Source organism: Mycobacterium sp. SMC-17, from assembly GCF_045310915.1.
GTDB lineage: Bacteria > Actinomycetota > Actinomycetes > Mycobacteriales > Mycobacteriaceae > Mycobacterium.
The window spans coordinates 1-57,671 of the sequence record NZ_JBJIAK010000036.1 but is presented as its reverse complement, the minus strand read 5'-3'; the positions used below and the strand labels follow the sequence as shown (position 1 = coordinate 57,671).

Sequence of the window (57,671 nt, the reverse complement as noted above, 5' to 3'; positions counted from 1 at the left end):
TTGAGCACCGAGATCGCCGGCAATGTGTACCAAGGTCTTTCCCTGAATCAAGCCACCGACGTGCATGTGTTCGCCCGGCGCGGTCCGGCCCAGATCAAGTTCTCGCCGATGGAATTCCGCGAGCTGTCGCACTCCCCCAGCGTCGACGTGATCGTGCACCCGGAGGGCTTCGAGATCGACGAGGCCAGCCAGCAGGCCATCAACACCAGCAAGTCCACCAAGCTCGTCGTCAACACCATGATGCGTTACCTCGACGTCGAGCCCACCGGCGCCCCGCACCGCATCCACATTCACCTGTGCCAATCCCCCGTCGCCGTGCTCGGCACCGACCGCGTCGAAGGACTGCGGACCGAACGCACCGAACTGATCGGCGACGGAACCGCCCGGGGCACCGGCGAATTCACCGATTGGCCGGTGCAGGCGGTCTACCGCGCCGTCGGCTATCTCTCGTCACACCTGGCCGATCTACCGTTCGACCACCACGCCGGTGTGGTCCCCCACGACGCCGGGCGGGTCCTGGACCTCGATGGCGAACTGATCGAGGGCACCTACGTCACCGGCTGGATCAAGCGCGGGCCGATCGGACTCATCGGACACACCAAATCCGATGCGTCCGAGACGATCACCAGCCTGTTGGCCGACCTGCCGGGACTGCGCGCACCGGAGATCGGCGAGCCCGATGCCATCCTGGAACACCTGGCCGGCAGCGGCATCGACTACACGACGTGGGCGGAATGGGAACGCCTCGACGCCCACGAGATGGCCCTCGGCGCGCAGCAGGGCCGCGAGCGGGTCAAGGTTGTGCCCCGCGCCGACATGATCAGCGCCGGACGGCGGTAGGCGGCCGGCTTCGGACCCTTCCTGCCGCGGGGGTCGCTAGCCTCACGTCATGCCAACTGTGGGGCGATACGCCAAGGGTGAGGCCAAGCGCGCGGAGATCAAGGCCGTCGCGCTCGCGGTGCTGGAACGCGACGGTGAGGCCGGTGCGTCGATGCGGGTGATCGCCAATGAGGCGAACATCAGCCTGGCGGGCCTGATGCACTACTTCCCCACCCGTGACGTTCTCCTGACCGAGTTGCATCGCGACGCCGATGCGAAATTCGAAGAGCGGTACCGCAATTCGGACGTCGACATCGACCCGGGCGAGGCCATGGCACAGGCGATGGTGGACAAGGCCGCCAAGCCCGGATCGGGAACGGTCTATCTGTCCCTGGCTGCGGCCGCCGCCGTCGACCCGTCTCATCCGGCCGCGGATTACCTGCGCCAACGATACGAGAGCATGCGCGCAACCATCAGCGACTACGTCCGCCGCCGGCAGGCGGCCGGCACGGTCCCCGCCCACGTCGACGCCGAGTTCGCCGCCACCGCGCTGATCGCGGCAGCGGACGGGATTCAGATCCAGTGGATGTCCGATCGATCGATCGACATGGGCGCACACGTGCGCGCGGTGTGGGGCGCATTACTGTCCTGACCAAAACAGTGCAGTGTATGGTTTTTGGTATGAAGTGGAACCGGGTTGTCGTGGCGTCAGCCGTTGCCCTCTCCCTGGGCCTGTCCGCCTGCGGCGCGAAGCAGGACGCAAAGCAGGAGCGGACGGACACCAGTTCGTCGTGGAATCGCAACTTCTACTGGGGCACCGCGACCGCCGGCTACCAGGTGGAAGGCGACGCTCCCGACAGCAACTGGCGCCGCTACGTCGACCGCACGGCGGGCAAGCCCGTCCCGCCCGGCGCCGACGCCTTGAGCGCAGCTCCGGTGGAGCCCTACAAGCAGGCCGACGACTTCCGGCACCGCTACAAGGAGGACATCGCCAACGCGCATGCCATGGGCGTCAACACTTTTCGCTTCGGCGTCGAATGGGCGCGGGTGATGCCGCAGCCCGGCGTGTGGGACGAGAAGGAACTCGCCTACTACGACGACGTGGTCGCGACGCTGCTCGCCAACGGCATGACGCCGATGATCACGCTGATGCACTGGGTCTACCCCGGCTGGATCGCGGACCGCGGCGGCTTCCTCAACAACGTCGCCGCGTTCGACGACTTCGCCACGGCGATCACCAAACGCTACGCGGGGCAGGGCGTGCTGTGGGTGAGCATCAACGAGCCACTGGCCTTCGGCGCGATGGAACTGCGCACCGGCGCCATCAAACCCGACCAATTCGGCACGTTCCTCGACCGCGTCGCGGACGCGCACCGCGCCGTCTACCGCGCCGCCCACGACGCCGACCCCAAGGCCAAGGTCACCACCAACGAGGCCTACATTCCGCCGGAAGTGTTGGCGCAGTTCAGCGGATTCGGCGTCACGGGCATCGAGGGCTCGTTCTTCGACCGCGTCCGGGACAGCCTCGACTACCTCGGCTTCGACTACTACACCGGTACGGCCGCGGACAATCCCGCGTCGGCGCAGAGCATGGCGGCGCGGTGGAACATCAAATTGCAGCCCGAGGACATCTACTACGTGGCGCGTCACTACGCCCAGCGGTATCCCGGCCTGCCCATCTATGTCGTCGAGAACGGCATGGTCACCGACAACGCGAAACCGCGCACCGACGGCGTGACGCGATCGCAGTACCTCAGCGACACCGTGTTCTGGCTGCAGCGCGCCAAGGCCGACGGCATCCCGATCATCGGCTACAACTACTGGTCGCTGGTCGACAACTACGAGTGGGGCAGCTACCGTCCTCGCTTCGGCCTGTATTCGGTTGACGCACTGGGCGATCCGGCGCTGCGTCGCGTACCGACCGACGCCGTCCAGACCTACACGCAGATCACCCGCGCCGGCGGCACGCCGCCGGCTTACCGGCCCGTGATCCCCGCGGCGAAGTGCTCGACGACCGTCGGCAAGGACAGCTGCGCCCCGCTCGACGTGAACGGCCCGACGGTCGCGTTGCGCTGAGTTCGGTCCCAACACGCGGGCCGAATTCCTCGCAATGCGCCCGAGATCGCCGGGTTTCCAGCAGGATCAGCAGTATGAAACTGACTGCAATGCTCGCGCTCGCCGGGTTCGCCTCGCTCACGATCGCCATCCCCAACGCGACCGCAGCGCCGTGTACCGCCAGCGGACTGGCCAGCACCGCGGGCTCGGTCCTGGCCCAGGCCGGGAGCTACCTCGACGCCCACCCGGGCGCCAACGAAGCCCTGACCAACGCGAGCTCGTCGGGCGACGCGGAAGGCGCCGTCCGGGCGTACTTCACCGCTCATCCCGGCGAGTTCTTCGACCTGAAGAACATCGCGCGGCCCCTGACGACGCTGCGCGGTCAGTGCGGTGGCATGTCGGTCTCACCGGCACAGATGTCGGCGCTGTTCGACGCGCTGTCGTCGTGAGCCGCGGCGGCCCGGCACGTCAGCGCCAGTAGCCCTGATGTGCCTGTGCCGCTTCGTCTTCCAATAGTGGCCCGATGACGGTGATGGGCCGGTAGCCGTGCAGCAGGATGTCGTGGCACGGTAGTGCGTAGCCCGCGTTCTTCGGGTCGCCGCCGCTGAATTGGAGCAGCCGGGTGTTGGACATGCCGTACACCACCCGCCCGACGCCACTCCAGAAGGTGCCGCCCGCACACATCGTGCACGGCTCGGTGCTGGCGTACAGTGTCGCCGACCGCATGCCGTCGTCGCCGAGCGCCCGCCAGGCAGTGCGGACGGTGACCATCTCGGCATGGTCGGTCGGATCACCACCGTCGACGCGCCGAGGACCAGCCCGGCGCCGCGCAGCACGGTCCGCCTGTTCGGGTTCGGCATGGCTACTTGGTGCCGAAGATGCGGTCGCCGGCGTCGCCGAGGCCCGGCACGATGTAGCCGTGCTCGTCGAGTTCGCGGTCCAGCGCCGCGGCGTAGATCGGGACCTCGGGGTGGGCCGCTTGCATCGCCGCGACGCCTTCCGGACAGGTCAGCAGACAGACGAACTTGATGGAGCGCGGCCGATACTCCTTGAGGCGGTCGATCGCGGCCACCGCGGAGTTGCCGGTGGCGAGCATCGGATCGCACACCACGATGTCGCGCTCGTGCAACTCACTCGGCATCTTGAAGTAATACTCCACGGCAACATGGGTTTTCGGGTCACGGTACAAACCGATGTGGCCGATCCGCGCGCCGGGAACGACGCTGAGCATGCCGTCCAGAATGCCGCTGCCCGCACGCAGGATCGAGGCGAAGACGAGCTTCTTACCGTCGATGACCATGCCGGTGGTGGATTCCAGCGGCGTCTCGATCTCGATCTCGTGCATGGGGATGTCGCGCAGCACCTCGTAGGTCATCAGCGCGGAAATCTCGTTCAACAGCGCGCGAAAGCCCTTGGTGGACACATCCTTCTGCCGCATCAGTGTCAGCTTGTGCTGAACCAGCGGATGGTCGACGAGATGCAGATTACCCATGGCGCCCTCCTAGAAAACCGTGCCGTCACTGCTGATGGACAGCGGCGGGTTCCCGGCCCGCAACTGCTGCGCGAGGGTGCGCCCGGCTGCCCAGGTGCCGCCTTCGAGGACGCAGGCCAGCGGCAGCGTCGCGGAGTCGAGGCCGAGCGCGCTGCGTACCAGCGGCGCAAGCTCGTCCAGCAGCGCGACGGTCAGTGCGCGCCACTCGACGACCAATTCGTCGGCCACCGACCAGGTTCGGTCCGCGGCTGCCGGATCCCGCAGGCGCAGCACCCCGGTATCGAGCAGCAGGCCGCCGTTGCGGTATTCGGGCAGGCCGGTGAGCGCATCCAGCCCGGTGACCGGCACGCCGGCCCACTCGAACGGCTCCAGCAGCGAGTAGGTCAGCCACTGCGACAGCTTGTGGAACGGCATCCACCCGCGCGACAAGCCGATTCCCGGCACCGCCGGGTGCGGCCAGCAGTCACCGAGCGGGATATCCCCAATGTCGTTGTCGGCCAGCCAGACCCCGGACAGGGTGTCCAGGAGCCGCACCAGGATGTCGTGCGCGTGGACTTCCGGGCCGGCCAGCACGTCGAACAGGCCGCCGGGACGCCCCTGCGGGCCGAAGACCTCAGGACGAACCTCGAGCGCGGCACCGAGCCGCCGCAGCAGCTGCACCCGGCCGCTGAGCCCGACCAGCGGATTGTCCGGCGCGGCCTGAAATGCCCGGCCGAGGGCGGCGTCGTCGATGGCGCGCAGTGCCGCGGCGTCGACCTGCCAGGGCTGAGCCGGGTCACTGGAGAACAGCCCGTCGGCGAAGGCGTGCCAACTGGCCACCCCGAGTCCCTCGGACCGCGTGAAGCGTTGCCCGGTAATCGGTTCCGCATAGGCCCAGTCGGGACCGGCGCCGGCGTCGAGCAGCACGCTGACCACGGCCAGGTCGATCATCGCGCGGGCCCGGGCGGTGGGTTCCAACCCGGCCAGCTTGGCGCGCAGGTCGGCGGTGCGGTCGATGCCGCCGGCCTCGAAATGGCGCCAGCGGCTGTGATACGGGATCGCCAGATCGGGATAGCGCGTGCGGGTGACGCCGCCGACGAGGTCGGCGGCCGGCGTCAGCGCGACATCGTCGACCACGAACCAACGTGATTCCCCCGCGCGTGCCCGCTGCAGCAGGAACTCGGCGCGTTCGCGGATGGCCGCGGTACTGCGCAGAATGCCGACCGCGACGGCGCTGTCGGTGCCAGTGCCGGTGCCGATCGTCATGACGTGAGTCCGCGGCCCTTGGCGATCTTGAGTTCGTCGGCGTCGGGCACCGGTCCGGGGGTGAAGTAACCGGCGGCCGTCTTGGCATCGATCTCGACGCGGGCATCGGCCGGGATCAGGTCGTCCGGGATGTTCACGCGTTCGACGACCTCGATTCCCGAGCCGGTAATGGCGTCGTACTTCATGTTGCTCATCGAGACCAGCCGATGGATCGTGCGGATGCCCAGCCAGTGCAGCACGTCGGGCATGAGTTCCTGGAAACGCATATCCTGAACGCCGGCAACGCATTCCGTGCGGGCGAAGTACTGGTCTGCGGTGTCGCCACCGACCTGCCGCTTACGCGCGTTGTACACCAGGAACTTGGTGACCTCACCCAGCGCGCGACCTTCCTTGCGGGAGTAGGCCACGAGCCCCACCCCACCGCGCTGCGCACCCTGGATGCACTCTTCGATCGCGTGCGTGAGATAAGGCCGGCAGGTACAGATGTCGGAGCCGAACACATCCGATCCGTTGCACTCGTCGTGGACACGGGCGGTCAACTCCACGCTGGGGTCGGCGAGGTCGCGGGCCTGGCCGAAGATGTAGAGGGTCTGCCCGCCGATGGGCGGCAGGAAGACCTCGAGGTCGCCGCGTGTGACGAGCTCGGGATACATGCCGCCGGTCTCCTCGAACAGCACGCGGCGCAGTTCCGTTTCGCTGCAACCGAATCGGGCCGCGACCCCGGGCAGGAACCAGACCGGCTCGATGGCCGCCTTGGTCACCAGCGCGGCGCCGTTGTCCAGCAGCACCCGGCCGTCGGGGCGGAGCCGGCCCTTGACGATCGCCTCGGCGACCTCAGGCAGGATCACGTGGGCCTTGGTGATGGCGATGGTCGGCCGGATGTCGTAGCCGCTCGCCAGTTCGGCGGTGAAGGCGTCCGCGACCATGGCGCCCCAGGGGTCCAGACTCACGATCGCGCCGGGATCGGACCATTGGGGGTACGGGCCGATCACGTCGGTGGGTGCGGTGTTGGTCAGATCGGCGCGGTGCGCGGGCGACAGCGCCCCCGCCGCGACCGCCAATGCCCGGTAGACGCTGTAAGACCCGCTGTGGGTGCCGATCACGTTGCGGTGTGCGCGCGTGGTCGTGGTCCCGATCACCGGGCCGCGCTCGGCGGCGGTCGCGGCGCCCCAGTGGATCGGCAGGGCGTCGGCGGCGCCGCTGTGGGACGTCAACCTGATGTGACGGGCAGCGTTGCGTGGCGGGACAGCAGAGGGTGGACCTGATGCTGCGTCTGAATCCAAGACCATCGACATCGCTCCTTCCCGGCAAGCTCCAGTCAACCATCAACTGCCCGGCCATGGAGGCCGAGCTTGCAGCTGTATCCCCTGGCTGGGTGTCAGGTGTTAGGCCGCGCTGGGGACCGTTGATTGGGCCCAGATAGTTGGCGCTCGGTGCGCGATGTTGTCCGCACCGAGGATGTCCGCGTGCTCCGCAGTGAAATTGCAGTTCCGGCAGACGAATCGGGCCTGGCTGGTCCGGTTACGTTTGTCGGTGTGGCCGCACGCGGTGCAACGCTGGCTGGTGTAAGCCGGATCTACAGCGATCATCGGCACACCCGCTCGGGCTGCTTTGTAGGTGAGAAACGCTCCCAGTTGAGCGAACGCCCAACTGGAATGAGTGGCGCGTTGGGGCTTGCGGAGCCGTACCCGTTCACGAATCCCAGTCAATTCCTCGACTGCGATACCGCGTCCGGTGCGTTCAGCCTCGGCCACGATCCTCTTGGAAATCTGGTGGTTCACGTCAGCGGCGTACCGCGCCTCACGGCGGGAGTGCTTGCGCAGCAACCGTTTCGCCGACTTGGTCTTCTTGGCTTGTAATTTGTGGCGCAGCTCGCGGTTCCGGGTACGGCGGTCTTTCACACTGCCCCGCCCAGCCGCGCCGTCCGGGGCTCCAGCGCCGTAGGTACTCATCAACTCCTCGGCCAAGGAGCGGTCGCTGGTGACCGCGATATTCTCAATCCCCAGATCAACCCCGATCCACCCTGCGGGGGTGGTCAGACGCTCCCCGGACCGCACCTCCGGTTCCGGAACCTCGACGGTGGCGATCAGATAGGCGCGCAACGGCGCGCGTCCACGGCGCTGGCGGCGGATCACCAGATCAGTTTCCCCGCTGCGATATTCGCGCAGCAGGGCGATTTGAGCGGCATCGCCAACAAACCGCAGATTCTTCAGCCGGCCGTCCACCGTCCAGATCGACACAGCACCACCGGTATCGGTGTCATGGCACCACGACAGGCACCGGTCATCGAACGGCTGCGCAGCCAGCTCCCGGAATCGGATCGGTGCCGCTTCAACCTTCTTTCTGCGGGTGCTTCCGGGTTTGCCGTACCGGCCGGCGCGCAGGTTCGCCCGCAGCGAGGCATAGGAGTCGGCGACCTTGCGGATGCAAGATTGGGCGACCTGCGCCCCCAACCCGGCATGCTCCCGGGCCTGCGCATAGGTGATAGCCCGCAAATCCCTGCCCCGGAAAACGTTCGCCCCGTGGGCGACCCGGGAAACCAAGTTCGCGGTGTCGTTGCACGCGGCCAGAGTGCGCACCAGCGCGTCGAGCTGAGAGGCATCCGCCTCCAGCCGAACCTGCACCACAAGCTTCACAACCCGCAACCTAACACTCGGGTCCGACAACGCATGGCTCGATCCGACTCGTAATTTCACCTCGATGGGAGCCAGATCCCAATGTACGTATGGGTTTGGCAGGCCGTCTACCGCACGCAGCCAGCCAGCTGAAACGGCCGGGCGTGCAGCGGTACCGCCGGACCGCCTGGCCCAGCGGGCAGATCAGTAGACGTCGCGGACGTAGCGCTTGTCGGCGATCAGCTCACGTTTGTAGTCGTGTGCTGCCGACTCGGACATGCCGCCGTGGGTCTTGATGATGTTGGTGAGCGTCACGTCGACGTCCTTGGCCATGCGCGCGGCGTCGCCGCACACGTAGAAGTGGGCGCCGTCCTCGAGCCAGCGCCACAGAATCTCGCCGTGCTCGCGCATCCGGTGCTGCACGTACACCCGGCGCGCCTGATCCCGCGAGAACGCGGTGTCCAGCCGGGTCAGCAGACCGTCAGCGGCGAAGGCCTCCAATTCGTCTTGGTAGTAATAGTTTTCGGCCCGGTGCTGGTCGCCGAAGAACAGCCAGTTGCGGCCGGTGTGCCCCAGTGCCCGGCGCTCGTGCAGGAAGCCGCGGAACGGCGCGATGCCGGTGCCGGGCCCGACCATGATCATCGGGGTCAGCGCATCCTCGGGCGGCCGGAAATGCGGCGCCGACTGCAGGAACACCGGCACCGTCTCCGCCCGGTCCGCGAGGTAGGTGGACGCGACGCCGTGCCGGATGCCGCCACGGGCACCCTCGTATCGAACCACCGACACCGTCAGTTGCACCTCGTCGGGGCTCACCAACGGGCTGGACGAGATCGAGTACGAGCGTGGCGCCAGGCGCACCAACGCATCTCGCCACTCCTCGGGTTCGGCGCGGACTTTGAACTCTTCGATGAGGTCCAGGCCGGTGCGGCCGTCCAGCCAGTGATCACGCTCTTCCCGGGGCGCCCGCAGAATCTTGGCGCGGCTGCGTTCGGCCACGAAGTTGATCAGGGTCGGCGACACCTTGCAGATGTCGTACGACGTGGTCAGGGCCTCGCGAAGAGCGGTTTCGCCGCCGTCGATCTCGATGACCTCGTCACCCGAGAGCCCGGTCGCCGCCAGCCAAGCCGAGACGGTCTCCGGGCAGTTGGCCACCACCACGCCCAGCGCGTCGCCGACGCCGTAGCTGACGTCGTGCCCGGACAGGTCGAAGCCGATCTGGCGGACTTCCTTCGCCCCACCCTTGGTCAGCAGGGTGTTGCGGCACAATGGGACCGGTAGCGGGTTGTTGCGGGTGAACGGCTTGGCAGGTGCCGCGGGTTTGGCGGGTGCGGCGGGTTTTGCGGGCGCTGTCGGCGCCAGCGGGGCCGCCGCGGCCAGCTCGACGACAGCGTCGGACCAGTGTGCAAGGGGCTCGTCGTCGTACGCCTCACAGTCGGCGCGGTCGAGCAGCGCCGTGGCCCCGAGTTCAGCGAAACGGCTGTCCAGGGCTTTGGCGTAGCCACAGAAGTTCTCGTACGCCCGGTCGCCGATTCCGAGTACCGAGTACCGCACCCCGGAAAGGTCCGGCGCGTCGGGGGCGCTCAGGCGGGCCCAGAAGTCGGCGCCGTTGTCGGGTGGCCCGCCGTCCCCGAAAGTGCTTGTCACGACCAGGACTTCGCTCGCGGCAGCGACGTCGTCCAGCGCGGTGTCGTCCAGCGCCTGCAGCCGGGACCCGGCGATCTTGGCGGCCAGTCCGGCGGCGAACTCCTCCGCGGTGCCGGTCTGCGACGCCCACAAGACCAACGGCCCCGGGGGCTCCGGCTGTACAGCGTCGGTGACAACCGGACCCGAGACACTGTGCGCACCGGCCAGCGCCCCGTCGACCCACAGTCGCACCACGGAGCGCACGGGCGCCGCTGCCGGCAGGACGGGGACCCCGGTGGTGTGCTCGATGCCACTGAAAAAGCCTGACAGGTAAATCTTTTCGGTGTCGTTGAGTGCGGGCGGACCGGCCAGACCGAGTGCGGCGGCCAGCGGATGGGTGCCGGCACCCGTGGGTGCGGCGAGCGGCGCGACGACAGGCTCGGCCACGACCGGCGCCAACCGCACCGCGCACACCTTGAATTCGGGCTGCAGTGAGTCGGGGTCCACCGCATCGTTGGTGACGGCGTTGATCGTGAGCCGGTCACCCTGCTGGTCGTTCCAGTGGAACGGCGCGAAGCAGTTCCCCGGCCGCACGCGGTCGGTCAGGACGGCCGGCAGGACCGCCGTGCCGCGGCGCGACGAAACTTCGACGGATGCGCCGTCGACAATCCCGAGGTCGGTCGCGTCGGCGGGATGGATCTCGATGAACGGCTTCCCGGTGAGCTTGTTGAGCTTCTCGACCCTGCCGGTCTTGGTCATGGTGTGCCACTGGTGTTGCAGCCGACCGGTGTTCAGCACCAACGGAAACTCGTCGTCGGGCAGTTCCCTGGCGTCCAGGTGCGGGCGGGCGTGGAACACCGCCCGGCGCGAGGGTGTCGGGAACGCCAGTCGCGGCCGGTGCCCGTCCGCGCCGACGAACAGGTCCTGGCTCACGCCGTCGTTGAGATAGCGGATCGGGTTGCGGTCGCCGCTGTCCGGCGGGCACGGCCACTGCAGTGGGGTCTCGCGCAGCCGCTCGTAGGTGACACCGCTGAGGTCGTATCCCGTCCGCCGGTTGGTGAACTGGCGGATTTCGGCGAATACGTCTTCGCTGGACTTATAGTCGAATTCGTCGCCGAAGCCCATGTGCCGGGCGACATTGCAGATCAGCTCCCAGTCGGGCCGCGCGTCACCGACGGCGGGGATGCTCTGCTGCAGCAGGGTCAGGTTACGTTCGGAGTTGATCATGACGCCGTCGGCTTCGGCCCACAGCGTCGCGGGCAGCACGATGTCGGCGTAGGCGTTGGTCGCGGTGTCCTGGTAGGTGTCCTGCGTGATGACCAGCTCGGCGGCCTGCAACCCGTCGATGACGGTCTGCCGATTGGCCACGGACGCAACGGGATTGGTGCAGATGATCCAGACGGCCTTGATGTCACCGGTGCCCAGCTGCCGGAACATCTCGATCGTGCCGGGGCCGACGTCGGTGCGGATGGTGCCGGGCTCCAGCTCCCACTGCTCTTCGACGAAGGCCCGGTCGTCGGCCGACGTCACCGCACGCTGCCCGGGCAGACCCGGTCCCATGTAACCCATTTCGCGGCCGCCCATGGCGTTGGGCTGCCCCGTCAGGGACATCGGGCCGCTGCCGGTGCGGCAGATGGCGCCGGTGGCCAGGTGCAGGTTGCAGATGGCGTTGGTGTTCCAGGTGCCGTGCGTGCTCTGGTTCAGGCCCATGGTCCAGCACGACATCCACTCCCCTGCCTCGGCGATCATCTGGGCGGCGCGCCAGATGTCGGCTTCGGGGATTCCGGTGATCGCGGCGACCTGCGCCGGCGGATAGTCGGCGAGGAACGCGGGCATGGTCTCCCAGCCCTCGGTGTGCTCGGCGATGAATTCGTGGTCTATGGCACCGTTTTCGACCAGCAGGTGCAGCAGGCCGTTGAGCAGCGCCAGGTCGGTACCGGGTTTGATCTGCAGGAACAGATCGGCCTTGTCGGCGGTGGCGTTGCGGCGCGGGTCGACGACGATCAGCTTGGCGCCCTTGGCAATCCGGTCGGCCATGCGCAGGAACAGGATCGGGTGGCAGTCGGCCATGTTGGCGCCGATCACGAAAAACAGGTCGGCCGAATCGAAATCGGCGTACGACCCGGGTGGGCCGTCGGCGCCGAGCGACTGCTTGAAACCGGTACCTGCGCTCGCCATGCACAGCCGGGAGTTGGATTCGATGTGCACGGTGCGGATGAAGCCCTTGGCCAGTTTGTTCGCCAGGTACTGGGCCTCGAGGGTCATCTGGCCCGAAACGTACAGCGCCACAGCGTCGGGGCCGTGTTCGTCGATGATGGCGCGCAGCCGGCGGCCGGCTTCGGCGGTGGCGTCGTCGGTGGTGACGCTGACCATCTCGCCGTTGCGCCGCACCTGCGCGGTGGTGAGCCGGCCCTCGTCGGCATGCATCAGGTCGGCGTGCGTGGCGCCCTTGGTGCACAACCGCCCGAAGTTGGTGGGGTGCAGGCGGTCCCCGGACACGCGTGCGATGACGGGCAGCCCGGTGCCGGCGTCGGCCCGCGTCTCGACCGAAATGCCGCAACCGACACCGCAGTAGGAGCACGCGGTACGCGTGGTGTGTGCTCCCGGGGCGGTCATGACTCAGTTGTACGGGCCGCCGATGCCGCAACCGTTGCGCGACCATGTACTGCACATCAACCCGAGCTCACCTGGCCGTCCGGGCATGGTGCGCAACATGTTTCACGCCGGAATCACGATGGAAACCTGCCGGAAATCTGTGAGCTGCGTTACGCGCTGTCGGGCGACCAGCCCGGGCCACGGAACGTGTGTCCGAAGCGCTGCTTCCACGTCTTGGTCGCGCGCACATCTTGCCAGATCGCGGTGTATTCGTGGGTGGCAACCCGCAGCGGGTTGAACGTCTTGATGTTCTTGGTCAGACCGTAGACCACACGCTCGCCCTCAGGGCGGAAACTGCCGAACAGCCGGTCCCAGATGATCAGGATGCCACCGTAGTTGGTGTCCAGGTACTGGTCATTGGAACCGTGGTGCACGCGGTGATGCGACGGCGTGTTCATCACGAATTCGATGGGCCGCCACAGCTTTCCGACCCGCTCGGTGTGGATGAAGAACTGGTACAGCAGACTGACCGACTGCTGCAGCAGGATCATCCACGGCGCGAAGCCGAGAAATGCCAACGGCAACCAGAACGGCAGCGCCGTGAACGGCGTCCACGTCTGCCGCAGTGCGGTCGACAGGTTGTAGTGCTCGCTGGAGTGGTGCACGACGTGGCTGGCCCAGAACAGCCGGATCGTGTGGTGCGTCCGGTGATACCAGTAGTAGACGAAGTCGTCGGCGACGAACAGCGCGATCCAGGTCAGCGGATTGTCGGCGGGCAGATGTACCGGCGCCACCAGGTACGCCGCGCTCAGCGCCGCCAGGACCACCAGCTTCCAGCCGATGTTGATGATGACGTTGCCGATGCCCATCGTGAGACTCGTTCGGGAATCCCGGAATTCGTATCCGACCTCGTCGTCGTCCGGCAGGAAGCGGAAGGACAGCGCCTCGAGCACCAGACAGAGCACGAACACCGGCACGGCATGCAAGATCAGATCGAACATGGGCAATGACTCCTACTGCTGAGCGGAAAGGATTTCGACGACCCGGCCCAGCAGGTCGTCGGCCACGCGGTGAGCGGCGTCGGCGTCGCGCGCAACGAGGTGCCCGGCCAGCGTGATGTGGGCGTCGCGGTCGGCCAGTTCGGCGGACGTACCGAGGTCGGCGATCGAGCCGAAGCCGATGTCGGCGAACGCCGCGACCAGCGTGTTGAGCGCCAGCCGGTAGGCCAGGTTGCCGCTGCCGTCGACGATCGCGGTCCAGAACGTCAGGTCAGCGGCGATCGATTCGTCGGTGTGCTGCGCCGGGTAGGCCGCAGCGGCATCGGCGATGACCGCCAGCTGCTCGTCGGAGGCGTTCCTCGCGCACAGCCGGGCCGCGTCGGCTCCGACAGAGCGGCGCATCACCATGATGTCGCAGGCGATCTGCAGCGCCGGCACGGCGCCGGTGGCGGCGAGGGTGCTGAGAACGTCCAGGCCGGCCGTCTGCCGCCAGTCCTGGACCCTGGTCTTGCCGCCGTGACTGATCCGCACCAGCCGGGCCTGCTGTAGCCGTTTGAGTGCTTCCCGGATGGCGTGCCGGTTCACCGCGAAGGCCAGGGCCAGCTCGCGCTCGGACGGCAGTGCGTCGTCGACCGCGACGCGACCGGACAGGATCTCGTCGACGAGGTGCGCGAAGACCGAGTCACTGACCGCGGACCGCGTGACGGGTGCGATGTCCATGGGGTCAATGATCAGGGTCGCCGCGACTACTGGTCAACTGGTTGGACCAGTTATCTGGATCACAAACTTCCCTGCCCCGAACAACGAAATGCCCCGCGGGAAACTCCCGCGGGGCATTTCGGCCAACTGGCCAGAAGCCGGCTACGTTGCCGGAACGAAATCCCGGCCGACGTGCTCGCCCGTCGCCGCACGCAGGTGCGGCTGACGCAGGAACACGAACCAGGTGACGACACCACACACCACGTAGAAGGCGAGGAACACCCAGAATGCGGTGGTCGCGGAGTGCGCTGGCCCGGCGTAGGACGCCCGGAGCACGATGTTGACGAGCACGCCACCGAACGCGCCGACCGCACCGGCGAAGCCGATCAGTGCGCCGGACATGCTGCGCGACCACAGGGTCTTCTCCGCAGCACCCAACTCGTCCTTGCTCTGCGCCTTGGCTTCGAAGATCGACGGGATCATCTTGTAGGTCGACCCGTTGCCGAGGCCGGTCAGGATGAACAGCACCATGAAGGCCGTGATGTAGACAGCCATCTGCGCACCCGTCGCCGGACCCTTGGTGGCGTCGTCCCACATGCCGGCGCTGACCAGGACTGCGGTGATGGCCGTCATCGCCGTGAAGACGTACAGCGTGATCTTGCCGCCACCGATCTTGTCGGCGAGCTTGCCGCCGAACGGACGCGAGATCGAGCCCAGCAGCGGGCCCAGGAAGGCGATCCACGCGGTGTGGATGGAGGCGTCGAAGTTGGCCTTGGCCAGCTCCTTGGCGGCTTCCTTGGGCAGCTTGGCCACCGACGCGACGTGGTACTTCTCCAGCAGCGGCGCGACGTCCTGTGCGGTGAAGTTGATGTTCAGAATCTGGGTGAACGCGAAGCTGAACCCGATGAACGAACCGAACGTACCGATGTAGAGGAAGCACATCACCCACGAGTTGCGGAACTTCATGGCCTCGACCATCGCCGAGAGGTTCGACTTCTGGCCCTGGATGTTGTCCATGAACAACGCGGCACCGAGGGCCGCGGCGGCCAGCAAGACCAGATAGATGGCGCAGACCACCTCGGGACGACGGTTGCCGAGCGTGGCGATGGTGACCAGGCCGATGATCTGGATGACCGGCACACCGATGTTGCCGCCGCCGGCGTTCAGGCCCAGCGCCCAGCCCTTCAACCGCTGCGGGTAGAAGGCGTTGATGTTCGTCATCGACGACGCGAAGTTACCGCCACCGAAACCGGCGACCGCCGCGACGATCAGGAACGTCGTGTACGACGTACCCGGATGCATCATGAAGTACATGGTCAGCCCACACGGGATGGCCAGCATCAGGGCGCTGAAGATCGTGAAGTTACGGCCACCGAACCGGGCCGGTCCGATGGTGTAAGGGATGCGCATGAACGACCCGACCGCGATCGGGACGGCGCCGAGGACGAACTTGCCCAGGGCATCGATGCCGTAGACGGCCTGCGGCATGAACAGCACCATCACCGACCAGATGCTCCACACCGAGAAGCCGACATGCTCGGCGAAGATCGACCAGATCAAGTTCCGCTTGGCGATGTTCTTATTGCCCGCGTCCCACGCAGCAACATCCTCAGCATCCCAGTGCTCGATGTCGCGGTTTCGACTCAACAGACTCACAAAGCCTCCCAGGTAGGAAATTGGTTGGCTACATATGTACGGGCGCGCGATGCCGCGGCTGTTGCCCTTCGGTGTCAGCAAAGTCAATAGGCACTCACTTGGAGGGCCCTGTGGTTCGTGACCGCCATGATTCACAGCCGTCGTATCGACGCAACAAGCACGAAATAAGCGGGGCGCGAGAGTTCGGGCGGGCGCATGCGGCCGACGGCGGTGCCGATCAGGTGGTCGATGCCGGATGCGGGGCCGAGGAGTACGTGACTTCAGTCGTGGTGGCGATCCGCGGCGGTTGTTGAAGTCAGGGACGTCTGACGGCCAGAACTGGTACCTGGCTTCGCGCACAACACCTCACGTGCCTGGCGATTGAAGCCATGTACTTCTCCGGCCGGGTGGAGAAAAAGAGCACCGCCGCGACGGGGAGTCCGTCGCGGCGGTGGCATCAGTATGAAATTGAGAGCGCCGGGGGCTCAGGCCTTCTTGGCCTCGTCTTCGTCTGCCTTGGCTTCTTCGTCTGCCTCGGCTTCCTCGGCGCCCGCTTCCTCAGGCTCGTCGGTTTCCTCGGCAGCGTCAGCGGCCTCGGACTCCGCCGATTCCGTGTCGGTCGTGATGACGGTCGCCGCTTCGGTCTCGGGCTCGTCGGAATCAGAGCTTTCGGCCTCGGCCTCTTGGGGCTCGTCAGACGCCTCGTCTTCTGAAACCTTCTCGGCCACAACCGTTTCGGGCTCGTCGGCCGGGTAGTCCTCGACAGGCTCCGCGGCGGCTTCTTCCTCCGCCGCGGCTTCCTCGCCGGCCTCGGTGGCCAGCGCGTCGTCGACGTCGGGGGCGGACTCGGCCGCCGCACCGCCGCGCGAGCGTTCGCGCAGTGCGTCGACGATGAGCAGCAGCACCCCGATGACGCTGGCGCCGATACACACCCAGGCGATCAGCTCATTGCTCGTGACAATCGCGGTCACCAGCGCGGTCAGCCCGATGAGGGCAAGGACCAGGGCAATGATCAGCATTGGTCAGCCGTCAGCTGTTGCCCCGGTTGAACTGGCCGAAGCCAGCACCCTCGCCACCGGCCGCCGAATCCGCCGGAGCGGCAGAGCCGCGCTGGCCGAGCTCCTCGAGCTGGGACTCCAGGTAGGTCTTGAGACGGGTGCGGTACTCGCGCTCGAACGTGCGCAGCTGCTCGAGGCGGCCTTCCAGCACCGTGCGCTGCTGGTTGATGTTGCCCATGATCTCGGTGTGCTTGCGCTCGGCGTCGGCCTGCAGGGCGTCGGCCTTGTCCTGGGCCTGACGCAGCTGGGCCTCCGAACGGGTCTGCGCGTCCGCCAGCATGGCCTCGGCGCGCGCCTTGGCGTCGGCGACCGTGGTCTCGGCAGTGCGCTTGGCGTCGCTGACCAGGGCATCGGCCTGCGCCCGGGCGTCGGCGAGGGTCTTGTCGGCCTCGGCCTTGGCCGAACTGGTGAGACGGTCGGCGGTGTCCTGGGCCAGGCTCAGCACCTTGGCCGCGCGGACGTGGTGGTCCTCGCCGACCGGCGCGGCGACAGGAGCGGCCGCCGGCGCGGGCGCCGCGACGGGCTCGGGCTCCGGCGCAGGCGGGGTGAAGACCGGAGCCGCCACCGGCTGGCCGGTGCGGGCGGACTGGAGCTCGGCGTCGAGCTCGGCGACCCGCTGCCGCAGATCGCTGTTCTCTTCGATCAGCCGAGTCAGCTCGGTCTCGACGAGATCGAGGAATGCATCGACCTCATCCTCGTTATAACCGCGCTTGCCAATCGGCGGCTTGCTGAATGCGACGTTGTGGACGTCAGCCGGAGTTAGCGGCATCTTCTGCCCCCTTGCAGTCTGGACCGTCAATCGGTGTCAAAGTGTAGAGCGATCAAAGTGTAGAGCGATCGTGGAGTAACTGGCGTCCATCCTGTCACAGCAGACCCGTCGGTTGCAGGCGAGGTCCGGAATTAAGAACGAATTTCAATGTTTCATTGGAATTCGGCAACGCGGCCCGACGCGCGGCGCGAATTGACCAAAACGAAAGAAGCGCATTAATTACATAAATGTAATTAATGCGCTTCTGCAGGTCAGGGGAACGTCGCGCTCAGGCCCCCACCTGATCGAACGACAGCCGCATGCCGATGAACACCACCATGAGCAGCACCACGATGGACAGGTCGACCCGGACCGGCCCGATGGTCAGCGGAGGGATCAAGCGCCGCAACAGCTTCACCGGAGGATCGGTCACCGTCATGATCGCCTCGAGGATCACCACGGTCAGTCCCCTCGGCTGCCAGTCCCGGCTGAATCCGCGGATGAACTCCACCACCACGCGGGCGATCAACAGCAGCCAGAAGACGAACAGCGCAAAACCCAGAATGTCGAAGAACAGGGTCAATGCAACAGACCTCACTAGCGCGGGAAAAGCGCCGACTGCTGTCGGCGCTTGGGAGCGAGCCTACCTAACGCAGACCCCTCCGGCCGGGGGCCGAAGGGGTCTTGCGTGAAGCTGCGCAGGTGTTACTGGTAGCTGTAGAAGCCCGCCTCGGCGATGCGGCGACGCTCCTCGGCGCTGACGTCGACGTCGGCCGGCGACAGCAGGAACACCTTGGTGGCGACCTTGTCGAACGAGCCGCGCAGCGCGAAGGCCAGGCCGGCGGCGAAGTCGACGAGGCGCTTGGCGTCGGCGTTGTCCATCGACACCAGGTCCATGATCACCGGGGTGCCGTCACGGAAGCGCTCACCGATGGTGCGGGCCTCGCTGTAATCCTTGGGACGCAGGGTCGTGATCTTGGCGAGGGCGCTGCCGGCCTCGAACAGCTCGGCCATGCGGCGGGGCTCCATGGCGACGGCACCACGGGTGGCACCACGCAGGGTGTTGAAGCGCGGACGCTCGAACTCGCGCGGGCCGCGCGCCGGCATCTCGTCGTAGCCACCGCGGTAACCCATTGGGGCACTTTCGTATTCGCGGCCCATGCGGTCGTCGTAGCCGCGCGGCTCACCACGGCCGTAGTCGTCGTCCTCGAAACGCTCGTCGCGGGGGCGGCGCGGCGCCTGGTAGGCGCGCGATGGACGGTCTTCGTCGTCGTAGTACTCGTCGTCGTAGTCGTCCATCGGCGCCATACCGAAGTAGGCCTTGACCTTGTGCAGTGTGCTCATCGGATGCCCCTAGCTAAGAATGTGGTGTCTGGTGACTGTGATGTAAGTGTGACTGGAGTGACTACTCATGGTGACGTTAGAGGACGCGGTCCCATTAACGCGGTACCGACACGCACACACGTTGACCCGTGTCGCACCGCGATTTCCAGGTCGTTGGACATGCCCGCGGAGAGCCCCAGCCGGTGGGGGTATTGCGTTTGGACCCTGAGCAATTCAGCCTCCAGCCGCGCAAACTCCGCCTCGGCGTCGCTGGTCAGCGGCGGGATCGCCATCAGGCCCGCCAAACCCAGGCCCGGGGCCGCGTGCGCGGCCGCGCACAGATCGTCCACCAGATCGGGCCGGTCCACCGGGACGCCGCCGCGCGCCGGATCGCCGTCCAGACTGACCTGGATGTAGACCTGCAGGGGCTCGGACCTGCGGCCTTGGTCCAGCGCCTCGACCGCGCCGCGGGACAACGCCGCGATCAACGGCCCGGTATCGACCGAATGCGCCACCGCCGCCCAGCGCGCCACGGCCCGCGCCTTGTTGCGTTGAATTCGGCCGATCATGTGCCATCGAATTGCATTGTTCGACTCTATGTTCGATGACGCATCCAACAATTCGCCCGGCGCTGTGATCAATTTCTTGTCCGACAAGACGCCCGACACCTCATCGACTTTGCCTGAGGCTTCCTGCTCCCGGGATTCACCGAATGCCCGGCAGCCCAATCCGAACAGCGCAACAACATCACTCGCCGGAAAGAATTTGGTCACCGGAAGAAATTCGATGTCGGCCCGATCCCGGCCGGCGGCTGCCGCGGCAGCGTCGATCCGCTCCTGAATCCGGGCCAGCGACGCGGCCAGTTCGGCCTCGCGCGGCGTGCTGGTCATTCCATCCACACCACCGACGCCAGCCGCCCGGTCGGGGCGCCACGTCGGTGGCTGAAGAGATTCGGATCGTCGACCGTGCAGCGCGGGTCGATGTCGATGGCCTCGATACCCAAGCCGGCCAACTGCTTGGCGATGCCGGCCCGCAGGTCCAGACCCACCGTGCCGCGGGCGGTCGTGGTGATGCTGCCCGGCAGCACCGCCTCGACGTCGTCGGCCATCTCGTAGGGCACCTCATAATTGCGGCCGCTGACCGCCGGACCGAGCAGCACCGAGATGTCCTGCACCTGCGCACCGAGTTTCTGCATCGCCTCGACCGTGCGCAGCACCACGCCCTTCTGCGCGCCGACCCGTCCGGCATGCACGGCGCCCACCACACCGGCGCGCGCATCACCCAACAGGACCGGCACACAGTCGGCCGTGATCACCGCGAGCGGAAGCCGCGGTGTCGCGGTGACCAGGGCGTCGGTGTTGTCGTAGGCTCCCCCGGCTCCAGTTCCAGGGCCCTCGACAACTTCGACATGGTCACCGTGCACCTGGTTCATCCACACCAGCGGGCCGTGCCCGATGGCCTCGGCCAGCCGAGTCCGGTTGGCCGCCACGGCCTTTGGATCGTCGCCGACGTGGTCACCCAGGTTGAACGTGTCGAACGGGGCCTTCGAGACCCCGCCCGCACGCGTCGTAGTCACTCTGCGGATACGGAACGTCACGATGACAAATTTATCCGGCGTATCCGCGCCACTCGGTCACCGTCAGTGCTTCATGAACGGCGGCACGTCGACGTCGTCATCGTCGTCGCCGCGGCCGCCGACGCTCACCGTCACACCGTTGGTCGCCGCCGGGACGGTACCCGGGTCGGCGTTGAAGGCACCGACCTTGCCGGCGCTCGCCGTGCCGAAGGTCTGCGCCCGGTGCGCGCCACCGGCAGCAGCCGGCGTCGCCGTCGCACCCGGCACCGCCGAGGTGACGGGCTTACGACTCTGACCCGCGGTGTCGAACCCGGCCGCGATGACCGTGACCCGGACCTCGTCGCCCAGCGAATCGTCGATGACGGTTCCGAAGATGATGTTGGCCTCGGGGTGCGCGGCGTCCTGCACCAGCGACGCGGCCTCGTTGATCTCGAACAGACCGAGGTCGCTACCGCCGGCCACCGACATCAGCACGCCCTGGGCGCCGTCCATCGACGCCTCCAGCAGCGGCGAGTTGATGGCGATCTCGGCGGCCTTGAGCGCACGACCGTCACCGCGGGCCGAACCGATACCCATCAACGCCGTGCCGGCACTGCTCATGACGCCCTTGACGTCGGCGAAGTCGACGTTGATCAGGCCGGGCGTGGTGATCAGGTCGGTGATGCCCTGCACACCGTTGAGCAGCACCTCGTCAGCGCTGCGGAACGCGTCCATCAGCGAGACGGCGGCGTCGCCCATCTGCAGCAGGCGGTCGTTGGGGATGACGATCAGGGTGTCGCAGCTCTCGCGCAGTGCCTGGATGCCCAGCTCGGCCTGGTTCGAGCGGCGCTTGCCCTCGAACGAGAACGGGCGGGTCACCACACCGACGGTCAGCGCGCCGAGCTTGCGGGCGATGCCGGCGACGACGGGCGCGCCACCGGTGCCGGTGCCACCACCCTCGCCGGCGGTGACGAACACCATGTCGGCGCCGCGCAGCAGCTCTTCGATCTCGTCCTTGGCGTCCTCGGCGGCCTTGCGTCCCACCTCGGGGTCGGCGCCGGCACCCAGGCCACGGGTCGAGTCGCGACCGACATCGAGCTTGACGTCTGCCTCACTGAGCAGCAGCGCCTGCGCGTCGGTGTTGATCGCGATGAACTCGACGCCGCGAAGGCCCTGTTCGATCATGCGGTTGACGGCGTTGACGCCGCCGCCGCCGACACCGATCACCTTGATGACGGCGAGGTAGTTATGCGGGGGTGTCATCTGACGTCTTCCTCCCTGGCTCGGTTTGTCCTGAGCAAAACTTCTCGAATCAAAACCCTAAACCTCAACCATAGGGTTAGAGTTATGTCAAGTTGTTCCGCGCAAACAGAACGGTAGGGTGCGGCCGCGCCGCAGCCGTGCAGGCGCGCCGAGAGTTCACGCGATTTTTCTCGGCCCGGACGAGCACAGCGACGGGAAGTCGATGAGCTACTTCACAGTGGGCAGGTCGGGACTGGACACGTCATAGGTGTGCCCCGGCTGCGTGAGCAGCGCGCCCAGCTTGAGCGCCTTCTCCTCCGTGCGGTCGGTGGTCCCCCAGATGACCTCACGACCGTCGTTCAGCGTCAGCGTGACGGCGGCAACCGACGGCGCCCCAACCCGCGCGACCTGGCTGAACACCTCAGGACGCAGCGACAACAAAACCTCGAGGGCCGCCAGCGTCGCCGGATCCTTCGGCCCCGGATTGTCGGCATCGAGGTACGGCAGTCCCTGCGGCGGCGGCTCGGTCGCGAAATCCACCCCGTCGCGGTCGAACAGGTGCGGACCGTCCGGATACTCCTTGGCCGCCACCGGGACCCGCTCGGCCACCGTGATCCGCAGCGTGGACGGGTACTCCCGCTGCACCCTGGCGCTGGCCACCCGCCGGATCGTGGCGACCCGTTCGGCCACCGCGTCGGTGTTGACCTGCAGCAGCGGCGTGTCCGGTTTGACCGCGGCGGCCGCCTTCACCTCGTCTTCGGTGAGGCTCGCCAGACCGGTCACCACGGTGTGCCGGACCGCCATGATCGGCGTGAAGTACAGCACCAGACCCAGCGTGACGGCGACGACGGCCGTCACCGCCGACCACAGCAACATCTTCAGTCCACGGATGACACCGCGCGTGGGCGCCTTCGGCTGCTCGGACAGGCCCGCCGCCCGGCGCCGGGCCTCCTGACGCGCCTGCTCCAGGGCCCTGGCCCGCTCCAGCGCGATGCGGCGTTCCTCCCGCTCCCGCCGGGCACGGCGACGGGGCCCCTCGTAGTCGGGTGACGCGGGATCGGCCGACGCGGCGTCCGGCGCCGCCTCGTCCGCGGGCGCTTCTGCCGCCGCGTCCGGCGCCACCTCCGCCGCGACCTCGCCCGGCACCGTGTCGTCCTGCGCCGCAATAGGTTCGGCAGCCGGCTCCCCCGAGCCGTCCTCCACGGTCACGGCGTGGGCCGTCCCGGAGCTGCGCGGTTTGCCTTGATCTCCAGCGCGGTCAGGATCTCGCGGCCCAGCAGCGTGACATCGCCGGCGCCCATGGTGACGATGACGTCACCGGGACCGGCCTTGGCCGCCACCTGCTCGGCGACCGCGGAGAAGTCCGGCACGTAATGCACCGGGGCCGAGACGTGTTCGACGATGCTCGCGCCGCTGACGCCGGCCAGCGGGGCCTCCCGCGCGGCATACACGTCGAGGACGAACACCTCGTCGGCACGATCCAGCGCCTGGCCGAACTCCTTCGCGAAAGTCTGTGTGCGCGAATACAGGTGGGGCTGGAACACCACGATGGAGCGCGACGTGCCGGCCACCGCCCGCAACGCCTCGAGCGTCGCCCGGACCTCGGTGGGATGGTGCGCGTAGTCGTCGAAAACCCGGACGCCGTAAGCGGTTCCGACCGCCTCGAAGCGGCGCCGCACGCCTTCGAACCCGGTGAGACCGTCGAGCACGGCCTCCGGATCCGCGCCGACCTCGCGGGCCGCCAACAGCGCGGCCAGCGCGTTGAGCGCCATGTGCTTGCCCGGCACCGACAGCCGCATGCCCCGGCGGTGCGGCTCGCCCGCCAGTTGGATGGCGGCCACGCCGCCGGTGCCCTGCTGCTGCCAGGTCAGCAGCGTGGCTTCCAGATCCGTGCGCTGCGCACTACCCATGCCGTACCGCAGCACGCGAACGCCGCGCTCCACCGACCGCTGGGCCAGCGCCTCGGCGCCCGGGTCGTCGGCGCACACCACCAGCGCGCCCCCGGGACGCAGCCGGGCCACGAAGTCGTCGAACACCGCGGTGTAGGCCTCGACGCTGCCGAAGTGGTCCAGGTGGTCGGCCTCGATGTTGGTCACCACCGCCACGTCGGGCGTGTATTCGAGCAGCGAGCCGTCGCTCTCGTCGGCCTCGGCGACAAAACAGTCGCCGCTGCCGTGGTGCGCGTTGGTGCCGGCCTCACCCAGGTCGCCACCGACGGCGAACGACGGGTCAAAACCATTGTGCTGCAACGCCACAATGACCATCGACGTCGTCGTGGTCTTGCCATGCGTGCCGGTCACCAGCACCGAGCGGTAGCCGTCCATGAGCTTGGCGAGCACGACCGGGCGCATGATCACCGGGATGCCGCGCCGGTGGGCCTCCACCAGCTCAGGGTTGTCCCTGGGGATGGCGGCGTGCGTGCTGACCACGACGGTCGGACCACCCGGCAGCATGTCCAGCGACGACGCGTCGTGCCCGATCCGGATCTCGGCCCCGCGGGCCCGCAGCGCCGCGACACCACGGGATTCCTTGGCGTCCGAACCGGACACCTGGCCGCCGCGGTCCAGCAGAATCCGGGCGATGCCGGACATCCCGGCACCGCCGATACCGACCATGTGCACCCGGGCCAGCTCGGGTGGCAGCTCCCGCGCCGTCACCGGGCATCCGATCCGGCCGCGACGCCCGCGACTTCCAGGGCGATCTGCGCCACCCGCCGGGCCGCGTCACGGTGGCCGGCCAGCGCGGCCGCCGTCGTCATCTGATCCAGTGCGGCGGTGTCGCGCATCAAGTTTCCGATCCGTTCGGTGACGAAGTCCGGGGTCAGCTCGGCGTCGTCGACCAGCAGGCCGCCGCCGGCGTCGACCACCGGGAGTGCGTTGAGTCGTTGCTCGCCGTTGCCGATCGGCAGCGGCACGTAGACCGCGGGCAGACCGACGGCACTGACCTCGGCGACGGTCATGGCGCCGGACCGGCAGATGGCCAGATCGGCAGCCGCATAAGCCAAATCCATGCGGTCGAGGTACGGCACCCCGACATACGGCGGCGCGCCCGGCGCCGGCTCCGGCAGCTCGAGGGTGTTCTTGCGGCCGTAGGCGTGCAGGACCGAAACACCTTGCGCGGCGAGGCTTTTCGCCGCACCGGAAACGGCGCGGTTGAGCGACTGCGCGCCCTGGGAGCCGCCGAACACCAGCAGCACGCGGGCGTCGTCGGCGAATCCGAAGAACTCGCGGGCCTGCGCGCGCAACGCGGCCCGGTCGAGCGAGGTGATGGACTCGCGCACCGGGATGCCGACGACCTCGCCGCCCTTGAGACCCGAATCCGGTACCGCGGCCAGCACCCGGCGCGCCGAGCGGGCGCCGACCTTGTTGGCCCAGCCCGCGCTGGCGTTGGCCTCGTGCACCACGACCGGGACGGTGCGGCGCCGGCGCAGTCCCCCACCGCGGGCGGCGAGGTAGGCCGGCAGCGAGACGTAGCCGCCGAAGCCCACGACGACGTCGGCCTGGACGGCGTCGAGGACGTCGCGGGTCTCACGCACCGCGGCGCGAACCCGCAGCGGCAGCCGCGCCAGGTCGGCAGAAGGTTTGCGCGGCAACGGAACCGGCGTGATCAACTCGAGGTCGTAGCCACGTTCGGGAACCAGCCGGGTCTCCAGCCCGCGGGCCGTGCCGAGGGCGGTGATCCGGACATCGGGCCGCAGCGCCACCAGTGCGTCGGCGACCGCCATCGCGGGTTCGATGTGACCTGCGGTGCCGCCTCCGGCCAGAACCACCGAGATGCGGGGCCCTCCCCCGTCGCTCCGGCCCGAACTCACACTCACCCGTACCGCTGACCTTCCAATGTGCGGACCCGCGGGTCCGACCGGCGCGGGTCACGTCTTTGTTGACCCTTGAGGTCACCATTTTGCCTTGCACGCCGTCCGGCACCGTCGGCCGGTACGGGGTTTCGGCGGGCGCGGTCCGACCGCCGGTCCGGTTCCTCGGTGCGTCGCGTGCGCCGCGGGGCGTCGGTCCGGCGCTGCCGGCCCGGCGGCTCCTGCCGGGTGGCCTGCCGGGTGGGGCGGGCAGCCTTGGCGGGCTTTGCCGGCTTGGTGGGTTTGGCCTGCCGGGCGGCAGGCTTGCGGACCGGCTTGTCGCCGCGGCCACGCAGCCGGTCCCGGGCCGAGTCCAGCGTGGTCGGCGAATACGGCACGGGCGGCGGCAACCGCAGGATCCGGTTCATCCGGTCGTCGCGGCCGGCGCGCAACGCGGCCACCGCCTCGGGCTCGTGGCGCGCCGCATTGGCGATCAGGCCGATCAGCAGAAGCGTTGTGGCCGTTGCGGTTCCACCGGCGGAGATGAGCGGCAGCTGGATACCCGTGACCGGCAGCAGGCCGAGCACGTAGCCGACGTTGATGAACACCTGGCCGACCACCCACAGCGTGGTGGTGGCGGTCAGCAGCCGCAGGAACGGGTCGACCGACCGGCGGGCGATGCGCATACCGGTGTAGGCGAACAGGCCGAACAGCGCCAGCAGGCCCGCGGCGCCGATGAAGCCGAGTTCCTCACCGATGATGGCGAAGATGAAGTCGTTGTGCGCGTTCGGCAGGTAGTTGAACTTCGCGGTGCCCTGCCCCAGCCCGTCACCGAACATGCCGCCGTTGGCCAGCGCGTACTTGGCCTGCCGCGACTGATAACCGATGCCCTGCAGGTCGGAGTCGGGGTCCAGCCACGCCCGCACGCGGTCGGAGCGGTAGCCGGCCGAGACCGCCATGATCGCGGCCGCACCGATGCACAGGACCAGGGAGCTCAGGAAGATCCGCAGTGACAGACCGGCGTACCAGAGCAGGCCGAGCAGCACGATGCTCACCGACACCGTCTGCCCGAGGTCGGGCTCGGCCACGATCAGGCCCAGCGCCAGCACCGCCGCGGGGACCAGCGGGAACAGCAGTTCTTTCCAGCCGGCGTGCTGCATGCGGCGGGTCGCCAGCAGGTGCGAACCCCAGATCGCGAAGGCGATCTTGGTCAGCTCGGACGGCTGCATCGAGAAACCGGCGACGACGAACCAGCCGCGGGCGCCGTTGGACAGGTGGCCGATGCCCGGGATCAGCACCAGGGCGATCAGCACGAGGCTGACGATGAACGCCGGCAGCGCCATCCGGCGCATGAACGCGATGGGCAACCGCAGCGCGACGTAGAACGCGATGAGGCCGATGACGGTCCAGAGCACCTGCTTGGCGAAGATCGTCCAGGGCGAGCCGTCCTCGTCGTACGAGTGCACGCCCGAGGCCGAGAGCACCATGGTGAGACCCAGGGTGATCAGCAGTGCCGCACAGGCGATGACCAGGTGGAACGACGTCATCGGCCGGCTCAGCCAGGCCCCGAACCGGGCCCGGGGGCCCTGCCGCTTGGGTTGAGCGGCCTTCGCCGTCGACTCCGCGGCCGCGTCTTTGCCCGCGTCTTTGCCCGCGTCTTTGCCGCCGGCGTCGGAGGCGCTCGGGTTCTTCTCGTCCGGGGCCTGCGGCGTTTCCGGGCCGGCTTTGCCCCGGCGCAGCTTTGCAAGGATGTCCGGCATGTGACTACCCGACCTCGTCGTTCACATTGGTCACAGAAACCACAACTGTCCCTTGCATCCCAAAATCCTCCCCTGTCGCACCCGCAGGGCGTGGCACATCCGGCGCGTGTCGCCGGAATGGGGCGATTTGCCAGGAGTCCCTCATCACACGGCCCGCGAGGCCCCCGTGGCTCCTTGACACTGCGCCGCGGGCGCACGGTCAGCGGCGCGCCGTCACGAATGCGACGTCACGGCGAGATTCGGCGCGTTCTGCCGCCGCCTGGTTACATTCGCGGCGGCCGCGGCGTCGGAGAAATCAGCTCTTGATCGCCGCGACCGCCTTGACGAGCAACTCCTTGGCGACCTGCGGATCGACGTCGGCCTGGACGACGGCCACCGTCTTGTCCCCCAGGACGGCGGTGTAGGTGGTCTCCTCGATGGCCTTGCCATTGGCGGCGATGTGCGCCTGTACGCCCATGGTCTTGGCGCCCGCGATGTCGGGGCCGGGAACGCGGTCGACCGTTGCGGTGACGCCGTCGGTCGAGTCGACGGTGAACTGATCGCAGCCCGCGTGGCCGAGTTCGCCGACGGTGCCGGCCGCTTCCGCCGCCATCACGATGACGGTGTGGCCCTCCTGGTTGCTGCCGATGAAGCCCGCGGTCTTGGCGCCGACGCCGGCGGGCGCGAGCGGCTTGAGCAGCGACGCGCACTCGGCGGGAGTGACGATCGACGGCGGAGTTGTGGTGAGCGCGCCGACACCAGGTGCGTCCAGCTTCTCCTGCGTGACGGTGTCGGCCTCCAGATCCATCGGGTCGTAACCCGGCGGCAGGCTGCTCTTGGCACCGCCGACCTTCGAGATGTCGTACTTCGCCGCGGCCTGGCCACCACTCCCGGACTTGCCGTCCGAACCGCCGCAACCGGCGATCAGCGCCGCGCCCGCCAGCACGACAACCGGCCCGACCAGGTATTTCTCGACACTCATGGCGCGAACCCTAACAGCGGCCTCGGGCACCACCGCGCAAATGCTGAATGTCGGCTGGGAGCCGCGTGTCTAGCGGCCACCCGCCGACAGCCATTCGCTGTAGAACAGCGCCACCCCGAGCCCGCAGGCGATGGCAGTGAGCAACCAGAACCTGATGATCACCGTGGTCTCGGCCCAGCCGGCCAGCTCGAAATGATGGTGGAACGGCGCCATGCGGAACACCCGCCGTCCCGTGGTGCGGAAGGCCAGGATCTGGACCACGACCGAGGTCACCTCGGCGACGAACAGGGCGCCGAGCACGATGGCCAGCGTCTCGGTCCGGCTGGTCACCGACAGGCCGGCGATGATGCCGCCCAGTGCCAGCGAGCCGGTGTCACCCATGAAGATCTTCGCCGGTGCGGCGTTCCACCACAGGAAGCCGATGCATGCGCCCGCTGTCGCGGCGGCGACGAGCGCCAGGTCCAGCGGGTCACGAACGTTGTAGCAGCCCGGTCCCGGGCTGGTGGCGCACGCGTTGCGGTACTGCCAGAACGTGATCAGCACATACGCCGCGCTGACCATCGCCATCGCGCCGGCCGCCAGCCCGTCCAGACCGTCGGTGAAGTTGACGGCGTTGGACCACGCGCTGACCAGGATCACGATGAACAGCACGAACAGCAGCGGGCCCAGGGTGACGGTCGCGATCTCGCGCACGTAGGACAGGCCGGCGCTGGCGGGCGTCAGCCCGTAGCCGTTGCGGAACTGCAGCACCAGGACGCCGAACAGCACGGCCGACACCAGCTGGCCGACGGTCTTGGCGGTCTTGTTCAGACCCAGGTTGCGGGCCCGGCGGAGCTTGATCAGATCGTCGATGAAGCCGACGGCACCCAGCGACGTGGCCAGACCGAGCACGAGCAGGCCCGAGGCCGACGGCCCCTCGCCGTCGACCAGCAAGCCGACAAGGTGGGTACCGAGATACCCGCACCAGATGCCGGCGATGATCGCCACGCCACCCATCGACGGTGTCCCGCGCTTCTTCTGGTGGCTGGCCGGACCGTCCTCGCGGATCTCGTGACCGAAGCCGCGGCGGGTGAACAGCCGGATCAGCACGGGCGTCAGCACGATCGACACCGCGAGCGCGATACCGACGGCGAACAGGATCTGGATCATGCCTGCCCCTCCCGTGCCAGCTCCTCGGCCAGCGCGCCGAGCCCCGCGGAGTTCGAGGCCTTGACCAGCACGACGTCGCCGGGCTCCAGCTCGGCGCGCAGCAAATCAAGCGCGGCTTCGGCATCGGGGACGGGCGATACCTCGCTGCCCCACGAACCTTCCATCACCGCGCCGTGTTGCATGGCGCCCATAGTCCTCCCGGTTCCGACGACGACCAGTCGTGACACATCTAAACGCACGGCCAGTCGACCGATGCTGTCATGTTCGGCAATCGCGTCGTCACCCAGTTCGGCCATCTCGCCGAGCACCGCCCAGCTACGCACCGGCGCGCCGGATTCGGCGCGCGCCGACTTGGCCATCCAGGCCAGTGCCTTGAGGCCCGCGCGCATCGAGTCGGGGTTGGCGTTGTAGGCGTCGTTCACCACGACCACGCCGTCGGCCCGGGTGGTGACCTGCATGCGGTGCTTCGAGACGGGGCCGGCGCCGGCGAGCGCGTCGGCCACCTGCGGCAGCGTCGCGCCGCATTCCAGCGCGACGGCGGCGGCGCTGAGCGCGTTGGACACCTGGTGGTCGCCGTGCACGGCCAGAGCGACGTCAACCTGCTGCTCCCCCGCGTGCAGGGTGAAGCGCGGGCGGGCCAACTCGTCGAGGGTGACGTCACCGGCCCACAGGTCGGCGCCCGGCGAGCGGGATACCCGCACGACCCGGGCCCGGGTGACGTCCGCCATGGCGGACACGGCACCATCGTCGGCATTGAGGATGACGACACCGGATGCCGGGACAGCCTGCGGCAGTTCGGATTTCGTCGCGGCGATGACGTCGCGTGAACCGAATTCGCCGAGATGCGCGGTGCCGACGTTGAGCACCACACCGATCGACGGCGGCGCGATCTCGGCGAGCGCGGCGATGTTGCCGGGGTGCCGCGCGGACATCTCCAGCACCAGGAAGTCGGTGTCGCCGGTGGCGCGCAGCACGGTCCACGGATGGCCGAGCTCGTTGTTGAACGATCCGGGCGGCGCGATCACCTCACCCAGCGGCGCCAGTACCGCGGCCAGCAGGTCCTTGGTCGACGTCTTGCCCGACGAGCCGGTGACGCCGATGATCCGCAGACCGCCGGCGGTCAGCCGGTCGGCCACGGCACGGGCCAGCTTGCCCAGGGCCGCCAGCACCGCGGCACCCGAGCCGTCGGTGTCGTGCTCCAGCGCGCCCGAGGCCGAATCGACCTGTCCGGCAACCGGTTTCACGACGATGGCCGGCACGCCGACCGGCCGGGCCGCCAGCACCGCGACGGCACCTGCCGCCACCGCACCCGCGGCGAAGTCGTGTCCGTCGGTCCGGGCGCCCGGCAACGCCAGGAACAGCCCGCCTGCGGTGACAGCCCGCGAGTCGAATTCGACGGTGCCCGTCACACGCGTGGCGGCGGCAGCCTCCGGCGTGATGTCGGACAGTTCGCCGCCGACGATGTCGGCGATCTCTGCCAGGGTCAGGTCGATCATGCGGGTGACTCCCCAGCTTTCCCGGCCGCCGCATCGAGCGAGGCGGCCAACTCATCACGATCATCGAAGGGCCGGGTCTGGCCGGCGCGGGTCTGGCCCGACTCGTGGCCCTTGCCCGCCACCAGGACGGTGTCGCCCGCGCGCGCCCAGGCGACGGCGTGGTCGATGGCGGCCCGGCGGTCACCGATCACCACCACCTCGGCCGAACCGTCGGCGGCGCCCGCGGCGATGGTGGCCCGGATGAGGTCGGGATCCTCGTCACGCGGGTTGTCGTCGGTGATCACGACCAGGTCGGCGAGTTCCGCGGCGATGCGTCCCATCGGTTCGCGCTTTCCGGCATCCCGGTTGCCGCCGGCGCCGAACACCACCGCCAGGCGGCCCTGGGTCTGCGGGCGCAGCGTCTGCAGCACCGCCTCCAGGGCGCCGGGCTTGTGCGCGTAGTCGACGAGGGCCAGGAAGTCCTGGCCGCGGTCGATGGGCTGCAGGCGGCCGGGCACGGTGGCGGTCGCCAGTCCGGGTGCCGCCTGCTCAGGCGTGACACCGACGGCGTCGAGCAGTGCCACCGCGAGCAGCGCGTTGGCGACGTTGTAGCCGCCGGGCAGGCCGATCCGCAGCGCGTGCCGGGCGCCGTCGGGCCCGACGGCGGTGAACTGCTGGCCGCCGCGGTCCGCCTCGATGTCGGTGACGGTCCAGTCGGCGTCGCCGGTGGTGCTGACGGTCACCGGATCGGCGGCCCGCGCCGCCATCTTGCGGCCCCAGTCGTCGTCCACGCAGACGACCGACACTTCGGCATGGTTGGGCGAATCAGGTTGGAACAGCCGGGCTTTGGCGTCCAGGTAGGCGTCCATGGTGGGGTGGAAATCGAGGTGGTCGCGCGACAGGTTTGTGAAACCGCCGGCGGCGAAGCGCAGCGCGTCCACCCGGCCCAGCGACAGCGCGTGGCTCGACACCTCCATCACGACGGTGTCGACACCGCGTTCGACCATGGTGGCCAGCAGCGCCTGCAGCGCCGGCGCTTCGGGGGTGGTCAGGGAGCTCGGCAGGTCGCGCCCGTCGATCCGGATGCCGACGGTGCCGATGAGCCCGGCCACCCGTCCCGCGGCGCGCAGCCCCGCCTCCACCAGATAGGTGGTCGTGGTCTTGCCGGACGTTCCGGTGATGCCGATGACGCGCAGCCGCTCCGAGGGCCGGCCGTAAATTTCGGCGGCAACTTCCCCTAGGACCGCCCGCGGGTCGGGGTGCACGAGGACGGGCACATCCACGTCCAGGAGCTCCCGCCCCTCCGGGTCGGTCAGCACCGCGGCGGCGCCGGCCGCGACGGCGTCGGCGGCGAACCGCGCGCCGTGGGCGGCCGATCCCGGCAGCGCCGCGAACAGGTCACCGGCGACGACGTCGCGACTGCTCAGCGTGACACCGGTGACGCGCAGCTCACCGGCCTGGGCCTCGGACGGCAGCGCGGCGCCGACGTGGTCGGCCAACGAGCCCAGCGCGGCCCCGACAGGGTCAGCGGGGCGCAAGGTAGGCGAAGACATGGCCATGACACAGTACCGGGCCGGAGACGGGCGCCCCGCCCGTCAGGTCGCCTGCAGGACCAGCGGCGGACCGGGGTCCGGCGACAGCGGCACGTTCTCGCGCTGCATCAGCCAGGCCGCGATGTTGTGGAACAGCTGCGCCATCGAGTGGCCCGGCGTGCCGTCGGCATTGCGCTGCGGGTTGTTGGCCATGATCCCGACGACGTAACGCGGGTCGTCCGACGGCGCCATGCCGGCGAAGGTGATCCAGTAGTGGTCGTCGTCGTAGTAGCAGCCGCACGCCGGGTTGATCTGCTGGGCGGTACCGGTCTTGCCGGCCATCTGGTAACCCTCGACAGCGCCCGGCCAGCCGGTGCCCTGCTGGGTGCCGCGCGGGTCACGCTGGAGGGTCGCGCGGAACATGTTGCGCAGTGTCGCCGCGGTCTGCGGCGACACGACCTGCACGCCCTCGGGAGCCGCCTGGTCCTGGTGCGTGCCGTCGGCCGAGACGATCGACTTGACGATGCGCGGCGGGATGCGCAGGCCGTCGTTGGCGATGGCCTGGTACATGCCGGTCATCTGCAGCAGGGTCATCGAAAGGCCCTGTCCGATGGGCAGGTTCGCGAACGAGCTGCCCGACCACTGGTCGATCGGCGGGACCAGACCCGCGCTCTCCCCGGGCAGGCCCGAACCCGTGCGCTGGCCGAGGCCGAACTTCGTCAGCATGTCGGCGAAGCGCTCCGGGCCGACCCGCTGGGCCAGCATCAGGGTGCCGATGTTCGAGGACTTCCCGAAGATGCCGGTGGTGGTGTACGGGTCGGTGCCGTGGCCCCAGGCGTCGCGGATGGTGACACCACCCATGTTGTAGCTGCCCGGAACCTGAAGCACCTCATCGGGATTCGACAGCCCGAACTCGATGACCGACGCCGCGGTGACGATCTTGTTCACCGAGCCCGGCTCGAACGGCGACGTCGCAGGCAGGTTTCCCATCTGCTTGTCGTCCTGCCGGCTCAGCTCCTGGGCCGGATCGAAGGTGTTGTCGTTGGTCATGGCGAGGATCTCGCCGGTCTTCGAATCCAAAACCACCGCGGACACGTCGTGCGCGCCGGACATGTCCTTGGCCTGCTGCACCTGCTGCTGGACGTAGTACTGGATGTCGTTGTCGAGCGTGAGCTGGATGGTGGCGCCGTTGATCGCGTCGTGCCGGTCCCGGTAGCTGCCGGGGATCACCACGCCGTCCGAGCCGCGGTCGTAGGTGACCGAGCCGTCGGTGCCGGAAAGCTTTGCGTCGAAGGAATCTTCGAGGCCGAGCAGGCCGTGGCCGTCCCAGCCGATGTCGCCGACGACGTTCGCGGCCAGCGAGCCACCGGGGTACTGCCGGATGTCCTGCCGCTCCGCGCCGACCTCTGGGTACTTCTTGGTGATGGCGTCGGAGATCGCCGGGTCGACGGCCCGCGCCAGGTAGACGAACGAGTCGCGGCCGGTGATCTTCTTGGCCAGGGTCGCGGCATCGGGCTTGTTGTTCAGCAGGCCGGCCACGCCGACGGCGATCTCGTTGAGCCGCTTGTCGGGGTCCGGCGCCGCCGGGGTCTTGGCCTTGGCCTCGGTCAGCTGCTGACGGATCCGGTTCGGCTGGAAGGTCAGCGCGCGGGCCTCGATGGTGAACGCCAGCTTGGCGTTGTTGCGGTCGATGATGCTGCCGCGCACCGCCTTCTGCACGTCGGTGACCTTGAGCTGGCTGGCGGCCTCGGCGCGCAGACCGGCCGCCCGCGGGCCCTGCAGGAAGAACAACTGGACGGCCGCGGCCAGCAGCACCACCGCGATAACGATGTTGCCGGCCTTGTGCCGGAACCCGAACGAGCCGGTCCGCCCCTCGGGCACGACGGCCTCACGGGTCCGCCGGTCGTGCGCCGAATGCGGTTGCGCGGGACGCGGTTTGGCGGCCGGCCGCTTGCGGGGCGCGCCCGTCCGCGCGGCAGCGGTCTTGCGCGGTCGCGTGCCGCTCATGCGGGCAGACCGGGGGTGGGCTGCGCCGGCGCCGGGGCCGGGACCGGAGCGGGAGCCGGGGCCTGTGCCGGGGCTTGTGCGACCGGGGCTTGTGCGACCGGGGCTTGTGCGACGGGCGCCGGCAGCGCGGCCTCAGGCTGCAACGCCGGGCCGGGCAGCGTGCCCTGCCCAGGCACCGGGAGCGCCGGAGCCGCGGGCACGGGCGCCGCGAGGGCGGGCGCCGCGAGTACCGGAGCCGCGGGCGCCGGTGCGTGCACGACCTGCTCGCGCGGGTCGACCACGACGGGCGCCGGAGCGGCGGCCGGGGCCGGAACGCCGGCGGGGGCCGGAGCGGCACCCGGGACCGGAACAGCTGCGGGAGCCGGAACAGCTGGGACACCCGCCGGAGCGGGGGCGGGCGCGGCAGCAGGCGCCGGCTGCGGGGCGGGCGCGGCAGCCGGGGCCGGGCGCGGGGCCGCAGCCGGGGCGGGCGGGGCCGCTTCGGGCAGTGGCGTGTTCAGCGGAGGTGGCGGCACTCCCTGCGCCGGCTTCGGGCTGCCGACCAGCAGCCAGTTGCCGGTGGGGTCCTGCACCAGGTGCGCGGTGTCGCGCGACGGGATCATGCCGAGGTTGCGCGCCGCATCGGCCAGGGCCGGCGCCGCCTGCGCGACCAGCACATCCCGCTCGAGCGCCTCTTTCTGTTGCTGCAGAGCCTGATTGATCTCCTTGGCGCGGCCCAGCTCGTACGACCGTTCGGCCGCGGACGTCGACAGCCACAGCGTGACGCCCAGGCCCATGCCCAGTGCCCCGATGATCAGCACGACGAACGGCACCCGCGCGATCAGATGCCGCGGGTTGAGGTCCATCTCGGCGATGCGGATGAGCAGCCGCTCCCGCAGCGGGGTGCGAACAACCTTGGGCGCCTTGGCTTTCCGTGCCTTGGCGCGGGCCTTGGCCTGTGAGGCGCTCTTGGGTCGCGACGGCGCCGCCGTCGGCCGGGCGAACGGTGTGGTCTGCGGGCCGGCGCCGGTGGGCTTGGACCGCTGCGGCCGGACGTCGCGCTTGCCGCGCTTGACGCGCGCGTCAGTCTTGTTGTCGCGCTTGACTTCCCCCTTGCCACCCTCGCGACGCGATGCCGGGTCGCCGCCGCGGCGCGTCGTGCGGCGGCGCGGATCGGGGTCGGAGTCCCGTCGAGCATTGCCGCCGCGTACCGGTGCTGGCCGCTTTGCCATCACAGACCTCCCCTTGTGACAACTTTTTCCAGTGCGCGCAGGCGGACGGACGCGCTGCGCGGGTTCAATTCGAGTTCGTGTTCGTCGGCCCGCTCGGCGCCCCGGGTCAACGCGGTGAAGAGCGGCTCGTAGCCGGGCAGCTCCATGGGCAGGCCCTCCGGGGTACGCGATGCGATGGCATCGGTGAAGTACCCCTTGACGATTCGGTCTTCCAGCGACTGATACGCCTCGACCGCGATCCGGCCGCCGGGACGCAGCGCGTCCAGCGCGGCGGGAATCGCCGCCCGCAGGCAGTCCAGCTCACCGTTGACCTCGGTGCGCAGCGCCTGGAACGTCCGCTTGGCCGGATGCCCGCCCGTGCGACGGGCCGGGGCCGGGATCACCGCGTAGAGCAGCTCGACCAGCTCGGTCGTCGTGGTGAACGGGCGGCGGGCGCGCTCCCGGACGATCGCGCCGGCGATGCGCGAGGCGAACTTCTCCTCGCCGTACTCGCGCAGCACGCGGGTCAGTGCCTTGGCGTCGTAGGTGTTCAGGATGTCGGCCGCCGTCAGGCCCGAGGTCTGGTCCATGCGCATGTCCAGCGGCGCGTCCTGCGCGTACGCGAAACCACGCTCGGCCTGGTCGAGCTGCATCGAGGACACCCCGAGGTCGAACAGGATGGCGTCCAATTCGCCTGGCCGGTAACCGGATTGGGTCAGCGCCTCGTCGATGCCGTCGTACGGAGTGTGGACCAGGTGCACGCGGTCACCGAACGGCGCCAGGCGCTCCCCCGCGAGCCGCAGCGCGGTCTGGTCGCGGTCCAGGCCGATGAGCGTCACAGCGGGGAACCGCGTGAGGAAGGCTTCGGAGTGGCCACCGGCGCCGAGCGTCGCGTCGATCATGACGGCGCCGGCACCATCGGCGCTGACCCGGGTGAGGGCCGGGGCCAGCAGCTCGACGCAGCGGTCCAGCAGCACCGGAATGTGCGGCCGACGATCGGTCAACGCAACACCCCCAAAAGGCTTCAGCTGGTGGATTTGTGCGGCCCCTGCAGCGAGGTCTCTGTCCGAGTTCGCGAACCTGACGTTGGGGAAGTACGCCAGGGCCGGTTCGGGCAGAGGCCACGCTGCACGGGCCTGCAGGTCAAAGGGTGCTGCCGAGCGCTTCATCGCTTGCCGCGGAGAAGTTCTCTTCGTGAGTTTCTTGGTAGGTCTGCCAGGCCGCGGCGTCCCAGATTTCCAGGTAGTCGACCGCACCGATCACGACGCATTCCTTGGTCAGGCTCGCGTAGCGACGGTGGTCGGCCGACAGGGTGATGCGGCCCTGAGCGTCGGGGTGCTGCTCGTCGGCGCCTGCGGCGAAAACGCGCAGGTCGGCACGAGCGGCGGGGTCGTTCCGGGGAGTGCTCGCCACGCGGCGGGCGATCTCGGCTTCGAACTCGGCCCTGGGGTACACGGCGAGGCTGTGATCTGGACTTTTGGCGACCATCAACCCTCCTGCCAGTGCATCGCGGAACTTGGCGGGCAACGTCAGTCGCCCCTTGTCGTCGAGCTTCGGCGTGTAGGTACCCAGGAACATCAGGCACCTCCCACCACTCCGGAGTCCGGTTTCTCCGATGTCCGCCACATTACCCCACAATCCCCCACTTCTCTCCATCTCAAGTCTAAAAATCGCCTTATCTGCCCCACCTGACGCAGCAATCACGAGAGAACGGGAGCGGAGAACGGCCTCAAACGGCCAGGCTGACCGCCAAAATCCCAGTTGGCAGCCCATGTGGGAGATTGGTGGGGCATTGTGGGGAGCCGCGGAGCACAGCCCCTGAAAAATCGCGGCGCACATCGCCGCCGGCAAATTTCGCTACGGATCCGGCGTGTCGGGTGTCACACCACCCGGAACAGGCAAGAGCGCGCCGAAAACAAACCAGGCCGAGCGAAAAACAAAACAGGGGCAGCCGAATCGGCTACCCCTGCGTCACGCGTCCGCGTCTAGTCGTCGAACCTGCGACGGAACCGGTCTTCCATACGGTTGGTGAACGAGTTGCCCGCACGGGCCCGCTTGGACTTGCCACCCGCCGGGGACGACTTCTCCTTGGACAACACCCGGGGCCCGGTCACCGCGAACACGGCACCGGCAAACATCACCACGAAACCGATGACGCTCAGGATCGGCAGCTGGTTGATCCACAGAATCCGAAAGGCCACACCCAGCACCAGCAACGCCAGACCCAGGACGAACAGCCCTGCGCCCTGCACTCGCCGCCGCGCCGACGGCGCGTGCAGCGTGCCGCCCCGGACGCTCGAAGCGAACTTCGGGTCCTCGGCGTACAGCGCACTCTCGATCTGGTCGAGCATGCGCTGCTCATGATCGGAGAGTGGCATCCGCGCCTCCCAACTCACACCGCTGCCGGCAGCGGCTCCTGACGTCTGCACCCGTGGTCACGGATACCTAACAGTCATGATACGAGGTCACACAGACACGTACCACATACTTCAGACTCCCGAATTGTAAGACTGGGACGTCGGCCGGGCGACAGCGCCTGTTCAGCAACCCGACACCCGACTTCCCTGCCGCACCGAAAGGCTCACACCGTGGCGACGCTCCTGACCGATCTGTCGCCGGCTGACATGCAGTACCGCCTCGACGACGCACTGTCCGTCTACGTCGACGCGATGCGCTACCCACGGGGCACCGAACGCCAGCGGGCCGCCATGTGGCTGGAGCACACCCGCCGCGAAGGCTGGACGGGCGTCGCGGCGTTCGACGTCCCCACAGCCGACGAGGCGCCGGAGGCGGCACTGCGATCCGCCCCCATGCTCGGGGTCGCCTACGGGTACCGCGGCGCGCCCGATCAGTGGTGGTACCAACAGGTCGCGACAGGCCTGCGCCACGTCGGCACCCCCAGCGAACGCATCGACCAATTGATGAACGGGTATTTCGAGCTCACCGAACTGCACATCCACCCGCGGGCCCAGGGGCAGGGACTCGGCGAGGCGCTCACCCGCCGGCTGCTCGCCGGCGCCACGGAATCCCACGTCCTGCTGTCCACCCCGGAGATCCACGGCGAGGACAACCGGGCCTGGAAGCTGTACCGCCGGCTCGATTTCCACGACGTCATGCGCAGCTACTTCTTCCCGGGCGATCCCCGGCCGTTCGCCATTCTCGGCCGCGCCCTGCCACTGTGATCCATCCGGTGTGCCGCTGTCCCTGACGCGATCTGGCACGATAACGGCGTGAACCGCCGCCGCCACCTGCGTGCCTTGCTGCTGTTTCTGATGCTGCTCCCCCTGGCGGTCGGCTGCGTGCGCGTCCACACCTCGCTCACCATCTCGCCCGACGACCGGGTCTCCGGTCAGATCGTGGCCGCCGCGAAGGCCAAGAACGCGGACGACAAGGGTCCGCAGCTGACCAACAACCTGCCGTTCGCCCAGAAGGTCGTGGTCTCGGACTACCGCAAGGACGACTACGTCGGCTCCGAGGCGGTGTTCTCGGACCTGAACTTCTCCGAGGTGCCGCAGCTGGCCAACCTGAGCCGCGACTCGGCGGGTGCCGACATCTCCCTGCGCCGCGCCGGTGACCTGGTGATCCTCGAAGGCCGCGTCGACCTGACGACGCTGAGCGACCCGGAGTCCGACGTCACGCTGTCGGTGGCGTTTCCGGGCGATGTCACCTCGACCAACGGCGAGCGGGTGGCCAGCGACATCGTGCAGTGGAAGCTCAAGCCCGGCGTCGTGACCACCATGAAGGCCCAGGCCCGCTACACCGACCCGAGCGCGCGCTCGTTCACCACGGCCGCCATCTGGATGGCCATCCTGGCCTTCGCGGTCGCCGGCGTCATCGGCGGTCTCGCCTACTGGAGCCGCGACCGCTCACCCAAGTTCGCCGCCGTGTCCGATGAGTGACTTCGCCGCAGTGTCAGATGAGCGACTTCGCCGCAGTGTCCGACCGCCGGCCCGGCACCCTCTAATCTGAATGCACGATTTCGGGGTCAGGAGAGGGGACGCGCGCTGAGCGTCGATGCCGCAGGTCCGTCGGCTGGCGAGCTGGCGAATGCCATCACAGATCAACTGCGCGACTATCTCGCCGAGCGCCGGCGGGACAGCGCCTACATCGGCGACGCCTACGCCGATGTGACGGGGGCACTCGAAGAGTTCGTCCTACGTGGCGGCAAGCGCGTCCGTCCGGCCTTCGCGTACTGGGGCTGGCGCGCCGTCGCCCCCGATCCCGGCCACCCGGCCGACCCGGCGGTGCTGCGCCTGTTCTCCGCGCTGGAACTGCTGCAGGCGTGTGCCCTGGTCCACGACGACGTCATCGACTGTTCGGCCACGCGGCGCGGCCTGCCGACAGTGCACCGGCTGTTCGCCGACCGGCACCGCCAGCAGGGCTGGCGCGGGTCGTCCGAGCAGTTCGGGCTGTCCGCGGCGATCCTGCTCGGCGACCTGGCCCTGTCCTGGGCCGACGACATCATCGCGAACGCCGACCTGTCGGCCGACGCACGCCGCCGCGTCAACGAGGTGTGGGCGCACATCCGCACCGAGGTCCTCGGCGGGCAGTACCTCGACATCGTCGCCGAATCCAGTGGCGCCGACACCGTGGCCTCGGCCATGAACGTGAACCTCTACAAGACCGCGTCCTACACCGTCACCCGGCCGTTGCAGCTGGGCGCCGCGGCCGCCGCCGACCGGCCCGACGTGCAGAAAATCTTCCACGCGGTCGGCACCGACCTGGGCATCGCGTTCCAGCTGCGTGACGACGTGCTCGGGGTGTTCGGCGACCCGGCCGTCACGGGCAAGCCGTCGGGTGACGACCTGCGCTCGGGCAAGCGCACCGTGCTGCTGGCCGAGGCCGTGGAACTGGCCGAGACCTCCGACCCGGCCGCGGCGGCCCTGCTGCGGGACTTGATCGGCACCGATCTGACGGACGGCCAGGTCGGCGAACTCTGCGGCGTGATCGAGGCCGTGGGTGCACTGAGCGCCGTCGAGCAGCGCATCACGCTGCTCACCCAACGTGGACTGGACGCCCTCGCCGCCGCCCCCATCGACGAGGGCGCCAAGGCCGGCCTCACCGAGCTCGCCCGGCGGGCGTCCAACCGGTCCGCGTAGGCCACGATGTCGACCTCGACCACTGCTCCAGGGGCGCTGGCCCGGCTCACCGTGTTCGGGCGATCCGACGAGGGCCGCCCCGCGCTGCTCGGCTTCGCCGGCGCCATCCTGATCGCCCTGGGCGGCCTGGGCGCCGGCAGCACCCGGCAGCACGATCCCCTGCTGGAATCGATGCACCTGTCGTGGTTCCGGTTCGGCCACGGGCTGGTGCTGTCGTCGATCCTGCTGTGGACCGGCGTGGCCCTGATGCTGATCGCCTGGCTGGCGCTGGGCCGGCGCGTCGTGGACCGCACCGCCACCGACTACACCATGATCGCGACGACCGGCTTCTGGCTGGCGCCGCTGCTGCTGAGCGTGCCGGTGTTCAGCCGTGACACCTACTCCTACCTGGCGCAGGGCGCGCTGCTGCGCGACGGCCTCGATCCCTACCTCGTCGGCCCGGTCGACAACCCGAACTCGTTGCTGGACAACGTGAGTCCCATCTGGACCACCACCACCGCGCCCTATGGACCGGCCTTCATCCTGGTGGCCAAGTTCGTCACCATGATCGTCGGCGACCACGTCGTCGAGGGCACCATGCTGCTGCGGCTGTGCATGCTGCCCGGCCTGGTCATGCTGATCTGGGCGGCGCCCCGAGTGGCCCGCCACGTCGGCGCCAACAGCGCTGCCGCCCTGTGGATTTGCGTCCTCAACCCGCTGGTGATCATCCATCTCATGGGTGGCGTCCACAACGAGATGCTGATGGTCGGCCTGATGATGGCCGCCATCGCGCTGACCTTCGAACGGCATCCGATCGCCGGCGTCAGCGTGATCGCCCTCGCGGTGGCGGTGAAAGCGACCGCGGGACTGGCACTTCCGTTCATGGTGTGGGTCTGGATGCGCCAGTTGCGCGAACGGCACCCGTGGGGCCAGGTCCGCGCGTGGCTGGCGGCCACCGCGGCGTCGGGCGCGATCTTCACCGTCGTGTTCGCCGTGGTGACGGTGGCGGCCGGCGTCGGGCTCGGCTGGCTTACGGCACTGGCCGGTTCGGTCAAGATCGTCAACTGGCTGACCATCCCGACGGCCGTGGCCAACCTGATCCACGCCATCGGCGGACTGTTCACCACCGTCAGCTTCTACGCGGTGCTGGACGTCACCCGCATCATCGGTATCGCGATCATCGCGATCTCACTGCCCTTGCTGTGGTGGCGATTCCGGCACACCGACCGGGAAGCGCTGATCGGCATCGCGCTGGTGATGGCCGTCGTGGTGCTGTTCGTGCCCGCCGCGCTGCCCTGGTACTACACCTGGCCGCTGGCGATCGTCTCGGCGCTGGCGCAGAGCCGCTCGGCCGTCGCCGCGATCGCCGGGTTCTCGACCTGGATCATGGTGATCTTCAAACCCGACGGATCGCACGGCATGTACTCGTGGCTGCACGTCATCCTGGCGACGGGATGCGCTGTGGCCGCGTGGTACTCACTGGCCCACGCGCCGGAGCCGAAGACGACGGCTGCCGAGCCGGCTAGTACGCCATAGCCTGGGCGCGCCGCAGCACTTCCCTGGCCTGGTGCGAATGCAGCGCGTCGACCGGACGCGCGTTGACGACGCGCTCGGTGGTGCCGTCGCGCGTCAGCGTCAGCGACTCGTCGGCGGTGAACAGCCACCGCACGATGTCGGTTTCGTGGTAGCCACCGTCGCGCAGCACGACGAGCAGGCCCGGCAGCTGCTTGACCACGTGCCCTTTGGCGTCGAAGAAGATCTTGGGCACCACGATGGCACCGTTCCGGCGCACTCCGAGGAGGTGTCCGTCCCGCAGCTGCTGGTGCACCTTGGTCACCGGGATACCCAGCATCGATGCCACTGTGGGAAGGTCGTAGACCGCTTCATCGGGATCGATAACGTCCTCGGCGGCCGGAATGCTGCTCACCCAGGAGATTCTAGAGCCGTACGATTGCCAGGTGCAGCCATCCCGACAACCGGACCCACTTATCGGTGCGGTGCTGGACGGGCGATACCGCGTGGATGCACCGATCGCCAGTGGCGGCATGTCCACGGTGTACCGCGGCCTGGACACCCGGCTCGACCGCCTGGTGGCACTCAAGGTCATGGATTCGCGGTACTCCGGCGATCAGCAGTTCCTGACGCGCTTCCAGCGCGAGGCCCGCGCCGCCGCCGGCCTGAAAAGCCCTGGGCTGGTGGCGGTTTACGACCAGGGATTCGACGGCCGGCACCCGTTCCTGGTCATGGAACTCGTCGAGGGCGGAACGCTGCGCGAGTTGCTGCGCGAGCGTGGCCCGATGCCGCCGCACGCCGTGGCGGCCGTGCTGGCTCCGATGCTCGACGGCCTGGCAGTGGCTCACGAGGCCGGCCTGGTGCACCGCGACATCAAGCCAGAGAACGTCCTGATCTCCGACAGCGGTGAGGTCAAGATCGCCGACTTCGGGCTCGTGCGTGCCGTCGCTGAGGCCAAGATCACGTCGACGAGCGTCATCCTCGGCACCGCGGCGTACCTCTCCCCCGAACAGGTCAGCACCGGCGACGCCGATCCGCGCAGCGACGTCTACTCCGTCGGCATCCTGGCCTACGAGCTGCTGACCGGCACCACGCCGTTCACCGGCGACAATCCGCTCAGCGTCGCCTATCAGCGGCTGGACCAGGACGTGCCGCCGCCGAGTTCGGCAATCGCCGGTGTGCCAAAGCAATTCGACGACCTGGTGGCCTGCGCGACGGCCCGCCTGGCCGACGACCGCTACCTGGATGCCGGCGACATGGCGGCCGAACTCGCCGCGATCGTCACCGACCTCGGTCTGCCCGAATTCCGGGTGCCGGCACCGACGAACTCGGCGCAACACACCGCGGCGGCCGCACAGCGCGGCCGGGCCGAGCGCACCACGGTCGCGACGGGCCGGGCGGCAGCCCCGAAGCCGGCACCGCAGCACACCCTGCAGTTCACGATGGACCCCGCGATGGACCCCGCACTGCTCGAATCACCGGTGGTGACAAAACAATTCGCCGGGATCGACCTCGACGACTTCGCCTGGGCGCGGCAGCGGTCGCGGCGCGCCGTGCTGTTCTGGCTCATCGCGGTGCTGACGCTGACCGCGTTGGTCGCCGCCGGCGCGTGGACCCTCGGCACCAACATCGACGGGCTGTTCTAGAAACGCCGAATGGCCACCTGCCGCACGGGTTTCGGGTGAAAACCATGCGCCGGGTGGCCATTCGGCGGGGTGCAGCTAGTCGCGCAGCATCTCCGCGACGAGGAACGCCAACTCCAGGCTCTGCTGGGTGTTCAGGCGCGGGTCGCAGGCCGTCTCGTAGCGGCCGGCCAGGTCGTCGTCGGAGATATCCTGCGCGCCACCAAGGCATTCGGTGACGTTCTCGCCGGTGATCTCGACGTGGATGCCGCCCGGGTGGGTGCCCAGCGCGCGGTGCACCTCGAAGAAGCCCTGCACCTCGTCGACGATGCGGTCGAAGTGGCGGGTCTTGTAGCCCGTCGAGCTCTCGTGGGTGTTGCCGTGCATGGGGTCGCACTGCCAGATGACCTGGTGGCCGGAGGCCTCCACCTTCTGGATGATGCCCGGCAGCACGTCGCGCACCTTGCCGTTGCCCATTCGACTGACCAGCGTGAGCCGGCCCGGAATGTTGTGCGGGTCAAGGCGTTCCACGTACTCGACCGCCATCTCGGGCGTCGTCGTCGGGCCGATCTTGATGCCAATCGGGTTGGCGATGGTCTCGACGAACGCGATGTGCGCGTGGTCGAGCTGACGGGTGCGCTCGCCGATCCAGACGTAGTGCGCCGACAGGTCGTACAGGCGCGGCTCGTCGAACTCGGTGGACAGCCGCAGCATCGCGCGCTCGTAGTCGAGCACCAGGGCCTCGTGGCTGGCGTAGATCTCGGCGGTCTGCAGGTTGCGGTCGTTGACGCCGCAGGCCGTCATGAAGTTCAGGCCGCGGTCGATCTCGGCCGCCAGCGCCTCGTACCGGGCACCCGCCGGCGAGGTCCGCACGAACTCACGGTTCCACTCGTGCACCTGCTGCAGCGACGCCAGGCCCGACGAGGTCAGCGCCCGCACCAGGTTCATCGCGGCGCTCGCGTTGGCGTAGGCCCGCACCAGGCGCGACGCGTCGTGCACGCGCACCGCGGGATCCGGGTCGAAACCGTTGACCATGTCGCCGCGGTAGGACGTCAGGCCCAGCGAGTCGGTGTCCGACGAACGCGGCTTGGCGTACTGCCCCGCGATGCGGGCCACCTTGACCACCGGCATGCTGGCGCCGTACGTCAGCACGACGGCCATCTGCAGCAGGGTCCGGATGTTGGCCCGGATGTGCGGCTCGGTGTTGTCGACGAACGTCTCGGCGCAGTCACCGCCCTGCAGCAGGAACGCCTTGCCCTGCGCCACGTCGGCCAGCTGCAGCTTGAGCTTCTCGATCTCGGACGGCACGGTGATGGGCGGCACGCTCTCGAGCACCTTGCGCATCGCAGCAGCCTGGTCCGCAGGCCAGCTGGGCTGCTGCGCGGCCGGACGGGACAGCGCGTCGGCAAGGCGCGTGCGCAGGTCCTCGGGCAGCGGGGGCAGCTCGGGCAGCTGGTCGATGGGTACGTCGACGGTCCAGTTCACGTGTCTATGGTACCGGCGCCGACCAGCGACTATTTACCCACCAAAACGGCACCGATCTACGGATTCGGGACTGCCGGGAGAAAACCGGGCCCGGTGCGCGACTATTGACGATGTGGAGTGCGAGATTGCCCGGGAGGCGCTGTCCGCGCGGATGGACGGCGAGCACGAACCCGTCCCCGCGCGCCGCGTCGACGAGCACCTGGCGTCCTGCCCCGAGTGCCGGCAGTGGCAGGACGAGCTGGACAGCCAGATGCAGCTGCTGCGCGGGCTGATCGCCGCCGACCGCACCCGGATCACCGCCGTGGCCGACACGGTCTCGCAGACCGCGCTCCCCGAAACCCGCCCCGGCCTCGACTGGCTGCGCATCGGCCTCGCGGTGGTGGGCGCCATCCAGATCGTCCTGGCCGTGCTGCAGGCGGCGGGCGTCAGCATCGGCGTGCACGTCGGGCATGCCGCGGGCGGACATGTGGTCAACGAGTCGACGGCGTGGTCCGTCGCACTCGGCGTCGGCATGTTGGTCGCCGCCGCCCGCCCGACCGCGGCGATGGGCCTGGCGATCGTCGGCGGCGTGTTCACCCTCGTGCTCACCGGCTACGTCGTCGTCGACGGACTGACCGGAGCAGTCGGTGCGGTCCGCATGCTGAGCCATCTGCCGGCGCTGGCCGGGGTGGTGCTGACGGTGCTGGTGTGGCGCCGCCATGCCGGCGAGCCGCCGCGGCCGGACCGCGACGCGGCACCCACGCTCGACGACATCACGCTGCCGGACAACGCCTCCCGCGGCCGCCGCCGGGGCCACCTGTGGCCCACCGACGGCAATGCGGCCTAGATCATCACGGCGAACATGATCGCCATGCCGGCCGCCGCCATGACCTGGCACGCCACGGCGAACCACAGGCGGGCCGGGGCGTCGGGGGGCTCCTGCCGCACCGTGAAGTAGCGGATGGCCCACCACAACGCAGCGGCCCCGAACAACGCGGTGACCACCCAGTTCACGGCGTCGACCCACGCCGACGGGTGCCCGCAGCCGCCCATCGGGCCCGCATGCGCCGGCGTCCCGGACATGTCCATGCCCGGCATGGACGGCATCGACGACGCCGACTGCGACGCCTCGGCCGCGGTCCCGGCGCACTGACCGGGCAGCACCCGCCCGTCCATCACGGCGTACATCCACGCCATCGCCAGCATCATCACCGCGTGATAGCCGTCGGCCACCCGATGGCCGGAGCGCACCACCAAGAGGACCGCGAACCAGCCGGCCGCCAGCAGGAAGAACACCAGCGGCGGCCGGTTGGGCACGCCCATCCCGGCCGGCCACGCCATGACGAGCATCGCCACGGCCATCACCAGGTGCAGCGCGCGGCTGGTCTGGTCGGCCCACGTCCGGTTCTCGCGGGCCGTGACGAGGGCGTAGACGCACTGGGCCGCGCTGAACAGGAACAGCCCGGTGACGAGCAACCGGAGCCAGATGTCCGCGATCACCGCGTCGCCTGCCGCCGGCGGCGCCAGCCCAGTGCCACGTCGACCATGACGAACAGGGCCAGCGTGAGGCCGAACAACGGGGCGAAGCACCCGACACCGGCGAGAACCAGCACCAGCAGCGCCGCCTCGTAGGGCCGCAGCGCCGACAGCGCACCGCGCCGTTGCCCGGTCGGCAGGGTGAAACCGGCGCCGCGGGTCGGCCGCCGTCGCCACCACATCCGGTATCCCAGCACGATCCCGACGATCATGGCGAGAGCGACCGCGATCAGCGCCAGCTGATTGACCAAGCCGAACAGCACGCCCATGTGCAGGTCGATGACCCAGTCGGTCATCTTGGCCATCAGCGGCCACTCGGCGAAGTCGAGGCGCGCCGTCACGGCGTTCGTGGTGGGGTCGACGACGATCGCGTCGTACTGCGTCGGCCAGTCACGCTTGCGTTCGGCGACCTGCCAGCCCTGGCCGGCCGTCGTCGGCGGATACATCCACATCGGTGTCCGCAGGTGGGCATCGTGGGCGACCTGCAGCGCCGCGTCGGCGCCGCGCAGCGCGGTGGCCTCATCGAGCGTCGCGCCGGCGGCCTGCCCCGGCAGTGCGGTGTCGACGGACGGGCTGGTCCAGCTCAGCTGCGTCCGCAACTGGGCCACGTTCTCCCCCGCGAACCGCGACCACGTCATGCCCGACACCGCCAGCAGCGCGACCGCCGCGAGAATCCAGACCCCGAGGGTGCCGTGCCACGACAGCAGCCGACGTCGCCCGGTCGCCCGCACATCCGGGACGACGAGCCGCCGCGGCTGTCCCCGGTTGTGCCCGATCCACAGCAGCAGACCCACACCGGCGATCACCCACGACCAACTGGCCGCCAGCTCGCTGTAGTTCCGGCCGAAGGCCCCGAGGTGCAGGTTGCGGTGCAGTTCGTCGAACCAGGCCCGCACCGGCAGCCACTGGCCGTAGGTGGTCAGGGCGCCGCGGACCGCGCCCGTATACGGGTCGACGAACACCGTGCGCGCGTAGTCGGCGGGGACGTCGTCGACCGCGAGCGTCACCTGCGTCGTCTCGTCCGGCGCGGCCGGCGGCCGGATGCTGGTGACGGTGCCCTCCGGGTGCGCGGCACGGACGGCCGACAGCTGGGCGGTCAGCGGCAGCTGCCGGTCGCCGACGTGGTCGACGGTGAGCTCGTGCCGGTACACGGCACTGTCGATCTGCGGTATCACCGCGTACAGCAGCCCGGTGACGGCGGCGATCAGGATGAACGGCGCGACGAACAGGCCGGCGTAGAAGTGCAGCCGCAGCAATGCCGGGCGGAAGCGCTTCCACGCCGACGGATCGGACGCGACGGCAACGTCCGATTCGGGCAGTTGGGTGTGACTCACAACTTGTATTGGTCGGCCCGCGGCGCCAGGAGTTCCTGCGCCCGGAAAATTTCTACGACACCTGGTCGTAGACTGGGCGTGATCAGTTCTTCAGGTGGAAGGCCGGTATTTCGATGGGCTCGGACCGGGCGGGCAGGATCACGCTGCCGCTGTTGGGTTATCTGGCCGCGGTCGCCGCCTTGGTCACCTACGCACTCATCTCGAGCGACCAGCGCTTCGTCGCGACCGGCGACAGCTACCCCGGCACGTTCACCGCTGTGGCCGAACCGGTCGGCTACTTCACGGCCGTCCTCGCCGCCGCGATCTGCCTCGGCGGCCTGCTGTACATCGTGACCACCGCCCGGCCCGACTCCAAGGGCGTCATCGACCCGCCCACTTACCGCATCCACCTTGTGCTGGAACGGGTTTCGCTGGTCTGGCTGGTCGCCGCGGCGTTCATGGTGGTGGTGCAGGCAGCGACCGACGCCGGCGCGCCGGCCCTGCGGCTGGTCGAGAGCGGCCGGCTGGGTGAGGCCATCGGCGCGTCCGAGATGGCCCGTGGCTGGATCGCCGCCACCCTGTGCGCCGCCCTCGTGGCGCTGACGCTGCGGTTCAGCGTGCGGTGGATCGCCATGGTCGTGCTGTTGCTCCCGAGCGTGATCGGCGTCCTGGCGCTGCCGGTGACCGGCAATGCCAGCGAAGGGCCGGACCACGACTACACGACCAGCGCGGTCATCGTGTTCGCGGTGGCGCTGGCCGTGCTGGCCGGTACCAAGATCGCGGCCGTCATCAGCCCGCCGGCCGCCGACCTCTACCGGCGCGTGCTGATCATCCAGGTGGCCTGCGGCACCGCGGCCCTGATCTACGGCGTGCTGCTGCTGGCCGAACAACTCGGCCCGCCCGGACTGACGGGCAGCGATTACGGACGGTGGGCCATCGTCGCGGCGATCGCGCTGGCGGCGTCGTGGATCACCGATGCCGCGGCGCTGCGCCGCGCCAAGCCGTCCCGGCTGGCGACCTGCCTGCCCGCGCTCACGGCGCTCGCCGCGGTGTCCGCGATGGCGGTGCAAACCGCGCCGCGCCTGCTGCACCACAAGTACACGACCTGGGACGTCTTCCTCGGCTACGAGCTGCCCGACCCGCCGAATGTGGTTCGGCTGCTGACGGTCTGGCGGTTCGACACGTTCATCGGCATCGGTGCGCTGGTGCTTGCCGGCGCCTATCTCTACGCCTACCTGAAGCTGCGGCGCCGCGGCGACGAGTGGCCGGTGGGCCGGTTGCTCGCGTGGCTGATCGGCTGCGCGGCACTGCTTTTCACCAGTAGCTCGGGTGTGCGGGCCTACGGCTCGGCGATGTTCAGCGTCCACATGGGCGAGCACATGACGCTCAACATGTTCGTCCCGGTGCTCCTGGTGCTGGGCGGCCCGGTGACCCTGGCGCTACGCGCCCTGCCCCCGGCCGGCGAGGGCGCCCCGCCCGGACCCCGCGAATGGATCCTGTGGCTCGTGCACTCGAAAGTCACCGCCGCTCTGTCGAATCCGATCGTGGCGTTCGTGCTGTTCGTCGCGTCGCTGTACGCGGTGTACTTCACCCCGATCTTCAACACGCTCGTCCGCTACCACTGGGGCCACGAGTTGATGAGCGTGCACTTCCTGCTGGTCGGCTACCTCTTCTACTGGGGCATCATCGGCATCGACCCGGGCCCCAAGCGCCTGCCGTTCCTCGGCCGGCTCGGATTGTTGTTCGCGGTGATGCCTTTTCACGCGTTCTTCGGCATCGCGACCATGACCATGACCGACACCATCGGCGGACCGTTCTACAAGTTCGTCGGCCTGCCGTGGCTCTCGAGCATCGGCGCCGACCAGCACCTCGGCGGCGCCATCGCGTGGGGTTCGAGCGAACTGCCCGTGATCCTGGTGGTCATCGCCCTGGTGGCACAGTGGGCGCGGCAGGATCGCCGCGCCGCCTCCCGCGCCGACCGGCACGCCGACGCGGACTATGCCGACGACGACCTGGATGCCTACAACGCGATGCTGCGCGAGCTGGCGCGCCAGCGCGGTCAGCAGTAACCCCGACGTCAACCAGTGATTTGTGCACGATTTTCCGCGTCACGCGCGGAAAATCGTGCACAAATCACTTGAAGTTGCGCAGGCGCAGGCTGTTCGACACCACGAAGAACGACGAGAAGGCCATCGCCGCGCCGGCGATCAGCGGGTTCAGCAGCCCGGCGGCGGCCACCGGGATGGCGGCGATGTTGTAGCCGAAGGCCCACACCAGGTTCAACTGGATGGTGCGCATGGTCGCCTTGGCCAGGTCCAGGGCCTGCGGCACCGAATCCAGGCTGTCGCGGACGAGGATGATGTCGGCGGCGCCGATCGCGACGTCCGTGCCGCGGCCGATGGCCAGGCCCAGATCCGAGCAGGCCAGCGCCGGGCCGTCGTTGATACCGTCACCGACCATCGCGACCATGCGGCCGCGGTCGCGCAGCTGCTGGATGACGTCGACCTTGCCGTCCGGCAGCACATCGGCGATGACGTCGTCGATCCCCACCGCGGCACCCACCGCGGCGGCGGCCGCCGGGTTGTCGCCGGTCAGCAGGATGGTCTTCAGCCCACGTTCGTGCAGTGCCGCGATGGCACCCGCCGCCGATTCGCGCACCGCGTCAGCGACCGCGATGGCACCGCACAGCTCGTCGTCGACGGCCACGAAAACCACTGTCTCGCCGCGGGATTCCGCGCCGCGCCGGGCTTCCGCGAGGGCCGCGGGCACCGCGGCCCGGCCGGCCGCCCAGGCCGGCTTGCCGATGCGCACCTCGCGCTCCCCCACGGTGCCGACGACGCCGCGACCGGGAACAGCCTGGAAATCAACGACTTCCGCATGCTCGGGCGCCGACGTGGTGATGGCCACCGCGACCGCGTGTTCGGACGCCGACTCCACCGCCGCGGCGAGGGCCAGCACGTCGTCGGACTCCCAGCCGTCGGCAGCCGTGACCGCGGTGACGGCCAGGTGCCCGGTGGTCAGGGTGCCCGTCTTGTCGAAGACGACGGTGTCGACGGCCCGGATCGCCTCGAGCGAGCGGTGCCCTTTGAGAAAGATGCCGAGCTGGGCGCCGCGTCCGGACGCCACCATCATCGCCGTCGGCGTGGCCAGGCCCAGCGCGCACGGGCACGCGATGACCAGAACCGCCAGCGCGGACGCGTAAACCTTGTCGGGGCCGGCCCCGGCCAGCGCCCAGCCCAGCGCGGTCAGCGCGGCGATGGCGAAGACGCACGGCACGAACACCGAGGCGATGCGGTCGGCGAGGCGCTGCGACTCGGCCTTCTGCGCCTGCGCTTCCTCGACCAGTCGCACCATGCCGGCGAACTGGGTGTCGGCGCCGACCGCGGCGGCCTCGACGATCAGGCGTCCGTCGAGCACGATCGTGCCGCCGATGACGCTGCTGCCGGGCGTCGCGCGCACCGGCTTGGCCTCGCCCGTCATCACGCTGGTGTCGACGGCGGCCGAGCCCTCGACCACGAGTCCGTCGGCCGCGATGGTCTGACCGGGGCGCACCACGAACTTCTGTTGCTCGGCGAGCTCCTCGGCCGGGATCACCATTTCGGTGCCGTCGGCGAGCAGGACCGTGACGTTCTTCGCGCTGAGGGCCGCGAGCGCGCGCAACGCACTGCCTGCCTTGGACTTGGCGCGGGCCTCGAAGTAACGGCCCGCCAGCACGAACACCGTGACGCCGGCGGCGACCTCGAAGTAGATCGCGTCGCTGCCGACGAGGGCCTGCCAGATGCCGGTGGCCTCGGTGGCGTGGTGTCCGAAGAAGACCGTGTAGAGCGACCAGACCGTGGCCGCGGACACGCCGACCGAGATCAGGGTCTCCATGGAGACCGCACGATTGCGGGCATTGCGCAACGCGACGCGGTGGAACGGCCAGGCGGCCCACGTCACGACCGGCAGCGCCAGCGCCGTGAGCACCCACTGCCAACCGGTGAAACGGGTGCTGGGGACGACGGCGAACATCACCGACAGATCGGCGAGCGGAACGAACAGCACCGCGGCCACCAGCAGGCGGCGCAGCAGGTAGTGGGCGTGCGACAGATCCTCGTCGTCGCGGTCGCCGGCGATCACGCCGGAGCGGGGCTCGGCGTCGTAACCGGCCTTGCGGATCGCGTCGCACAGCTCGGAATCGGCGATCTCGGGAAGGGCGTCGACCGTGGCCACGCGGGTGCCGAAGTTCACCGAGGCGCGGACACCCGGCATCTTGTTGAGCGTCCGCTCGACTCGCGCGGAGCAGGCGCCGCACGTCATGCCGGTCACGTCGAGCTGCACCCGGCGCGCGGCCGCACTGTCGTCGGCAGCTGCGGCAGCGTCGACCGCGCTGCCGACCGCTGTGCTGGCCGTCATCATCCTCCTATTGTCCCCCGGTCGTGTCCTGCGCTGTGCGGGCTACCAAATCAATGGTCGGACGTGCCCGGCTGTGAGTTCCCGGCAACCGTCGCATATGGTCGGCCTGTGAACAGCCGCGGCGACGACGACGAGGTGACCCGCCTCGCATTGGCGGCCGGCCGGGGCGATCGCGCCGCATTGGAGCAGTTCATCAAGGCTACCCAGCGCGATGTCTGGCGCACTGTCGCCTACCTCGACGAGCCCGGCAGCGCCGACGATCTGACGCAGGAGACCTACCTGCGCGCCCTCGGCTCGCTGCCCCGGTTCCGCGGCCGGTCGACGGCCCGCACCTGGCTGTTGTCGATCGCGCGCCGCGTCGTCGTCGACCACATCCGGCGCAAGCAGTGCCGGCCGCGCAGCAGCGCCGCCATCGAGCCCGAGACCGTCATCGACATGCACCAGCCGACCGCCCGGTTCGAGGACATCGTCGAAATCCGCATGCTGCTCGACGGCGTCGACGCCGACCGCCGGGAAGCGCTGCTGCTGACCCAGGTGCTGGGCCTGTCCTACGCCGAGGCCGCCGAAATCTGTGGCTGCCCCGTCGGCACCATCCGCTCCCGGGTCGCCCGGGCCCGCGACGATCTGCTGCGGGCGGGGAATCAGGACCAGAGCGCGGGCTGAGTCGCTGCGAAATTGGCGGGCCTGACCTGACGTAGGGCGCCATAGACTGAACCCCACAACAGTGCGGGGAGGTCAACTGCTGTGGGTGCATTGGATGCCTTCAATGCGATTTGGGGCCAAACGCGGGCTACGTTCGGTGAGGGCGTCCCGGTGGACGGCAGCGGATACGACAAGAGCTCCCAATTCCGCGACCTCCAATCTCAAACTCAGTCGGCTGCGCCGGGTTCTCACTGGACCGGCTCAGCGTCCGATGCGTACGCCGACGCCAACGACGCCCGCGCCCGTAAGTTCGGCCGCATGGCCGAACTCGATCAGAAAATGGGTGTGGAGATCACCCGCTCGGCCGATGCCGTGTTAGCAGGTCGGCGACAATTAGACGCAGTACGCCAATGGGTGAACGATGCGGCCGCCGGTTTGCCAAAAACCGCCGCTGGAGACGCACAGCTGTTCTCGGTGGTTTCTAAAGGCAGCAGCGAGATCTCCGAGATTATTCGACGCACGCACAATGAAATGGCGTCTATCGCGGGGCGAGTAGATATCCTCAAAGCCGGTTGGGACGAGCTAGGCGGCGATCCGAAGGATAAAGGCCCCGGCGACAAAGATGGCGTCGACAAACTCACGGGCGAGAAGGATGACGACGCTCGCCGGAGAGCGGAAAAAGATGTGCATGACGCGCTGGCCGGCGACCAGAAAGCTGCGAAGCGGGTCGGTGATGTACTCGACACGATCAAGCCAGGACAGCCGCTGAGTCCCGAACAAGGCTCGTATCTCAGTCAGATGCAGGCTCAGCAGAACGGCATGAGCATCAAAGATCTCAAGGCCGCAGAACAACGCCTCGGCGACCAAAAGGGCATCATCGCCAATTCCTGGCAATTGATGAGCAACGACAAGGTGCAGTTCCCGAAGACTCCACTACACCCGGGCGACCTCGACAACCCGAACGATATGACGAAGGGTGGATTTAACAATCTTCCACAAAGCGTACAGACAGCGATAAAATCGCCTGGCGCAGAATATATAGACCAAATGCACGATATTTCGGGAATTGTCAAGGATGGCAATTCCTCGCTACAAGCGGGAACCAGTTTGGATCGGGAAATGCTCAACAAAGCCGATCGAATAATGGATACCCCCATTTGGGAGCACGACCCGGCGAGCGTCAAGGGCGAGGGTGAACGTGACCCATGGATCGATCCCGCGGTTTCCAGCATTTTCGAGTCGGCGGGCCGCGACCATACTGCGGTATCCGACCTCGTCACCAGCAACAAAGGCAACGATTTCATCCACGACATCACCACTCATGCCTGGAAGGACAACGGTGCTGCGGCGGGATCGTTGTTCAGTTGGACAAACGAGGAGGCGAATGGTCCGAATTCCGATATTGCCGCCAAAACTGCCCACGCCTACGCCAACTACGTCGGCGTGCATGGTGGAGAGTTACTCAATCTTCCCGGTCACCACAGCCTCGGCGAGATGGATCCAAAGTTGGTACAGAGCATGGCTCATGGACTCCTGCCCTACCAGTCCGACATGGTAGGCGAGAATAAGCATGGCTTCGAACCACTGGACCAACTCGGCAGCAATCTACATAACACCCGATCACTGTTCGCGGTAATGGACTCGAATCCCGACGCAGCCAAAGAATTCAATGCCCATGCGTACAAAACTGCCATGGACTACGAAAAATCATTCGCCGAAGCCGCAAAAACGGATCCGAATATTACCGGTACAAGCCCCCATCGAGCCGACCTCGACAGAGCGGGTCGACTAATCGGCCTCGTTGATGCCGGAGTTTTCATGGAAGTACAGCAGCACGGCAACAATACCCAGGCAAGTGCATTTGACCGCGCACATGACGCGTGGGAGATGAAGAAGTTGGCTTGGGACGTGGTTGGCGAGAACCTTCCGGGGTTCGACCGCGCGCATTCGGCTTTCCAAGACGCGATGATCGGTAAAGAGCCGAAAATCGACAGTTTCCCCGGGGACTACTCCACCCCTGACATTGACACCCCAAGCGGCAGCCAGGGATTGGGGAACGCGTCCACCCAAGTCGCATACACAGTCGCAGCTCAGCTGGTACACACACCGAATGCTGACATCGGGCCCGAGTACTTCACCAACAACGGTTCCGGAGTGTTGATGACGCCTGCCGAAGTTCGAGCGAAATACGGAGAAGCCGGATGGTCCGATTATTCTGCCGCGCTAGAACGCTACTTCGCGAATCAACAACGTTCTCTCGATTCGTCGATTATAAATTTCGGCAAGAATTACCACGCACCGTTGGATCAAATCCCTCCCGCCAGGAAGTAGCAATCACTTGCTAAATGTTCGCTACGGTCATCGGTGGTTTGCGGCAGTATTCGCAACCCTCGTATTCGTGCCTGGGTGTTCTCATCCGCCGTCCGCACCGGACCTGCCCGGGGATTCCGACCCGAAATCCATACACCAGATCGCCCCCGGCCCGGCCGGGCAAAAGTTCCTGAAATCAGTCTCCACATACAAATGGGGCGATCAATCCAATCGCGTCACCGCTTGGTTCCAATGGATACCCGCGGCCGCAACCGGACCCAACCCTGATGACCGGGCACTCGCGGCCGAGACGGCTCACACCATTGCGACCTACCTCGCCGCCAATTCGGATTCTCTCGAGCAGCTGGGCAACGAAAACCCAGGCCTCACTCAGAGCTACACGCTGGCTATCGTCCCGTACCTCGGAAGCCTGGTCACCGAGGATCAACTGACACCCCAGTTTCCACCGCTGGATGCACTCGACAGCGCAATGCCCAAAACTCGCAGTTTGCTTGCGGTCCTCGCCAGCGACCCGACAAGCTCATTGATACTCGGGCAGGCGATCGACCGGCAGGTAGCCAGGTATCAGGACAGCTTGTCTGAAGTCATCCGGCGTCAGCCGGGCGCATCGAAAGCGCTGAGCGAGCCTGTGGCGGCCGTCGCGCGCCTGACCGCACTTGCCGCGACAGCCGGTGTGCGCTCCGTTGACCCGAACTCCGGCTGGTCCCAGGGAATCGAAGAAACCGAACTGAACTACCTCTTCGCCCGCGCGACGGCGACCGGACCGAATGCCGACATCTCGCCCAAGTACTTCACGAACAACAGCGAATTGATGTCACCATCACAGGTCCGGCTGCAGTTCGGTGAAGCGGCTTGGGCGGAGTACTCCGCCATGATCTCCGCATTCACCAGTCGTATTCCGGATCAGCGCGCAGCGATCGATGATTTCGGCCGCGTGAGCCGCACGATCCGAGCAGGAGCTCCTCCGCGGTAGGCCCCGGGCGAGAGCGTCGGCCGACCCACCGCGGAACCCACACTGCCGCGCGTCCGACCAACTCTGCGAAACTGGTCTACAGACTGAACGGAGTTCGGCTTGTCCACCCGCCACGCGATCGATCTCGAGCACACCCTGAGCGCCATCGGGCGCCGGGTGTTCGACGAGGTCTGGATCGGTCCCGCCCGCCGCTACCCCACCGCCGTCGCGATCGTCGTGCTGGTGCTGTCTGCCGGGGTCAGCTGGTCGGAATCACATCGGTGGGTACTGAAGGTCGTCGCCATCCTGTTCACGCTGGCCGCGATTGCATCGGCAACGGCGCTGTGGCGCAAGCGGTTTCGCGTTTGTTGCGCGGCGCTGTACCTGTCGGGCGTGGCCACGGCCGCCGGGTTCGGCGCGGTCTGGTGGTGCCAGACGTCACCGGCGCGAGTCTCGGTGTGGTGGCCGCTGGCCGGTTTCGTCGCTGCCGCGGTGCTGGCCGTCTGCTGGCTGGGTGTGGTGCTGACGCCGCTGGAACGGTCCCAGCCCGACATGCGGTTCAAGCCCGCCGGGAACTGAAGCCCCCTTTCGTACGACCAATGACAGCGTGATCGCCGACTCTGCCCTGCGCTGGGCGCTGACTGCCGTGTTCGCGGTGGCCGCGCTGCTGTTCGTGGGTGCCGGACGGCGGGTGCCCGGACAGCGTGGCGTCGGGGTGCTGCATGCGCTGGCCTCGGTGGGCATGATCGCGATGCTCTGGCCGGCGGGCATGCAGGTGTCGCCGCTGCTGTACGTGCTGGTGTTCACCGCCGGGGCGCTGTACTTCGCCTACCTGGCCCTGTTCGGCTTCGAGCTACCGCACCCCGTCTACCACTGCACGATGATGGCCGCGATGGCACTGATGGGCCTGCTGATGGCGCCCAATGCGGGCGTTCCGGTGGCTGCGGCCGGTTCGACAGCTCAAGCCTCCGGTCACCACAGCGCCCACCTGGGTCACGGCGCCGTCGCCGTGACTCCCCCCGGCTGGTTCACCGTGGTGTGCATCGTGCTCGCGATCGGATTCTGCGCCGCCGCGCTGTGGTGGTTCTACCTGCTGGTGCGCGGGCCGAAGCGCCCGTACGCCGACCTGCTCATGGCGCTCGGCATGAGCGCCGCCTTCGCCGTCATGGCCGTCTGACCCTCTCGAAAGGACTCTCAATGACCGTGTCAAGCCGCCGCAGTGGCGATTTGGGGCGTGTCGGGGTGCCAGGTCCGGTTGTC

General features: G+C 68.4%; 48 protein-coding genes and 2 pseudogenes (1 of these 50 running past the window's edge). 16 read left to right on the top strand and 34 right to left on the bottom strand.

Annotation, left to right across the window (positions count from 1 at the left end; genetic code table 11):
- The 4 genes from ACJH7A_RS21090 to ACJH7A_RS21075 form a co-directional block, all read left to right on the top strand.
- Positions 1 to 840, top strand: partial view of an FAD-dependent oxidoreductase gene (locus ACJH7A_RS21090; RefSeq protein WP_212812049.1) — the 3' portion only. 501 nt of this gene lie to the left of the window's left edge; 840 of the gene's 1,341 nt are visible here — the last part of the coding sequence; the start codon falls outside the window, past its left edge; it ends in the stop codon at positions 838 to 840.
- 49 nt (positions 841 to 889) lie between these two features.
- The gene (locus ACJH7A_RS21085) at positions 890 to 1,471 is read left to right on the top strand and encodes a TetR/AcrR family transcriptional regulator (RefSeq protein WP_212812050.1); all 582 of its coding nucleotides are present in this window, start codon (positions 890 to 892) and stop codon (positions 1,469 to 1,471) included.
- Positions 1,472 to 1,500: 29 nt separating this feature from the next.
- A complete protein-coding gene (locus ACJH7A_RS21080) occupies positions 1,501 to 2,895 on the top strand; it encodes a family 1 glycosylhydrolase (protein ID WP_212812051.1) in 1,395 nt (464 codons plus the stop codon).
- 74 nt (positions 2,896 to 2,969) lie between these two features.
- Positions 2,970 to 3,323 carry a heme-binding protein gene (locus ACJH7A_RS21075; RefSeq protein WP_212812052.1) on the top strand — a complete coding sequence of 118 codons (354 nt, stop codon included), beginning with the start codon at positions 2,970 to 2,972 and terminating at the stop codon, positions 3,321 to 3,323.
- 19 nt (positions 3,324 to 3,342) lie between these two features.
- Here ACJH7A_RS21075 and ACJH7A_RS21070 read toward each other — a convergent pair.
- From ACJH7A_RS21070 to ACJH7A_RS20930, 29 genes and pseudogenes are all read right to left on the bottom strand, one after another.
- Positions 3,343 to 3,669: pseudogene (locus tag ACJH7A_RS21070) on the bottom strand (nucleoside deaminase); the annotation flags it as partial.
- Between the two features lie 67 nt (positions 3,670 to 3,736).
- Positions 3,737 to 4,366, bottom strand: a complete 630-nt coding sequence (gene upp, locus ACJH7A_RS21065) for a uracil phosphoribosyltransferase (RefSeq protein ID WP_212812053.1) — start codon at positions 4,364 to 4,366, stop codon at positions 3,737 to 3,739.
- 9 nt (positions 4,367 to 4,375) lie between these two features.
- A complete protein-coding gene (locus ACJH7A_RS21060) occupies positions 4,376 to 5,611 on the bottom strand; it encodes a URC4/urg3 family protein (protein WP_212812054.1) in 1,236 nt (411 codons plus the stop codon).
- Positions 5,608 to 6,900: a GTP cyclohydrolase II gene (locus ACJH7A_RS21055; protein WP_212812055.1), complete on the bottom strand. Its 1,293-nt coding sequence runs from the start codon at positions 6,898 to 6,900 to the stop codon at positions 5,608 to 5,610. The genes ACJH7A_RS21060 and ACJH7A_RS21055 overlap by 4 nt, the downstream gene beginning before the upstream one ends.
- A gap of 96 nt (positions 6,901 to 6,996) precedes the next feature.
- Positions 6,997 to 8,247: an RNA-guided endonuclease InsQ/TnpB family protein gene (locus tag ACJH7A_RS21050; RefSeq protein WP_406802649.1), complete on the bottom strand. Its 1,251-nt coding sequence runs from the start codon at positions 8,245 to 8,247 to the stop codon at positions 6,997 to 6,999.
- Between the two features lie 183 nt (positions 8,248 to 8,430).
- Positions 8,431 to 12,465 (bottom strand): bifunctional nitrate reductase/sulfite reductase flavoprotein subunit alpha, encoded by a 4,035-nt coding sequence (locus ACJH7A_RS21045; RefSeq protein WP_212812056.1) that lies wholly within the window; start codon positions 12,463 to 12,465, stop codon positions 8,431 to 8,433.
- Positions 12,466 to 12,614: 149 nt separating this feature from the next.
- Positions 12,615 to 13,445, bottom strand: a complete 831-nt coding sequence (locus ACJH7A_RS21040) for a sterol desaturase family protein (protein WP_212812057.1) — start codon at positions 13,443 to 13,445, stop codon at positions 12,615 to 12,617.
- A 12-nt stretch (positions 13,446 to 13,457) separates the two neighbouring features.
- Positions 13,458 to 14,162, bottom strand: a complete 705-nt coding sequence (locus ACJH7A_RS21035; protein ID WP_212812058.1) for a FadR/GntR family transcriptional regulator — start codon at positions 14,160 to 14,162, stop codon at positions 13,458 to 13,460.
- 141 nt (positions 14,163 to 14,303) lie between these two features.
- Entirely contained in the window at positions 14,304 to 15,797 is a 1,494-nt protein-coding gene (locus ACJH7A_RS21030) for a NarK/NasA family nitrate transporter (RefSeq protein WP_212812059.1), read from the bottom strand.
- Between the two features lie 608 nt (positions 15,798 to 16,405).
- Positions 16,406 to 16,795, bottom strand: a pseudogene (locus ACJH7A_RS21025) (hypothetical protein); the annotation flags it as partial.
- A gap of 10 nt (positions 16,796 to 16,805) precedes the next feature.
- The gene (locus ACJH7A_RS21020; protein WP_212812061.1) at positions 16,806 to 17,603 is read right to left on the bottom strand and encodes a DivIVA domain-containing protein; all 798 of its coding nucleotides are present in this window, start codon (positions 17,601 to 17,603) and stop codon (positions 16,806 to 16,808) included.
- A 268-nt stretch (positions 17,604 to 17,871) separates the two neighbouring features.
- Positions 17,872 to 18,165, bottom strand: a complete 294-nt coding sequence (locus tag ACJH7A_RS21015; protein ID WP_020103629.1) for a YggT family protein — start codon at positions 18,163 to 18,165, stop codon at positions 17,872 to 17,874.
- A gap of 122 nt (positions 18,166 to 18,287) precedes the next feature.
- A complete protein-coding gene (locus ACJH7A_RS21010) occupies positions 18,288 to 18,926 on the bottom strand; it encodes a cell division protein SepF (protein ID WP_212812062.1) in 639 nt (212 codons plus the stop codon).
- Between the two features lie 65 nt (positions 18,927 to 18,991).
- Positions 18,992 to 19,795 carry a YggS family pyridoxal phosphate enzyme gene (locus ACJH7A_RS21005; RefSeq protein WP_212812063.1) on the bottom strand — a complete coding sequence of 268 codons (804 nt, stop codon included), beginning with the start codon at positions 19,793 to 19,795 and terminating at the stop codon, positions 18,992 to 18,994.
- A complete protein-coding gene (gene pgeF, locus ACJH7A_RS21000) occupies positions 19,792 to 20,502 on the bottom strand; it encodes a peptidoglycan editing factor PgeF (protein ID WP_082371024.1) in 711 nt (236 codons plus the stop codon). The genes ACJH7A_RS21005 and pgeF overlap by 4 nt, the downstream gene beginning before the upstream one ends.
- 42 nt (positions 20,503 to 20,544) lie before the next feature.
- Positions 20,545 to 21,723 (bottom strand): cell division protein FtsZ, encoded by a 1,179-nt coding sequence (gene ftsZ, locus ACJH7A_RS20995; RefSeq protein WP_212812064.1) that lies wholly within the window; start codon positions 21,721 to 21,723, stop codon positions 20,545 to 20,547.
- A gap of 207 nt (positions 21,724 to 21,930) precedes the next feature.
- Positions 21,931 to 22,911 (bottom strand): cell division protein FtsQ/DivIB, encoded by a 981-nt coding sequence (locus ACJH7A_RS20990; protein WP_305798713.1) that lies wholly within the window; start codon positions 22,909 to 22,911, stop codon positions 21,931 to 21,933.
- A complete protein-coding gene (gene murC / locus ACJH7A_RS20985) occupies positions 22,908 to 24,317 on the bottom strand; it encodes a UDP-N-acetylmuramate--L-alanine ligase (protein ID WP_371824567.1) in 1,410 nt (469 codons plus the stop codon). Before murC ends, ACJH7A_RS20990 begins: the two co-directional genes overlap by 4 nt.
- A 38-nt stretch (positions 24,318 to 24,355) precedes the next feature.
- Positions 24,356 to 25,519: an undecaprenyldiphospho-muramoylpentapeptide beta-N-acetylglucosaminyltransferase gene (gene murG, locus ACJH7A_RS20980; protein WP_256445356.1), complete on the bottom strand. Its 1,164-nt coding sequence runs from the start codon at positions 25,517 to 25,519 to the stop codon at positions 24,356 to 24,358.
- A complete protein-coding gene (gene ftsW, locus ACJH7A_RS20975) occupies positions 25,516 to 27,252 on the bottom strand; it encodes a putative lipid II flippase FtsW (RefSeq protein ID WP_212812066.1) in 1,737 nt (578 codons plus the stop codon). The genes murG and ftsW overlap by 4 nt, the downstream gene beginning before the upstream one ends.
- 295 nt (positions 27,253 to 27,547) lie before the next feature.
- Positions 27,548 to 28,213, bottom strand: a complete 666-nt coding sequence (locus tag ACJH7A_RS20970; protein ID WP_212812067.1) for a DUF5642 family protein — start codon at positions 28,211 to 28,213, stop codon at positions 27,548 to 27,550.
- Between the two features lie 69 nt (positions 28,214 to 28,282).
- Positions 28,283 to 29,362: a phospho-N-acetylmuramoyl-pentapeptide-transferase gene (gene mraY / locus ACJH7A_RS20965; protein ID WP_212812068.1), complete on the bottom strand. Its 1,080-nt coding sequence runs from the start codon at positions 29,360 to 29,362 to the stop codon at positions 28,283 to 28,285.
- The gene (murF, locus tag ACJH7A_RS20960) at positions 29,359 to 30,858 is read right to left on the bottom strand and encodes a UDP-N-acetylmuramoyl-tripeptide--D-alanyl-D-alanine ligase (RefSeq protein ID WP_212812069.1); all 1,500 of its coding nucleotides are present in this window, start codon (positions 30,856 to 30,858) and stop codon (positions 29,359 to 29,361) included. Before murF ends, mraY begins: the two co-directional genes overlap by 4 nt.
- The gene (locus tag ACJH7A_RS20955) at positions 30,855 to 32,390 is read right to left on the bottom strand and encodes a UDP-N-acetylmuramoyl-L-alanyl-D-glutamate--2,6-diaminopimelate ligase (protein ID WP_371824535.1); all 1,536 of its coding nucleotides are present in this window, start codon (positions 32,388 to 32,390) and stop codon (positions 30,855 to 30,857) included. The genes murF and ACJH7A_RS20955 overlap by 4 nt, the downstream gene beginning before the upstream one ends.
- Before the next feature lie 42 nt (positions 32,391 to 32,432).
- Positions 32,433 to 34,376 (bottom strand): penicillin-binding protein 2, encoded by a 1,944-nt coding sequence (locus ACJH7A_RS20950; RefSeq protein WP_212812071.1) that lies wholly within the window; start codon positions 34,374 to 34,376, stop codon positions 32,433 to 32,435.
- Complete coding sequence (locus ACJH7A_RS20945) at positions 34,373 to 35,587, bottom strand: hypothetical protein (RefSeq protein WP_406802648.1); 1,215 nt, start codon at positions 35,585 to 35,587, stop codon at positions 34,373 to 34,375. The genes ACJH7A_RS20950 and ACJH7A_RS20945 overlap by 4 nt, the downstream gene beginning before the upstream one ends.
- Complete coding sequence (rsmH, locus tag ACJH7A_RS20940; RefSeq protein WP_244872956.1) at positions 35,587 to 36,708, bottom strand: 16S rRNA (cytosine(1402)-N(4))-methyltransferase RsmH; 1,122 nt, start codon at positions 36,706 to 36,708, stop codon at positions 35,587 to 35,589. The genes ACJH7A_RS20945 and rsmH overlap by 1 nt, the downstream gene beginning before the upstream one ends.
- A gap of 1 nt (position 36,709) precedes the next feature.
- A complete protein-coding gene (mraZ, locus tag ACJH7A_RS20935) occupies positions 36,710 to 37,144 on the bottom strand; it encodes a division/cell wall cluster transcriptional repressor MraZ (protein ID WP_020103613.1) in 435 nt (144 codons plus the stop codon).
- 407 nt (positions 37,145 to 37,551) lie between these two features.
- Complete coding sequence (locus ACJH7A_RS20930) at positions 37,552 to 37,944, bottom strand: DUF3040 domain-containing protein (protein WP_406775659.1); 393 nt, start codon at positions 37,942 to 37,944, stop codon at positions 37,552 to 37,554.
- Between the two features lie 210 nt (positions 37,945 to 38,154).
- Between ACJH7A_RS20930 and ACJH7A_RS20925 the strand changes: the two genes are divergently transcribed.
- The 4 genes from ACJH7A_RS20925 to ACJH7A_RS20910 all read left to right on the top strand — a co-directional run bounded on the left by ACJH7A_RS20925 (position 38,155) and on the right by ACJH7A_RS20910 (position 42,180).
- Positions 38,155 to 38,748 (top strand): N-acetyltransferase, encoded by a 594-nt coding sequence (locus ACJH7A_RS20925; RefSeq protein ID WP_212812074.1) that lies wholly within the window; start codon positions 38,155 to 38,157, stop codon positions 38,746 to 38,748.
- A gap of 90 nt (positions 38,749 to 38,838) precedes the next feature.
- The gene (locus ACJH7A_RS20920) at positions 38,839 to 39,465 is read left to right on the top strand and encodes an LppM family (lipo)protein (RefSeq protein ID WP_406775668.1); all 627 of its coding nucleotides are present in this window, start codon (positions 38,839 to 38,841) and stop codon (positions 39,463 to 39,465) included.
- Between the two features lie 141 nt (positions 39,466 to 39,606).
- Entirely contained in the window at positions 39,607 to 40,665 is a 1,059-nt protein-coding gene (gene idsA2 / locus ACJH7A_RS20915) for a bifunctional (2E,6E)-farnesyl/geranyl diphosphate synthase (RefSeq protein WP_064858727.1), read from the top strand.
- A 6-nt stretch (positions 40,666 to 40,671) separates the two neighbouring features.
- Positions 40,672 to 42,180, top strand: a complete 1,509-nt coding sequence (locus tag ACJH7A_RS20910) for an alpha-(1->6)-mannopyranosyltransferase A (protein ID WP_406775660.1) — start codon at positions 40,672 to 40,674, stop codon at positions 42,178 to 42,180.
- Here the strand turns inward: ACJH7A_RS20910 and ACJH7A_RS20905 are convergent.
- Complete coding sequence (locus tag ACJH7A_RS20905) at positions 42,167 to 42,571, bottom strand: Rv2175c family DNA-binding protein (RefSeq protein WP_406775661.1); 405 nt, start codon at positions 42,569 to 42,571, stop codon at positions 42,167 to 42,169. The genes ACJH7A_RS20910 and ACJH7A_RS20905 overlap by 14 nt on opposite strands.
- Here ACJH7A_RS20905 and ACJH7A_RS20900 point away from each other — a divergent pair.
- On the top strand, positions 42,561 to 43,802 hold the full coding sequence (locus tag ACJH7A_RS20900; protein WP_318985157.1) for a protein kinase domain-containing protein: 1,242 nt from the start codon (positions 42,561 to 42,563) through the stop codon (positions 43,800 to 43,802). The two genes, ACJH7A_RS20905 and ACJH7A_RS20900, sit on opposite strands and share 11 nt — an antisense overlap.
- A gap of 75 nt (positions 43,803 to 43,877) precedes the next feature.
- On the opposite strand, the gene ACJH7A_RS20895 is transcribed toward ACJH7A_RS20900, so the two are convergent.
- Complete coding sequence (locus ACJH7A_RS20895; RefSeq protein ID WP_020103604.1) at positions 43,878 to 45,263, bottom strand: class II 3-deoxy-7-phosphoheptulonate synthase; 1,386 nt, start codon at positions 45,261 to 45,263, stop codon at positions 43,878 to 43,880.
- 112 nt (positions 45,264 to 45,375) lie between these two features.
- On the opposite strand from ACJH7A_RS20895, the gene ACJH7A_RS20890 reads away from it, so the two are divergent.
- Positions 45,376 to 46,089 (top strand): zf-HC2 domain-containing protein, encoded by a 714-nt coding sequence (locus ACJH7A_RS20890; protein ID WP_212812078.1) that lies wholly within the window; start codon positions 45,376 to 45,378, stop codon positions 46,087 to 46,089.
- Here ACJH7A_RS20890 and ACJH7A_RS20885 read toward each other — a convergent pair.
- Both ACJH7A_RS20885 and ACJH7A_RS20880 read right to left on the bottom strand, forming a co-directional pair.
- Positions 46,086 to 46,742: a DUF5134 domain-containing protein gene (locus ACJH7A_RS20885; protein WP_406775662.1), complete on the bottom strand. Its 657-nt coding sequence runs from the start codon at positions 46,740 to 46,742 to the stop codon at positions 46,086 to 46,088. The two genes, ACJH7A_RS20890 and ACJH7A_RS20885, sit on opposite strands and share 4 nt — an antisense overlap.
- Positions 46,739 to 48,112: a PepSY-associated TM helix domain-containing protein gene (locus ACJH7A_RS20880; RefSeq protein ID WP_406802647.1), complete on the bottom strand. Its 1,374-nt coding sequence runs from the start codon at positions 48,110 to 48,112 to the stop codon at positions 46,739 to 46,741. Before ACJH7A_RS20880 ends, ACJH7A_RS20885 begins: the two co-directional genes overlap by 4 nt.
- Positions 48,113 to 48,225: 113 nt before the next feature.
- Between ACJH7A_RS20880 and ACJH7A_RS20875 the strand changes: the two genes are divergently transcribed.
- Positions 48,226 to 50,160, top strand: a complete 1,935-nt coding sequence (locus ACJH7A_RS20875; RefSeq protein ID WP_406802646.1) for a cytochrome c oxidase assembly protein — start codon at positions 48,226 to 48,228, stop codon at positions 50,158 to 50,160.
- Between the two features lie 64 nt (positions 50,161 to 50,224).
- Here ACJH7A_RS20875 and ACJH7A_RS20870 read toward each other — a convergent pair whose 3' ends face one another.
- On the bottom strand, positions 50,225 to 52,489 hold the full coding sequence (locus ACJH7A_RS20870) for a heavy metal translocating P-type ATPase (RefSeq protein ID WP_371824533.1): 2,265 nt from the start codon (positions 52,487 to 52,489) through the stop codon (positions 50,225 to 50,227).
- A gap of 105 nt (positions 52,490 to 52,594) precedes the next feature.
- Between ACJH7A_RS20870 and sigC the strand changes: the two genes are divergently transcribed.
- From sigC to ACJH7A_RS20845, 5 genes are all read left to right on the top strand, one after another.
- Positions 52,595 to 53,149: an RNA polymerase sigma factor SigC gene (sigC, locus tag ACJH7A_RS20865; RefSeq protein ID WP_029105716.1), complete on the top strand. Its 555-nt coding sequence runs from the start codon at positions 52,595 to 52,597 to the stop codon at positions 53,147 to 53,149.
- Positions 53,150 to 53,230: 81 nt separating this feature from the next.
- Complete coding sequence (locus tag ACJH7A_RS20860; protein ID WP_406802645.1) at positions 53,231 to 55,459, top strand: EspA/EspE family type VII secretion system effector; 2,229 nt, start codon at positions 53,231 to 53,233, stop codon at positions 55,457 to 55,459.
- A gap of 67 nt (positions 55,460 to 55,526) precedes the next feature.
- Positions 55,527 to 56,432: a hypothetical protein gene (locus ACJH7A_RS20855; protein WP_212812083.1), complete on the top strand. Its 906-nt coding sequence runs from the start codon at positions 55,527 to 55,529 to the stop codon at positions 56,430 to 56,432.
- 99 nt (positions 56,433 to 56,531) lie between these two features.
- Positions 56,532 to 56,990, top strand: coding sequence for a hypothetical protein (locus tag ACJH7A_RS20850; RefSeq protein ID WP_064858735.1), 459 nt, complete (start codon positions 56,532 to 56,534; stop codon positions 56,988 to 56,990).
- Positions 56,991 to 57,018: 28 nt separating this feature from the next.
- The gene (locus ACJH7A_RS20845) at positions 57,019 to 57,588 is read left to right on the top strand and encodes a DUF5134 domain-containing protein (RefSeq protein ID WP_212812084.1); all 570 of its coding nucleotides are present in this window, start codon (positions 57,019 to 57,021) and stop codon (positions 57,586 to 57,588) included.
- Positions 57,589 to 57,671: the final 83 nt, after the last annotated feature.

Excerpts from the sequence above, each read along its gene's own strand:
- ACJH7A_RS20945 (WP_406802648.1), bottom strand. The coding sequence starts at position 35,587 with ATGGCAAAGCGGCCAGCACCGGTACGCGGCGGCAATGCTCGACGGGAC.
- ACJH7A_RS21060 (WP_212812054.1), bottom strand. The coding sequence starts at position 5,611 with ATGACGATCGGCACCGGCACTGGCACCGACAGCGCCGTCGCGGTCGGC.
- ftsZ (WP_212812064.1), bottom strand. The coding sequence starts at position 21,723 with ATGACACCCCCGCATAACTACCTCGCCGTCATCAAGGTGATCGGTGTC.
- ACJH7A_RS21085 (WP_212812050.1), top strand. The coding sequence starts at position 890 with ATGCCAACTGTGGGGCGATACGCCAAGGGTGAGGCCAAGCGCGCGGAG.
- ACJH7A_RS20920 (WP_406775668.1), top strand. The coding sequence starts at position 38,839 with ATGCTGCTCCCCCTGGCGGTCGGCTGCGTGCGCGTCCACACCTCGCTC.
- ACJH7A_RS21055 (WP_212812055.1), bottom strand. The coding sequence starts at position 6,900 with ATGGTCTTGGATTCAGACGCAGCATCAGGTCCACCCTCTGCTGTCCCG.
- ACJH7A_RS21045 (WP_212812056.1), bottom strand. The coding sequence starts at position 12,465 with ATGACCGCCCCGGGAGCACACACCACGCGTACCGCGTGCTCCTACTGC.
- ACJH7A_RS21035 (WP_212812058.1), bottom strand. The coding sequence starts at position 14,162 with ATGGACATCGCACCCGTCACGCGGTCCGCGGTCAGTGACTCGGTCTTC.
- ACJH7A_RS20970 (WP_212812067.1), bottom strand. The coding sequence starts at position 28,213 with ATGAGTGTCGAGAAATACCTGGTCGGGCCGGTTGTCGTGCTGGCGGGC.
- ACJH7A_RS21005 (WP_212812063.1), bottom strand. The coding sequence starts at position 19,795 with ATGACCAGCACGCCGCGCGAGGCCGAACTGGCCGCGTCGCTGGCCCGG.
- ACJH7A_RS21080 (WP_212812051.1), top strand. The coding sequence starts at position 1,501 with ATGAAGTGGAACCGGGTTGTCGTGGCGTCAGCCGTTGCCCTCTCCCTG.
- ACJH7A_RS21040 (WP_212812057.1), bottom strand. The coding sequence starts at position 13,445 with ATGTTCGATCTGATCTTGCATGCCGTGCCGGTGTTCGTGCTCTGTCTG.
- ftsW (WP_212812066.1), bottom strand. The coding sequence starts at position 27,252 with ATGCCGGACATCCTTGCAAAGCTGCGCCGGGGCAAAGCCGGCCCGGAA.
- mraZ (WP_020103613.1), bottom strand. The coding sequence starts at position 37,144 with ATGTTCCTGGGTACCTACACGCCGAAGCTCGACGACAAGGGGCGACTG.
- ACJH7A_RS21020 (WP_212812061.1), bottom strand. The coding sequence starts at position 17,603 with ATGCCGCTAACTCCGGCTGACGTCCACAACGTCGCATTCAGCAAGCCG.
- ACJH7A_RS21075 (WP_212812052.1), top strand. The coding sequence starts at position 2,970 with ATGAAACTGACTGCAATGCTCGCGCTCGCCGGGTTCGCCTCGCTCACG.
- ACJH7A_RS20910 (WP_406775660.1), top strand. The coding sequence starts at position 40,672 with ATGTCGACCTCGACCACTGCTCCAGGGGCGCTGGCCCGGCTCACCGTG.
- ACJH7A_RS20950 (WP_212812071.1), bottom strand. The coding sequence starts at position 34,376 with ATGAGCGGCACGCGACCGCGCAAGACCGCTGCCGCGCGGACGGGCGCG.
- murF (WP_212812069.1), bottom strand. The coding sequence starts at position 30,858 with ATGATCGACCTGACCCTGGCAGAGATCGCCGACATCGTCGGCGGCGAA.
- murC (WP_371824567.1), bottom strand. The coding sequence starts at position 24,317 with ATGGTCGGTATCGGCGGTGCCGGGATGTCCGGCATCGCCCGGATTCTG.
- ACJH7A_RS20875 (WP_406802646.1), top strand. The coding sequence starts at position 48,226 with ATGGGCTCGGACCGGGCGGGCAGGATCACGCTGCCGCTGTTGGGTTAT.
- ACJH7A_RS20900 (WP_318985157.1), top strand. The coding sequence starts at position 42,561 with ATGCTGCTCACCCAGGAGATTCTAGAGCCGTACGATTGCCAGGTGCAG.
- ACJH7A_RS20930 (WP_406775659.1), bottom strand. The coding sequence starts at position 37,944 with ATGCCACTCTCCGATCATGAGCAGCGCATGCTCGACCAGATCGAGAGT.
- mraY (WP_212812068.1), bottom strand. The coding sequence starts at position 29,362 with ATGATCCAGATCCTGTTCGCCGTCGGTATCGCGCTCGCGGTGTCGATC.
- ACJH7A_RS20870 (WP_371824533.1), bottom strand. The coding sequence starts at position 52,489 with ATGATGACGGCCAGCACAGCGGTCGGCAGCGCGGTCGACGCTGCCGCA.
- upp (WP_212812053.1), bottom strand. The coding sequence starts at position 4,366 with ATGGGTAATCTGCATCTCGTCGACCATCCGCTGGTTCAGCACAAGCTG.
- ACJH7A_RS20955 (WP_371824535.1), bottom strand. The coding sequence starts at position 32,390 with ATGTCTTCGCCTACCTTGCGCCCCGCTGACCCTGTCGGGGCCGCGCTG.
- ACJH7A_RS21010 (WP_212812062.1), bottom strand. The coding sequence starts at position 18,926 with ATGAGCACACTGCACAAGGTCAAGGCCTACTTCGGTATGGCGCCGATG.